Source organism: Veillonellaceae bacterium, assembly GCA_025992895.1.
Lineage (GTDB): Bacteria > Bacillota > Negativicutes > Veillonellales > Dialisteraceae > Dialister.
Map to the genome: position 1 here is coordinate 2,252,501 of DAJPGA010000001.1, position 57,102 is coordinate 2,309,602.

Annotated in this window: 55 protein-coding genes, 1 riboswitch and 1 other annotated feature (1 of these 57 running past the window's edge); of the genes, 28 read left to right on the forward strand and 27 right to left on the reverse strand. The window is 51.2% G+C overall.

The genetic code is table 11. The annotated features are described in order from the left end of the window. The first annotated feature begins 473 nt into the window (after nt 1-473). A complete protein-coding gene (locus OIM03_10210) occupies nt 474-1,172 on the forward strand; it encodes a helix-turn-helix domain-containing protein (protein HJI74618.1) in 699 nt (232 codons plus the stop codon). A 29-nt stretch (nt 1,173-1,201) separates the two neighbouring features. Continuing rightward, on the forward strand, nt 1,202-2,044 hold the full coding sequence (locus OIM03_10215; GenBank protein HJI74619.1) for an IS3 family transposase: 843 nt from the start codon (nt 1,202-1,204) through the stop codon (nt 2,042-2,044). Between the two features lie 324 nt (nt 2,045-2,368). On the opposite strand, the gene OIM03_10220 is transcribed toward OIM03_10215, so the two are convergent. The 3 genes from OIM03_10220 to OIM03_10230 are packed head-to-tail and all read right to left on the reverse strand — an operon-like array spanning nt 2,369 to nt 5,817. Further along, entirely contained in the window at nt 2,369-3,301 is a 933-nt protein-coding gene (locus tag OIM03_10220) for a DUF1848 domain-containing protein (GenBank protein HJI74620.1), read from the reverse strand. A 12-nt stretch (nt 3,302-3,313) separates the two neighbouring features. Then, nucleotides 3,314-4,600 (reverse strand): DUF445 domain-containing protein, encoded by a 1,287-nt coding sequence (locus OIM03_10225; GenBank protein HJI74621.1) that lies wholly within the window; start codon nt 4,598-4,600, stop codon nt 3,314-3,316. After that, nucleotides 4,597-5,817: a DUF445 domain-containing protein gene (locus OIM03_10230; GenBank protein ID HJI74622.1), complete on the reverse strand. Its 1,221-nt coding sequence runs from the start codon at nt 5,815-5,817 to the stop codon at nt 4,597-4,599. Before OIM03_10230 ends, OIM03_10225 begins: the two co-directional genes overlap by 4 nt. 696 nt (nt 5,818-6,513) lie before the next feature. On the opposite strand from OIM03_10230, the gene OIM03_10235 reads away from it, so the two are divergent. Both OIM03_10235 and OIM03_10240 read left to right on the forward strand, forming a co-directional pair. Further along, complete coding sequence (locus tag OIM03_10235; GenBank protein ID HJI74623.1) at nt 6,514-7,212, forward strand: helix-turn-helix domain-containing protein; 699 nt, start codon at nt 6,514-6,516, stop codon at nt 7,210-7,212. Between the two features lie 29 nt (nt 7,213-7,241). Next, a complete protein-coding gene (locus OIM03_10240; GenBank protein ID HJI74624.1) occupies nt 7,242-8,084 on the forward strand; it encodes an IS3 family transposase in 843 nt (280 codons plus the stop codon). Between the two features lie 559 nt (nt 8,085-8,643). On the opposite strand, the gene OIM03_10245 is transcribed toward OIM03_10240, so the two are convergent. Further along, the gene (locus OIM03_10245) at nt 8,644-9,687 is read right to left on the reverse strand and encodes a WYL domain-containing protein (GenBank protein ID HJI74625.1); all 1,044 of its coding nucleotides are present in this window, start codon (nt 9,685-9,687) and stop codon (nt 8,644-8,646) included. Nucleotides 9,688-9,877: 190 nt separating this feature from the next. Further along, nucleotides 9,878-11,047, reverse strand: coding sequence for an MFS transporter (locus tag OIM03_10250; protein HJI74626.1), 1,170 nt, complete (start codon nt 11,045-11,047; stop codon nt 9,878-9,880). Nucleotides 11,048-11,488: 441 nt separating this feature from the next. Here OIM03_10250 and OIM03_10255 point away from each other — a divergent pair, with 441 nt between their 5' ends. Then, nucleotides 11,489-12,121, forward strand: a complete 633-nt coding sequence (locus OIM03_10255; GenBank protein HJI74627.1) for a helix-turn-helix domain-containing protein — start codon at nt 11,489-11,491, stop codon at nt 12,119-12,121. Nucleotides 12,122-12,182: 61 nt separating this feature from the next. Then, the gene (locus OIM03_10260) at nt 12,183-13,058 is read left to right on the forward strand and encodes an IS3 family transposase (GenBank protein ID HJI74628.1); all 876 of its coding nucleotides are present in this window, start codon (nt 12,183-12,185) and stop codon (nt 13,056-13,058) included. 128 nt (nt 13,059-13,186) lie between these two features. Here the strand turns inward: OIM03_10260 and OIM03_10265 are convergent, their stop codons facing one another. The 8 genes from OIM03_10265 to OIM03_10300 all read right to left on the reverse strand — a co-directional run bounded on the left by OIM03_10265 (nt 13,187) and on the right by OIM03_10300 (nt 20,650). Next, on the reverse strand, nt 13,187-13,729 hold the full coding sequence (locus tag OIM03_10265) for a nitroreductase family protein (GenBank protein HJI74629.1): 543 nt from the start codon (nt 13,727-13,729) through the stop codon (nt 13,187-13,189). A gap of 106 nt (nt 13,730-13,835) precedes the next feature. Continuing rightward, nucleotides 13,836-14,690, reverse strand: a complete 855-nt coding sequence (locus OIM03_10270; GenBank protein ID HJI74630.1) for a C45 family peptidase — start codon at nt 14,688-14,690, stop codon at nt 13,836-13,838. A gap of 623 nt (nt 14,691-15,313) precedes the next feature. Next, nucleotides 15,314-16,387: a 3-isopropylmalate dehydrogenase gene (leuB, locus tag OIM03_10275; protein ID HJI74631.1), complete on the reverse strand. Its 1,074-nt coding sequence runs from the start codon at nt 16,385-16,387 to the stop codon at nt 15,314-15,316. Beyond that, nucleotides 16,387-16,878: a 3-isopropylmalate dehydratase small subunit gene (locus OIM03_10280; protein ID HJI74632.1), complete on the reverse strand. Its 492-nt coding sequence runs from the start codon at nt 16,876-16,878 to the stop codon at nt 16,387-16,389. The genes leuB and OIM03_10280 overlap by 1 nt, the downstream gene beginning before the upstream one ends. 1 nt (nt 16,879) lies before the next feature. Then, entirely contained in the window at nt 16,880-18,139 is a 1,260-nt protein-coding gene (gene leuC / locus OIM03_10285; protein ID HJI74633.1) for a 3-isopropylmalate dehydratase large subunit, read from the reverse strand. A 48-nt stretch (nt 18,140-18,187) separates the two neighbouring features. Next, nucleotides 18,188-18,396: a binding site (T-box leader), on the reverse strand. A gap of 58 nt (nt 18,397-18,454) precedes the next feature. Next, complete coding sequence (locus OIM03_10290; GenBank protein HJI74634.1) at nt 18,455-19,057, reverse strand: hypothetical protein; 603 nt, start codon at nt 19,055-19,057, stop codon at nt 18,455-18,457. A 103-nt stretch (nt 19,058-19,160) separates the two neighbouring features. Beyond that, on the reverse strand, nt 19,161-19,496 hold the full coding sequence (locus tag OIM03_10295) for a hypothetical protein (protein ID HJI74635.1): 336 nt from the start codon (nt 19,494-19,496) through the stop codon (nt 19,161-19,163). Nucleotides 19,497-19,573: 77 nt separating this feature from the next. Then, a complete protein-coding gene (locus OIM03_10300; GenBank protein HJI74636.1) occupies nt 19,574-20,650 on the reverse strand; it encodes a PLP-dependent aminotransferase family protein in 1,077 nt (358 codons plus the stop codon). 118 nt (nt 20,651-20,768) lie between these two features. Between OIM03_10300 and OIM03_10305 the strand changes: the two genes are divergently transcribed. The 3 genes from OIM03_10305 to pdxT all read left to right on the forward strand — a co-directional run bounded on the left by OIM03_10305 (nt 20,769) and on the right by pdxT (nt 22,897). Further along, on the forward strand, nt 20,769-21,326 hold the full coding sequence (locus OIM03_10305; protein HJI74637.1) for an ECF transporter S component: 558 nt from the start codon (nt 20,769-20,771) through the stop codon (nt 21,324-21,326). A gap of 104 nt (nt 21,327-21,430) precedes the next feature. Next, a complete protein-coding gene (gene pdxS, locus OIM03_10310) occupies nt 21,431-22,306 on the forward strand; it encodes a pyridoxal 5'-phosphate synthase lyase subunit PdxS (protein HJI74638.1) in 876 nt (291 codons plus the stop codon). Between the two features lie 9 nt (nt 22,307-22,315). Further along, nucleotides 22,316-22,897, forward strand: coding sequence for a pyridoxal 5'-phosphate synthase glutaminase subunit PdxT (gene pdxT, locus OIM03_10315; protein ID HJI74639.1), 582 nt, complete (start codon nt 22,316-22,318; stop codon nt 22,895-22,897). 326 nt (nt 22,898-23,223) lie between these two features. Here the strand turns inward: pdxT and OIM03_10320 are convergent, their stop codons facing one another. Together OIM03_10320 and OIM03_10325 are read right to left on the reverse strand one after the other, a co-directional pair. Beyond that, nucleotides 23,224-24,069, reverse strand: coding sequence for a hypothetical protein (locus OIM03_10320; GenBank protein HJI74640.1), 846 nt, complete (start codon nt 24,067-24,069; stop codon nt 23,224-23,226). Beyond that, nucleotides 24,066-24,989 (reverse strand): hypothetical protein, encoded by a 924-nt coding sequence (locus tag OIM03_10325; GenBank protein HJI74641.1) that lies wholly within the window; start codon nt 24,987-24,989, stop codon nt 24,066-24,068. Before OIM03_10325 ends, OIM03_10320 begins: the two co-directional genes overlap by 4 nt. Nucleotides 24,990-25,364: 375 nt before the next feature. Between OIM03_10325 and OIM03_10330 the strand changes: the two genes are divergently transcribed. Both OIM03_10330 and OIM03_10335 read left to right on the forward strand, forming a co-directional pair. Continuing rightward, a complete protein-coding gene (locus tag OIM03_10330; GenBank protein HJI74642.1) occupies nt 25,365-26,063 on the forward strand; it encodes a helix-turn-helix domain-containing protein in 699 nt (232 codons plus the stop codon). Nucleotides 26,064-26,092: 29 nt separating this feature from the next. After that, the gene (locus OIM03_10335) at nt 26,093-26,935 is read left to right on the forward strand and encodes an IS3 family transposase (GenBank protein HJI74643.1); all 843 of its coding nucleotides are present in this window, start codon (nt 26,093-26,095) and stop codon (nt 26,933-26,935) included. A 556-nt stretch (nt 26,936-27,491) separates the two neighbouring features. Here OIM03_10335 and OIM03_10340 read toward each other — a convergent pair. The 6 genes from OIM03_10340 to mltG all read right to left on the reverse strand — a co-directional run bounded on the left by OIM03_10340 (nt 27,492) and on the right by mltG (nt 33,363). Further along, on the reverse strand, nt 27,492-28,937 hold the full coding sequence (locus OIM03_10340; protein HJI74644.1) for a nicotinate phosphoribosyltransferase: 1,446 nt from the start codon (nt 28,935-28,937) through the stop codon (nt 27,492-27,494). A gap of 161 nt (nt 28,938-29,098) precedes the next feature. Then, complete coding sequence (locus tag OIM03_10345; protein ID HJI74645.1) at nt 29,099-29,506, reverse strand: pyridoxamine 5'-phosphate oxidase family protein; 408 nt, start codon at nt 29,504-29,506, stop codon at nt 29,099-29,101. 689 nt (nt 29,507-30,195) lie between these two features. Next, complete coding sequence (locus tag OIM03_10350; protein HJI74646.1) at nt 30,196-30,438, reverse strand: DUF4911 domain-containing protein; 243 nt, start codon at nt 30,436-30,438, stop codon at nt 30,196-30,198. Beyond that, nucleotides 30,435-31,661: a U32 family peptidase gene (locus OIM03_10355; protein ID HJI74647.1), complete on the reverse strand. Its 1,227-nt coding sequence runs from the start codon at nt 31,659-31,661 to the stop codon at nt 30,435-30,437. The genes OIM03_10350 and OIM03_10355 overlap by 4 nt, the downstream gene beginning before the upstream one ends. 3 nt (nt 31,662-31,664) lie before the next feature. Then, entirely contained in the window at nt 31,665-32,273 is a 609-nt protein-coding gene (locus tag OIM03_10360; GenBank protein ID HJI74648.1) for an O-methyltransferase, read from the reverse strand. Beyond that, nucleotides 32,257-33,363 (reverse strand): endolytic transglycosylase MltG, encoded by a 1,107-nt coding sequence (mltG, locus tag OIM03_10365; protein HJI74649.1) that lies wholly within the window; start codon nt 33,361-33,363, stop codon nt 32,257-32,259. The genes OIM03_10360 and mltG overlap by 17 nt, the downstream gene beginning before the upstream one ends. A gap of 505 nt (nt 33,364-33,868) precedes the next feature. Here mltG and OIM03_10370 point away from each other — a divergent pair. Then, a complete protein-coding gene (locus tag OIM03_10370) occupies nt 33,869-34,264 on the forward strand; it encodes a dihydrolipoamide acyltransferase (GenBank protein HJI74650.1) in 396 nt (131 codons plus the stop codon). Between the two features lie 712 nt (nt 34,265-34,976). Here the strand turns inward: OIM03_10370 and OIM03_10375 are convergent. Next, nucleotides 34,977-35,903, reverse strand: a complete 927-nt coding sequence (locus OIM03_10375; protein ID HJI74651.1) for a 4Fe-4S cluster-binding domain-containing protein — start codon at nt 35,901-35,903, stop codon at nt 34,977-34,979. A 210-nt stretch (nt 35,904-36,113) separates the two neighbouring features. Here OIM03_10375 and OIM03_10380 point away from each other — a divergent pair, with 210 nt between their 5' ends. The 3 genes from OIM03_10380 (at nt 36,114) to OIM03_10390 (ending at nt 38,791) form a co-directional block, all read left to right on the forward strand. Further along, on the forward strand, nt 36,114-37,508 hold the full coding sequence (locus OIM03_10380; GenBank protein ID HJI74652.1) for an NCS2 family permease: 1,395 nt from the start codon (nt 36,114-36,116) through the stop codon (nt 37,506-37,508). 81 nt (nt 37,509-37,589) lie between these two features. After that, nucleotides 37,590-37,913 carry a multidrug efflux SMR transporter gene (locus tag OIM03_10385; GenBank protein HJI74653.1) on the forward strand — a complete coding sequence of 108 codons (324 nt, stop codon included), beginning with the start codon at nt 37,590-37,592 and terminating at the stop codon, nt 37,911-37,913. Nucleotides 37,914-37,924: 11 nt separating this feature from the next. Then, nucleotides 37,925-38,791 (forward strand): D-alanyl-D-alanine carboxypeptidase, encoded by an 867-nt coding sequence (locus OIM03_10390; protein ID HJI74654.1) that lies wholly within the window; start codon nt 37,925-37,927, stop codon nt 38,789-38,791. A 374-nt stretch (nt 38,792-39,165) separates the two neighbouring features. Here OIM03_10390 and OIM03_10395 read toward each other — a convergent pair whose 3' ends face one another. Both OIM03_10395 and OIM03_10400 read right to left on the reverse strand, forming a co-directional pair. Further along, nucleotides 39,166-39,723: a DUF2284 domain-containing protein gene (locus OIM03_10395; protein HJI74655.1), complete on the reverse strand. Its 558-nt coding sequence runs from the start codon at nt 39,721-39,723 to the stop codon at nt 39,166-39,168. A gap of 104 nt (nt 39,724-39,827) precedes the next feature. After that, a complete protein-coding gene (locus OIM03_10400; protein ID HJI74656.1) occupies nt 39,828-41,123 on the reverse strand; it encodes a hypothetical protein in 1,296 nt (431 codons plus the stop codon). A gap of 298 nt (nt 41,124-41,421) precedes the next feature. Here OIM03_10400 and OIM03_10405 point away from each other — a divergent pair, with 298 nt between their 5' ends. The 9 genes from OIM03_10405 to OIM03_10445 all read left to right on the forward strand — a co-directional run bounded on the left by OIM03_10405 (nt 41,422) and on the right by OIM03_10445 (nt 49,341). After that, on the forward strand, nt 41,422-41,748 hold the full coding sequence (locus OIM03_10405) for a PadR family transcriptional regulator (protein HJI74657.1): 327 nt from the start codon (nt 41,422-41,424) through the stop codon (nt 41,746-41,748). After that, nucleotides 41,741-42,367, forward strand: coding sequence for a DUF1700 domain-containing protein (locus OIM03_10410; protein ID HJI74658.1), 627 nt, complete (start codon nt 41,741-41,743; stop codon nt 42,365-42,367). Before OIM03_10405 ends, OIM03_10410 begins: the two co-directional genes overlap by 8 nt. After that, entirely contained in the window at nt 42,364-42,726 is a 363-nt protein-coding gene (locus OIM03_10415; GenBank protein ID HJI74659.1) for a hypothetical protein, read from the forward strand. The genes OIM03_10410 and OIM03_10415 overlap by 4 nt, the downstream gene beginning before the upstream one ends. An 81-nt stretch (nt 42,727-42,807) precedes the next feature. Then, nucleotides 42,808-43,218, forward strand: coding sequence for a hypothetical protein (locus OIM03_10420; protein ID HJI74660.1), 411 nt, complete (start codon nt 42,808-42,810; stop codon nt 43,216-43,218). Nucleotides 43,219-43,364: 146 nt separating this feature from the next. Then, nucleotides 43,365-44,108, forward strand: coding sequence for a hypothetical protein (locus OIM03_10425; protein ID HJI74661.1), 744 nt, complete (start codon nt 43,365-43,367; stop codon nt 44,106-44,108). A gap of 721 nt (nt 44,109-44,829) precedes the next feature. Next, complete coding sequence (locus OIM03_10430) at nt 44,830-45,528, forward strand: helix-turn-helix domain-containing protein (protein ID HJI74662.1); 699 nt, start codon at nt 44,830-44,832, stop codon at nt 45,526-45,528. A 29-nt stretch (nt 45,529-45,557) separates the two neighbouring features. After that, nucleotides 45,558-46,400 (forward strand): IS3 family transposase, encoded by an 843-nt coding sequence (locus OIM03_10435; protein HJI74663.1) that lies wholly within the window; start codon nt 45,558-45,560, stop codon nt 46,398-46,400. Nucleotides 46,401-47,170: 770 nt separating this feature from the next. Then, on the forward strand, nt 47,171-48,127 hold the full coding sequence (locus OIM03_10440; GenBank protein ID HJI74664.1) for a glycosyltransferase family 2 protein: 957 nt from the start codon (nt 47,171-47,173) through the stop codon (nt 48,125-48,127). 29 nt (nt 48,128-48,156) lie between these two features. Further along, the gene (locus OIM03_10445; GenBank protein HJI74665.1) at nt 48,157-49,341 is read left to right on the forward strand and encodes a RuBisCO large subunit C-terminal-like domain-containing protein; all 1,185 of its coding nucleotides are present in this window, start codon (nt 48,157-48,159) and stop codon (nt 49,339-49,341) included. 91 nt (nt 49,342-49,432) lie between these two features. On the opposite strand, the gene OIM03_10450 is transcribed toward OIM03_10445, so the two are convergent. The 3 genes from OIM03_10450 to OIM03_10460 all read right to left on the reverse strand — a co-directional run bounded on the left by OIM03_10450 (nt 49,433) and on the right by OIM03_10460 (nt 52,436). Further along, nucleotides 49,433-50,686: an S-layer homology domain-containing protein gene (locus OIM03_10450; protein ID HJI74666.1), complete on the reverse strand. Its 1,254-nt coding sequence runs from the start codon at nt 50,684-50,686 to the stop codon at nt 49,433-49,435. Nucleotides 50,687-50,972: 286 nt separating this feature from the next. Continuing rightward, the gene (locus tag OIM03_10455) at nt 50,973-51,125 is read right to left on the reverse strand and encodes a hypothetical protein (GenBank protein ID HJI74667.1); all 153 of its coding nucleotides are present in this window, start codon (nt 51,123-51,125) and stop codon (nt 50,973-50,975) included. 18 nt (nt 51,126-51,143) lie between these two features. Further along, nucleotides 51,144-52,436 carry an OFA family MFS transporter gene (locus OIM03_10460; protein ID HJI74668.1) on the reverse strand — a complete coding sequence of 431 codons (1,293 nt, stop codon included), beginning with the start codon at nt 52,434-52,436 and terminating at the stop codon, nt 51,144-51,146. A 59-nt stretch (nt 52,437-52,495) separates the two neighbouring features. Next, nucleotides 52,496-52,581, reverse strand: a riboswitch (ZMP/ZTP riboswitch). 461 nt (nt 52,582-53,042) lie between these two features. Between OIM03_10460 and OIM03_10465 the strand changes: the two genes are divergently transcribed. The 4 genes from OIM03_10465 to OIM03_10480 all read left to right on the forward strand — a co-directional run. Then, nucleotides 53,043-53,987 carry an ABC transporter permease gene (locus OIM03_10465; protein HJI74669.1) on the forward strand — a complete coding sequence of 315 codons (945 nt, stop codon included), beginning with the start codon at nt 53,043-53,045 and terminating at the stop codon, nt 53,985-53,987. Between the two features lie 8 nt (nt 53,988-53,995). Beyond that, complete coding sequence (locus OIM03_10470; GenBank protein HJI74670.1) at nt 53,996-54,820, forward strand: ABC transporter permease; 825 nt, start codon at nt 53,996-53,998, stop codon at nt 54,818-54,820. Between the two features lie 151 nt (nt 54,821-54,971). Then, a complete protein-coding gene (locus OIM03_10475; protein HJI74671.1) occupies nt 54,972-56,546 on the forward strand; it encodes an ABC transporter substrate-binding protein in 1,575 nt (524 codons plus the stop codon). A 33-nt stretch (nt 56,547-56,579) separates the two neighbouring features. Beyond that, a protein-coding gene (locus tag OIM03_10480) for an ABC transporter ATP-binding protein (protein HJI74672.1) crosses the window boundary here: on the forward strand, nt 56,580-57,102 show its 5' portion. It continues 239 nt past the right edge of the window; only the first 523 of its 762 coding nucleotides appear in the window; its start codon is at nt 56,580-56,582; its stop codon lies beyond the right edge, outside the window.

A 57,102-nucleotide genomic window follows, 5' to 3' on the forward strand; every position in this document is an offset into this window, starting at 1 on the left:
TCTGTCAACAGGTTTTTTGATGATTTTTTACTCTTTTTTGAAGGAAATCTTTCCTACCGCAAATGAGCTGCATTGTTGACGAAATTTAGTGGCAGGGTGAGGATTTTACAACTAGATATTGTGGAGGGAGGAGCGTTTTGGAAAAGAGATAGTGCTTTTGCACTTGACCTTGCTCTGGAAGAGAAGGGGAACCGCTTTGCGGTGGATGAGTTGCATTTCGTACTGACGCAAGTCTGGTTGTAATGTTCTATTTAAAAGAGCTTATTGATATGAAAGCGTACCTTGGCTTTTTAGCGGAGATGCGGGATTGGAGTTAAAACCAAACAACCAAAGCTAACGCTTTGTAGAACTACATCTCATCCGACGCCTCCGGCGCCACCTTGGTATGATTCAACAAGAAAGACAGAATAATATCATAAATATATTAGGAGGTCATTCTTATGCCATGTAAAACCAAAGCGTCCCCGGAGGAAATGTTAGACCAGATTGCTTCATATCTCTATCAGGGTGTTACGATTACCCAGGCAGCTGAAAATCTTCATATGAGCCGCATAACATTCAGGAAATGGGTCCTCCGGTATAAAGAGGAGGGCTTTAAGGGATTGCGGCCCAGGCAGCATTTGTCTTACTACTCCAATCAGATGAAGATCCAGGCCGTAAAGGAATATCTTAAAGGCGGTGTTTCCATGCTTTCCGTCTGTGCCAAATACAGAATTTCCGGCACACTCTCCCTTAAAACATGGATTGAGGCGTATAATGAGCATAAGTTGACAGACCTCGTTTCTGAAGGAGGAGATCTTATGGGCAAACGCCAGCAATCGGTCAAGGAAGAGCGAGTCAGAATCGTTCAGGAGTGCATCGCCAGTGGATGCGATTATAACAAGATAGCCAAGAAGTACAACATGTCCTACCAAACGCTCTACACATGGGTAAAAAAGTTCAAGGAAATGGGCGAAGTTGGTCTTGAGGATTACAGAGGAAAGCCGATCAGGCTCCAAACGCCCCGGACCGAAGAAGAACAGCTGCGTCAGGAGAATGCCAGACTTCTTGAAGAACAGAAGGATCTTATAGCAGAGATTGCCCTGCTAAAAAAAAAGATGGAGATAGAGGAAAGGTTGCGTTCCTCGAAGGATTCAGCCTTACTCACCTTCTCAGAGATTTTAAAGCCATAAAAGAAGTCCATGAAGAAACCAACATCTCCATAGAAAGTCTCTGCCGACTCTCAAAGGTCTCCCGGGCAGCTTATTACGGATGGCTGAATCATATTAAGAGCGGCCGTGAACTGCTGAGAGAAAAGGTCGCACAGGAGGTCATGAAAACCCATCAGGAATATCCGGATATGGGATACCGCCGGATTAACGATTGGATCAAGAAGGATGACAACATCAATATAAATGTAAGCGACAGTCTGGTTCTTCGTATCATGCGGATACTTAATATTAAGTCCGTGATCAAGTACAAGACCGATGGTTGCACTCGTAACGCAAAGGATCCAAAGTACATTTTTGAAAACCTGCTGAACCGTGACTTTGATGCCGGCGTGTCCAATGCAAGATGGATGACGGATGTCACTGAATTCAAGTACACAACTGCTGATGGAGTTTTGCACAAGTTATATTTAAGCGCGATTATTGACGGCCATGATCGCCGGATTGTCTCTTATGTCATCGGCGACAGGAACAATACTGCACTGGCTTTTGAGACAATGGAAAAGGCACTTAAAGAGAATCCTGGAGAACATCCAATGATTCATACCGACCGCGGATTCCAGTATACAAGCAACGGATTCCATAAGATTGTTGAAAAAGCAGGACTGGTTCACAGCATGTCCCGTGTAGGCTGCTGTGCAGACAACGGTCTGATGGAAGGGTTCTGGGGAATGCTGAAGCGCGAACGTTACTACACACGTAAATTCACCAGCCGTAAAGCAGTGGTAAGCATGATCAACGGCTACATCTACTTCTACAACAACAAACGCATTCAGCGCAAATTACATCTTTTAGCTCCAATGGAAGTATTCAACGCAGCTCCAATGGCTGCATGATTAAGATTAAAGTACGATTAGATTTTTTATGATATTTATTTGTCTGTATTAACAAATCCGCACCACCTTCTCCTTCGGAGCAAGGTTAACACCCTTAAACCGAACTTCGTTCGATGGAAAACCATACTACCAGTCTTCGACTGAGGAAATGCAACTCATCCGTCAGCTCCGCTGACACCTTCCCTTCCAGGGCAAGGTCAAAGGCGTACCTTGGCACTTCTGCTGCGCTGCGAAAGCAGCAAGCAAAAAGGAGGCCTTCGATGGGTCTCCTTTTTGCATTCCTATTCTCCTTTTGTATTTCCCTTTTCTCTTTCCTGCCTGTTTTTAAAAGAGGCTAATCTCTCTATCGATCCAGGTTTCTTGTCTGGCTTCTACTACTTGGTCTTCTTTTTCTACGTGGCCTATGAGGAGCGGGGAGCTTGGGTCGTGGTGGTTTCTGTTTTCGATGACGGCTTCGGGGCTTTCGTTGGCGTAGCAGTATTTGCAGAGGTGCGGGCAGGTGGTGTAGGCGCCTATGTCGTTTCCGAGGAGGCAGGCGCAGCCTTGTCTGGCCTGGTGGGTTTTGATGTTTGGGATCTTGAGTTTGATTCCGAAGGCTTTTTCTAGTTTTTCTTTTGTCATGCAGCCGCTGGTGTCTATGCCAACTTTTGCCAGTCTCGGGTCTTCGAGGCAGGAGGAGACTTGGATGCCGTGCTGCTCTCCTATCTTTGCCATTCTTTCTGCCATGTGGTACTGGATTTCGTGGCTGACTCTTTCTGCTTCGGGGAAGTTTCGGATGGTTTTCTTGTATAGGTCGATGAAGGAAATGACGCAGTTTTCTGTGCTTCCTTCTAGTTTCTCAGCCATGTCTCTGAAGGCGCGGATGTGGCGTTCGGGTGTGAAGGTATCTGTCAGGAGTATGGGATCGTACCGCCAGACGGTTCTTTCTTTTCCTACTATCCCTGACAGTTTCCTGAAGGAGGAAATGGTTTCTTCTACGGGCGGGACGTTGGGTTCTATATCTCTGCCGTAGGGCGTGATGGTGACGTGCCAGTACTGGCGGAAGGCTGCCAGTTCCCCCAATTTCCCCAGCATGGGCGCGGGGTTCTTGGTGCAGAAGGCGATGATGTCTACGACTTCGGGGTCGATTTTGTACCTGGTGATTCTCTGGTAGTTGAAAGGGTTCCGCACCATGACGGAGCCTTCGCGGACGCGGCGAAGGAACCAGTCAGAATAGAAGGCTGGTATGTCGGTTCTCTGCCCTGTGTTTAAGATCATGGCGCTCCTTTCTTACATGAACTGGTGCATGAACGGGATATACGCGTACTCTAAAAGGAAATAGAAGAGTCCCCCGGCGGCAAGGCCTGTGATGGCGCCATTGATGCGGATGCCTTCGAGGTCGGTATGGACTTTGGATTCGATGAATTCGTTCAGTTCTTCGCTGGAGAGTGCCTGAAGGACGCTGACGGCAGCACCCGCCAGAAGTGTTCTTTCATGATCGGCGAGTTCGGAAATGAGGTCCTGTGCGCCGGTATCAATGCGCGAACGGAGGACGGGATCGGCCGCGAGGCGGTCAATGGCATGCCCCACGTAGGATTTCAGGATTTTCTCCAGTTTTGTCTTGCCGTTTTCTTCTTCGTTCCATTCGGAGAGGAGGCTCTCAATCATCGTCTTCACTTTTTCTCCGGCCGGGTATTTTTCAAAGAGACTCTTTCCGAAGTCTTCAAGGGCCTTCTTCGTTTCTTCATCATCGGCAAAGTCATGGACGGCTTTGTCCCAGCGGGTCAAAAGTGCTTGATGGAAGGGATCGGCAGGGTCTTTCCAGCGTTCGATGGCTTTGGCAAGTGCATCGGTGCCGGAGGCTGCCATTTCTTCGTAATCGACGGTGCCGGTGAATTCGGCGGCGGAGAAGAGGAGGCGTTTGAAGAAGCCGGCCTGCTCTTTCTTCTGCTCCCCTGCTTTCTTAAGCGCCTGAGCGAGGGCTTCTTTCGCTCTTTCCTGTTTGACTCCTTCTTCGGCAAAGGACAGCAATTTCTGGAGCCATTCTTCACGGCTCATTCTGGCAAGGATTTCTTCTCTTGCCTTTCCTGCGATGAGGGAAATGAGTTTTCCTGTCTCTCCATCTGCCATGGCTGCGGCCTTTTCTTTATTTTCTTCTATGAGTCCGATCAGGAAACGGACGCCTTCACGGGCAAGGAAGTTTTCTGCGCCTTCTCTTGCTTTTTCATTATGGAAGAATTCTTGGTCGGCGAGTTCCATGATGGATCCACCGGCTGCGCTTTTAAGGAGGCCGCTTTTGTCGATGAGTGTATCGCTGACGGCTCCTAATTTCCTGATGACAGCATCCCTGTTCGAAGGGATGAGCGGGCGGTACGGCAAATGGAAGCGTCTGCGGAAGAGGGCTTCGACGGCGATCCAGTCGGCGCAGCATCCGATGAGGCAGGACTGCGCGAGGAAGTAGAAAATGGAAACGGTTTCGGTCCCTGCCCAGGGGCTCCATGCCCGAAGGATGATGGCCGCGCCGAAAAGGATGGCGGAGGCAAGGAAGAGACGGTTGGCTGTCTGGTATCGTTTCATAATCCGCCTCCTATCATGGGTACAAGGAAGAAGAGAAGGCCCAGAATGGCACCGAAGAGGGATCCGTTCAAGCGGATGGCGGCTGTATCTTCGGAAACGGCGTCCTTGGCAAGGCCCGCCATGGTTCTTCCATCCATTGAGGAAAGTTTTTCCGTGACGGCGTTCCCGATCGATTCATGAATCTTTGGCAGGAGCGGCAGGAAGAGGCGGACGAGGAAGGCATCGAACGCACGGCGTTTCTTTTCGTCGGCAAATCCTGTCTTGATCATGGAAAGGACGATGGCCGAAAGGTGCTCTGCTGCGAGGGGTCTATTTTCTTCCCAGAGGCGGAAAGCTGTCTCTTTCCCCTTCCCTGCCAGAAGAACGGCGGCTTTCTCCGTCACGAAATGGTTCACTTTTTTCTTCACGTCTTTGTCGTCTTCGAGCGCACGAATGAGGCTGGCGCATTTTTCGTCGATAAAAAGGCGGGCAGGACTCCCCTTCTCGGTCAGGGAATCGGCCAGTTTCAAAAGTTCTTTCCGGATGAGCGTCGTCACTTCTTCTGTCTGATCCTGAACACTTGAGCGGAGAAGACCGCGGAGGAATCCATTCTGCTCGTAGTCTTTCCAGGCAGAGAGGTAAATCTTTCTGATTTCATCCTGCGTACATTCATCTTCGAGGAACGCTTTCGCTTCGCGGGCCAGAACGTCGATCAATGGACGGCTCTTCTCCCCCGCGCGGAATTCTTCAAGGACGAGGGCGATCTGCCCAGCCCAGTCGGTGGAGGCCGCTGACTCTGCTGCTTTCGCGGAAAGGAAACGCCAGAGCGCTTCCCTGTCGATGGAGTTCAGAGAAAGGAGCGCGGCTGCATCAAGGACATTCTTCACGCCTGCTTCATGGGACAGGATCCATTTATAGAGGACGTCGGTAGGAACGTTCTTCACGACGAGTGCCTTGATTCGCTGACGTGTCAGGAGTTCCTCGGTGATCATCTCACGGGCGAGGCGGATGATCTTGTCACGATCTTTTGCAATGATGTCCGTCCTCTTCCCGATGCCAAGCGGCTTACCAAAGAGAGATGCGACACCGAACCAGTCGGCAAATCCTCCGACGGTAGCAGCAAAGCCCAAGTGGAAAAGCCCCTCTGCCAGAAGGGAGATATCTTTATAAGGAGCGGCCGCCGCCGTCAAGACAGCGCTCGACGCCAGGACGACATTCGCCCAAGTTTTCTTCTTCATAAGAGACTCCTTTCTGGGGGGGATTAAAAACGAACTTCGTTCGAAGAAAAACAGGAAAACTCGCTGCGCTCGAGGAAATGATTAAGATCCTGAATTTCTGCGAGGGGAGTGAGGGGGGGGTCGCACTTGACCTTGCTCTGGAAGAGAAGGTGCGCGACCTCAAATTCTGATGTCGGGCGGATGAGTTGCATTTCTGCGAACGGAGTGAGGTGGGATACTTGCCTTCCCAGACGGGGAAGGTGGGCGGCCCCGTTGCTGATGCCGCTCGGATAGGGTTGATTATTCATCGGGCTTAGCTATATAAAAAGGTTCTGCGAGTGGAATGAGGTTGGCTTGTTTTCCATTTCGCACCTTGGGGCGGTTGTAAAAGTGTAGTAAAAAAGAGCTTTCTTTACTTATCTTTATTAATCTGAAGGCGTACCTTGGCTTTTTAGCGGAGCTGCGGGAGCGGTGATGAAAACCATACAACCGCAGCTCTGCTGCGTGGAAATCAACCCTATCCACCGCAAAGCGGTCCCCCTTCCCCGTCTGGGAAGGCGAGTAAAACCATACAACCGCCTTGCAGGCTGGGAACTACTGTATTCCCGATCTCCGACCGGACCTTTGGTATGATTCAACAAGAAAGACAGAATAATATCATAAATATATTAGGAGGTCATTCTTATGCCATGTAAAACCAAAGCGTCCCCGGAGGAAATGTTAGACCAGATTGCTTCATATCTCTATCAGGGTGTTACGATTACCCAGGCAGCTGAAAATCTTCATATGAGCCGCATAACATTCAGGAAATGGGTCCTCCGGTATAAAGAGGAGGGCTTTAAGGGATTGCGGCCCAGGCAGCATTTGTCTTACTACTCCAATCAGATGAAGATCCAGGCCGTAAAGGAATATCTTAAAGGCGGTGTTTCCATGCTTTCCGTCTGTGCCAAATACAGAATTTCCGGCACACTCTCCCTTAAAACATGGATTGAGGCGTATAATGAGCATAAGTTGACAGACCTCGTTTCTGAAGGAGGAGATCTTATGGGCAAACGCCAGCAATCGGTCAAGGAAGAGCGAGTCAGAATCGTTCAGGAGTGCATCGCCAGTGGATGCGATTATAACAAGATAGCCAAGAAGTACAACATGTCCTACCAAACGCTCTACACATGGGTAAAAAAGTTCAAGGAAATGGGCGAAGTTGGTCTTGAGGATTACAGAGGAAAGCCGATCAGGCTCCAAACACCCCGGACCGAAGAAGAACAGCTGCGTCAGGAGAATGCCAGACTTCTTGAAGAACAGAAGGATCTTATAGCAGAGATTGCCCTGCTAAAAAAAAAGATGGAGATAGAGGAAAGGTTGCGTTCCTCGAAGGATTCAGCCTTACTCACCTTCTCAGAGATTTTAAAGCCATAAAAGAAGTCCATGAAGAAACCAACATCTCCATAGAAAGTCTCTGCCGACTCTCAAAGGTCTCCCGGGCAGCTTATTACGGATGGCTGAATCATATTAAGAGCGGCCGTGAACTGCTGAGAGAAAAGGTCGCACAGGAGGTCATGAAAACCCATCAGGAATATCCGGATATGGGATACCGCCGGATTAACGATTGGATCAAGAAGGATGACAACATCAATATAAATGTAAGCGACAGTCTGGTTCTTCGTATCATGCGGATACTTAATATTAAGTCCGTGATCAAGTACAAGACCGATGGTTGCACTCGTAACGCAAAGGATCCAAAGTACATTTTTGAAAACCTGCTGAACCGTGACTTTGATGCCGGCGTGTCCAATGCAAGATGGATGACGGATGTCACTGAATTCAAGTACACAACTGCTGATGGAGTTTTGCACAAGTTATATTTAAGCGCGATTATTGACGGCCATGATCGCCGGATTGTCTCTTATGTCATCGGCGACAGGAACAATACTGCACTGGCTTTTGAGACAATGGAAAAGGCACTTAAAGAGAATCCTGGAGAACATCCAATGATTCATACCGACCGCGGATTCCAGTATACAAGCAACGGATTCCATAAGATTGTTGAAAAAGCAGGACTGGTTCACAGCATGTCCCGTGTAGGCTGCTGTGCAGACAACGGTCTGATGGAAGGGTTCTGGGGAATGCTGAAGCGCGAACGTTACTACACACGTAAATTCACCAGCCGTAAAGCAGTGGTAAGCATGATCAACGGCTACATCTACTTCTACAACAACAAACGCATTCAGCGCAAATTACATCTTTTAGCTCCAATGGAAGTATTCAACGCAGCTCCAATGGCTGCATGATTAAGATTAAAGTACGATTAGATTTTTTATGATATTTATTTGTCTGTATTAACAAATCCGCACCACTTCTCCTTTCGGAGCAAGGTCAACACCCTTAAACCAGCCTTCGGCTGAGGAAAAGAAGTAAAACCAGACAGCCGGACTCCGTCCGTTGGTAATCAACCCTATCCACCGCAAGCGGTTCCCCTTCCCCGTCTGGGAAGGCAAGTAAAACCATACAGCCGCCTTACAGGCTGAGAAATGCAACTCATCCGTCGGCTCCGCCGCCACCTTCTCCTCCCAGAGCAAGGTTAAAACCGGCCTACGGCCCTTCTTCCGCTAACGGGGACGCCTTTCCCGGTTGGCATGTTTTCCGAATCGCCACACTTGGCGGTTGTGAAGGTGTGATAAGAAAGAGCTTATTGATTTAGAAGCGTACCTTGGCCTTTTGTCGGCGCTGCGGGAGCAGCAAGGTTGAAGGCGTACCTTGGCACTTTGGTTTTGCTGTGCTTTCGGCCTTCCTTACTCCCCTCCACGTAAAAGGAGATGGGAATTCGGGGTTCTCCATCTCCTTTCTTTTTTAGTGTCCGCGTTTTAGTTTTTTGAGGTCTACTGCGGGTTGTTCGCAGATTTTTCTGGCTTCGGTGAGCCATCTTTCTCTAAGGGTGGCCGGGGCGAGGACGTTGACGCTGGAGCCTTGGCTCAGGAGCCACATGAGGATGCCTTCGCCTTTTAGTTCTGCGGTGATGAGCCAGCTGCCATCGTCCTGGAGGACTTTTCTGGCTGTGGGGATGCGGTCCATGACGGCTTCTATGGATCTTCCTGTGTAGAGGAAGGCTACGTGCTGGATGAGGCCGGAAAACATGTACTGGGTCTGGTTCTTGAATACGCCTTCTCTGAAGCGTTTGTTGTATGGGACGTCCCATTTGATTTTTGTTTCTTCGACGTCGGACATGCGGTCTAAGCGGTAGGTCCTGGTGTCTACGGAAGGGTCGGGTTTGTGGTCGTCGCCGAAGGGAAGGGCGATGACGTAGAAGTAGTATTCGGAGAAGACGACGCCTAAGGGCAGTGCTCTGTGGGGCGTGCCCTGGGTGCTTCCTATTTTTGTGTAGTCGAAGGTGATGACGTGGTGTTTCTTGATGGCTTGTGCGACTTCCCAGAGCTGGTCCATGTCGGGTTTGCCGTGGGATGGGTCGAGGTAGTCGAAGAGTTCCCGTTTGACGAATTCTTTGATTTCTTCCTGTTCTTCCGGAAGGACGGCGGACTGGAGGAGGCGGTTCATGAGGGACTCGAGGTCTTTTCTGCTGTATGTTCTTCCTCCTAAGAGGATTTTGCAGATGGCGAAGAGTTCGCTCTTGGAGATGAAGCGGTTCTCGACTTCGACGATGCGGTATGTCCTGTCTTCTCTGCTGTAGCGCAGTTCTCTTCTCGGGCCGTCATCTTTTTCGGCTTCTTCGAGGTATTGGCGGATGGCGGCAAGGTAACGGTTCGCGGTTCTTGCGTTCACGTCAAATCGTGTGGAAATCTGATCTTTCGTAAGGGGATGCCCATGGATCATTATGTCAAAGAGGGCCAGCATTTTCCCTGTCTTGTTGTCTTCTTTTTCATCTTTGATGGCAGCCATGTTATCACACTCCTGAAACGACTATTATTACATGGTTCAATTATACCAAACTATGCGTTTGTAGTTAAACATGATGAGTGAAAAAGATATGAGACTTGGGCAAAGGGAATGTTTGAAATTGAAAGAAGAGCTGCCTGAAATGGTCAGTCATTTCTACAGCTCTTTTTATGTGAGACTTATTATATGAATCTTATTTCACTTTTTCCATGTCCGGATTTTTCAGGGTGAATGCGGCGATGGCACCGAGGATACCGGCGATCCAGAGAATCTGGAGGGCGGTCGTGAGACCCCAAACGTCAGCGGCCCAGCCTACGACGGGAGCAAAGATACCACCTAATGTTGTGGAGAGTCCGAGTGTGACACCGGAGGCAAAGCCTGCGTTTCTTCCAAGATAGGTCTGTCCCAGGATGACCATGGGGCTGTATCCGGAGAATACGGAGATGGCGCATGGCACGAGGAGGGCTGTCGCAAGGAAGAGGTTCGTGGTGTTCGTGAGGAGGAAGTAGGCAGGAATCATGATGCAGAATGCGATGCGGATGATGGTCCTGTAGCCCAGGCGGTCAGAGAGCATTCCTCCGAAATAGGTGCAGACGGCGCCGATGCCAAAGAGGATGGAAAGGGCGGTCGTTCCCTGAGAGGCAGTAGCGCCAAGGGCTCCAATCCAGAGAAGCGGGATGAATGTGTTGCTCAGGGTGAAGCCCATGGAGCGGGCCAGGATGCATACGGAAAGTTTACCAAAGGATGGCCAGTCGTTCGTCTCCCCTGTTTCTCCAGAGGATACTTTCTTCCTGTCGGCAACGCGTGTGTCGGCGAAGACTTTTCTGGAGCGGGAATAAAGAAGAGCGGCGGCAAAGAGGTTCACGATGCCGAAGATGACGAGAGAATGAATGCCGAGGTGGTAAGCGCAGATGCCAGCCAGGATCGGTCCGATGGCAAATCCCCCATTTCCTCCGACGGAGAATGTGCCCATGGCTTTCCCCTTCTTTTCACCGCTGATACGGTTCACCATGAGGGCAGCTTCTGGATGGAAGAGCGCGCTTCCCACTCCGCAGAGGATGGCAGCAGCAAAGATGGCGTAGTAGTTCGTGAGAGATCCCATCGATGTGACGGCAAGTCCGCAGAGGACGGGCCCTAAGGGAACGAACCAGGGACGGGAAATCTTGTCTGAATAGTAGCCGAAGAGCGGCTGAAGAATCGATGCCAGAAGAACATTGGCAAAGATAAGCGCACCGGCTGACTGGTAATTGAGGCCGTAGTGCGCGATGAAATATGGCAGCAGCGCAGGAATCGCGCCCTGCGCCCAGTCCACGGACAGGTGCCCGAGTGCAAAGAGATAGATTGCAGAACTTTGTTGTTTCAAGATGGCGCCTCCTTGGACGATGCAATGGGAAATCCATTTCCCCTTGCGAGATTTTTAGATATGCCAAAATTATAGAGGATTTGGGATAGAGTGGCAAGAGGGAGATGGGTGGGTGGAGAATATTAGAAAAACGGATGGTGAGGAAAAACCATACAACCGCAGCGTTGCTGCGTGGTAATCAACCCTATCCGCCGGCATCAGAATCTGAGGCCGGCACCTTCCCCGTCTGGGAAGGCGAGTAAAACCACACAGCCGCCTTGCAGGCTGGGAAATGAACCTCCTCTAAAAACCACAAAACCAGCCTTCGGCTGAGGAACTACATCTCATCCGTCGCCTCCGGCGCCACCTTTGGTATGATTCAACAAGAAAGACAGAATAATATCATAAATATATTAGGAGGTCATTCTTATGCCATGTAAAACCAAAGCGTCCCCGGAGGAAATGTTAGACCAGATTGCTTCATATCTCTATCAGGGTGTTACGATTACCCAGGCAGCTGAAAATCTTCATATGAGCCGCATAACATTCAGGAAATGGGTCCTCCGGTATAAAGAGGAGGGCTTTAAGGGATTGCGGCCCAGGCAGCATTTGTCTTACTACTCCAATCAGATGAAGATCCAGGCCGTAAAGGAATATCTTAAAGGCGGTGTTTCCATGCTTTCCGTCTGTGCCAAATACAGAATTTCCGGCACACTCTCCCTTAAAACATGGATTGAGGCGTATAATGAGCATAAGTTGACAGACCTCGTTTCTGAAGGAGGAGATCTTATGGGCAAACGCCAGCAATCGGTCAAGGAAGAGCGAGTCAGAATCGTTCAGGAGTGCATCGCCAGTGGATGCGATTATAACAAGATAGCCAAGAAGTACAACATGTCCTACCAAACGCTCTACACATGGGTAAAAAAGTTCAAGGAAATGGGCGAAGTTGGTCTTGAGGATTACAGAGGAAAGCCGATCAGGCTCCAAACGCCCCGGACCGAAGAAGAACAGCTGCGTCAGGAGAATGCCAGACTTCTTGAAGAACAGAAGGATCTTATAGCAGAGATTGCCCTGCTAAAAAAAAGATGGAGATAGAGGAAAGGTTGCGTTCCTCGAAGGATTCAGCCTTACTCACCTTCTCAGAGATTTTAAAGCCATAAAAGAAGTCCATGAAGAAACCAACATCTCCATAGAAAGTCTCTGCCGACTCTCAAAGGTCTCCCGGGCAGCTTATTACGGATGGCTGAATCATATTAAGAGCGGCCGTGAACTGCTGAGAGAAAAGGTCGCACAGGAGGTCATGAAAACCCATCAGGAATATCCGGATATGGGATACCGCCGGATTAACGATTGGATCAAGAAGGATGACAACATCAATATAAATGTAAGCGACAGTCTGGTTCTTCGTATCATGCGGATACTTAATATTAAGTCCGTGATCAAGTACAAGACCGATGGTTGCACTCGTAACGCAAAGGATCCAAAGTACATTTTTGAAAACCTGCTGAACCGTGACTTTGATGCCGGCGTGTCCAATGCAAGATGGATGACGGATGTCACTGAATTCAAGTACACAACTGCTGATGGAGTTTTGCACAAGTTATATTTAAGCGCGATTATTGACGGCCATGATCGCCGGATTGTCTCTTATGTCATCGGCGACAGGAACAATACTGCACTGGCTTTTGAGACAATGGAAAAGGCACTTAAAGAGAATCCTGGAGAACATCCAATGATTCATACCGACCGCGGATTCCAGTATACAAGCAACGGATTCCATAAGATTGTTGAAAAAGCAGGACTGGTTCACAGCATGTCCCGTGTAGGCTGCTGTGCAGACAACGGTCTGATGGAAGGGTTCTGGGGAATGCTGAAGCGCGAACGTTACTACACACGTAAATTCACCAGCCGTAAAGCAGTGGTAAGCATGATCAACGGCTACATCTACTTCTACAACAACAAACGCATTCAGCGCAAATTACATCTTTTAGCTCCAATGGAAGTATTCAACGCAGCTCCAATGGCTGCATGATTAAGATTAAAGTACGATTAGATTTTTTATGATATTTATTTGTCTGTATTAACAAATCCGCACCACTTCTCCTGCCGGAGCAAGGTCAAGGGCATCCCCTATTCTCTTCTGCTTCACTTTCACTCGGATTATCTGAAGGTCAGTACTTCTTTAAGCGGTTTTCTTTCGTTGGCTGCCGGAATGACTGCCGGGTGTCCGATGGCAATGATGGCGGATACGTCGTAGTTTTCCGGAAGGTCGAGTATTTCCTTGATTTTGGCTTCATCGTAGCGTCCCATGATGAGGGTGCCGAGTTCGAGGGCATTGGCTGCTGCGCAGAGGTAGGCTGCTGCCATGCCTGCGTCGAAGGACTGCCAGTGGGTGCCTTTCGTGGTGGACGGTGTGCCGTCCGGTTCGTAGCCGGAGAGGCCTTTGATGGCGCAGAGGATGATGAGTGCCGGTGCTTCGTGGATGTTTTCGGTGTTCCACGGGAATTTCTTGGTGCATTCGTCGGCGATGCGGTTCTTCAGGTCTTCGTCAAGAACAGCGATGTAGCGGATGGGCTGGGTATTTTCCCAGCAGGATGCCATCTGCGAAGTTTCCACGACATTTTCGATTTCCTGCTGAGAGAGCGGTTCTCTTGTGTATTCGCGGATACTTCTTCTGGAAATCAAACAACTAATAGCTTCCATCTTTTCCTCCTTATTTCGGAAAAAATCTGACCGGGATCATGGATCCCTCTGTTTGGTTCCCTCTATTTTAGCATACTTTTCTGTCTTTCCAAATGGTCTTGCTGCACTATTTCGATGGGAATAAATGCGCGCCGTCGAGCTGGTAAATGTCCTCTTTTCCCTGGTCGTCCGGGGAGTAACGGATCTTGACGTAAATGTCCGGTTTGGCATCGTCATGGAGCCATACTCCGATGGTAGCGAGGGTCTGGACGCCGTCTTTTTTGCTGCCGGTTCTCCAGATGCTGTCGTTCGGCCCGTCATGTTCGTCTTCGGAGAAGGCGATCATATCATCCAGTGTATAGGGCTCATGGGGCTCTGCCAGGAGTTCGTCGATGCGGTGAAGTCTGGTACTGCTCGATCTTCCTATTTTGTGATTGAATTGTGTCAAATCCGGCAGGAGGAAATGGTTCGTGTGTGCCAGTGTCCCGTTCTCTTCCGTTTTCACGTCCCAGATGCCGTCTTCGCCGATTTCAACGTACGCAATCTCATGGGCGTCAGCCATGAGAAAGAAGCCCGGGCTCTTGAAGTAATCTTTCATTTCGAGTGCTTCCTTGACCGAGGAGCAATTGCCAAGGAGCGCCGCGAGAGTGCCGCGCTTGCCGTAGGCGAGCCGTACGTCTTTGGGAATCGGTTCAGCGACGGCAGAGAAAACGGCAAATCCTTCTTCGTTCACTCCGCCTGTCAGCGACATATGATCTTCGTTGCCGCCGTAAATGCCGTAGTAACGGTATACGGGGCCCTGATGGTACCGCATTTCCTGGTACATAGGATGCTCATCGCGGTTCTTCACGATGATGGCGCCTCCGCCTTCAACGGCGGTGCCCTGCGCAGCAAAAAGCGTGCATGCCTTCGCCTGCCATGGGAGTAAGATCAGGCTGGCAGCCGCCAGCGCCCATGCGGTCTTTTTCAGTGAGAATTTCATAGGACATCCTTCTTTCGGGAGCTTTGCAGCCATCCCCTTCCGGATTCGTGCTTATCATACGCCTGTATAGCCGTCATACAGCAAGCATCCGGGATATATTAATTGTGATTTGTTGATGGAAATAAAACTTTGAATCGAGTGAAAAAAACCTTATGTTAAATAAGATAAAACCTTCACGACTTAGATAAACCTTTACAACCAGCCTTGCGGCTGATGGAAATTCCTCGATTTCCTTAATTATACGCTTAGAGTGCAAGGGGTGTGTAAAACAAGCAAATCGGGAAAAGAGGAAAACCATAAAACCTCGCTTCGCGAGTGAACTGCACTCCTTCCCGCCGCATACGCGGCACCCTTCCTCTCCGAGGCAGGTTTTTGCGATTCTGATGGATAATATCGATTGAGATTTAGCACGGTTTTCATTTACGGTGAACGTATTTAAATCACTATTGATAATATCGGTATTGAATGATTACGGAAGGTTTTGACCTGCCCCAGCGGGGAAGGCGAGTATTAGCGACTTTTCCGCCTTCTCTACCGCTCTCCTCCCCACGCAAAAGCCCGGTCATGGATGTGGATTCATGATCGGGCTTTTCTTTAATACTATATATCCTTAATATTTTCTTTTATTTAATGTGTGCGAGGATGGCTTCGGTCATGCCTATGCCGCTGACTTTTTTCATGCCTTCTTTGTAAATGTCTCCTGTTCTGTAGCCTTCATCCAGGGTGTCGGAGATGGCTTTTTCTATGGCGTCGGCTGCTTTGTCTTCGTTTAGTGAGTAGCGGAGGAGCATGGCGGCGGAGAGGATGGTGGCTATCGGGTTGGCGATGCCTTTTCCTGCGATGTCGGGGGCGGAGCCGTGGATGGGTTCGTAGAGGCTGGTTTCTTTGCCTATGCTGGCAGAGGGAAGCATGCCTACGGAGCCGGAGAGGACAGCGGCTTCGTCGGAGAGGATGTCTCCGAACATGTTGCCTGTGACGACGACGTCGAAGAAGGATGGGTGGATGGCGAATTGCTGGGCGCAGTTGTCGACGTACATGTGGTCGAGTTTGACATCCGGGTATTCTTCGTCATGGACGCGGATGACGGTGCGGCGCCAGAGGCGGGATGTGGCGAGGACGTTGGATTTGTCTACGCTGGTGACGTGGTTCTTTCTTTTTCTGGCTGCTTCGAAGGCAAATCTTGCGATGCGTTCGACTTCGGGAACGGAGTAGTTTTCAAGGTCCCATGCTCTTTCGGATCCGTTATGGATTTCGGATTCGCAGCGGTCGCCGAAGTAGATGCCGCCGACGAGTTCTCTGACGATCATGATGTCGGTGCCTTTGGCGATTTCTGGTTTCAATGGCGAGTAGTCGATCATGGAGTCGGAGATGCGGACGGGGCGGAGGTTGACGTAGAGGCCGAGCTGTTTTCTAAGGCCCAGGATGGCTTTTTCCGGGCGGAGATCGGGTGTGAGGTGGTCCCACTGGTCTCCTCCTACGGCGCCGAAGAGGACGGCGTCGGCATTCCTGCAGGATTCGATGGTTTCTTCGGGAAGCGGGGATCCTGTGTGGTCGTAGGCGGTGCCGCCTGCTTCTTTCCATTCGAAGGCAAAGCCTATTTTATAGATGTCGTCGATTTTTTCGAGGACGCGGACGGTTTCTTCTGTGATTTCCTGCCCTATTCCATCGCCCGGAATGACTGTGATTTTCTTTACCATTATTTTTTCTCCTTTACGTAATTGATGAGTCCGCCTGCTTGGGCGATTTCTTCAATGAATCCGGGAAGCGGAGGGGCCTGGAAGATATCGCCGGTGGTGACGTCTTCGATGGTGCCTTTGGAGAGGTCGACTTTCAGGATGTCGCCTGCGTGGATTTTTTCTACGTCTTTCCCGATTTCAAGGAGCGGAAGACCTACGTTGATGCCGTTTCTATAGAAGATGCGGGCAAAGGATTCTGCAATGATGACGGGGATGCCGGATGCTTTGATGGCAACGGGGGCGTGTTCTCTGGAGGAGCCGCAGCCGAAGTTTCTGCCGCCGACCATGATGTCGCCTGCTTTGACTTCTTTGGCGAATGTGGGGTCGATGTCGACCATGCAGTGGGATGCGAGTTCTTTGGGATCGAATGTATTCAAGTATCTTGCGGGGATGATGACATCGGTATCGATGTTGTCGCCGTAGCGCCAGACTTTTCCTTCTAAGACTGCCATATTACTTGACCTCCTTCGGCGCCGCGATGCGGCCCATGACTGCGCTGGCTGCCGCTGTCTGCGGTCCTGCCAAGTAAATTTCGGAATCGGTCGGACCCATGCGTCCGATGAAGTTTCTGTTCGTTGTGGAGACGCATTTTTCTCCGGATGCGAGGATGCCCATGTATCCGCCAAGGCACGGCCCGCAGGTCGGTGTGGATACGGCGCAGCCTGCGTCGATGAATGTATCGATGTATCCAGCATGCATGGCGTCTTTGTAAATCTGCGGGGTGGCCGGGATGACGATGCAGCGGACGTCCGGGTGGATCTTGTGGCCTTTGATGATGGATGCGGCGATGGCGAGGTCTTCGAGGCGGCCGTTGGTGCAGGAGCCGATGACGACCTGGTCGATCTTGATTTCTCCGAATGTCCCTACTTCTTTCGCATTCTCAGGGAGGTGCGGGAAGGAAACGACGGGTTTCATGGAGGAGAGGTCGATGGTGACTTCTCTTGCATAGTGGGCATCGGGGTCCGGAGTGACGACGACTTTCGGTCCGTGGTAGCGGCCTTCGATGTAGGCTTCGGTTCTTTCGTCGACGGGGAAAATGCCGTTCTTCGCGCCGGCTTCGATGGCCATGTTCGCAATGGTGAAGCGGTCGGTCATGGAGAGTGTCTTGACGCCCGGGCCTTCGAATTCAAGGGACTGGTAGAGGGCGCCGTCGACGCCGATCATGCCGATGAGTTTCAGTATGACGTCCTTGCCTGTGATGTCGGAGGGCTTTGTGCCAGTCAGTGTCACTTTGATACCATCTGGGACTTTGAACCATGCGCGGCCTGTCGCCATAGCGACGCCAAGGTCGGTGGAGCCGACGCCTGTAGAGAATCCGCCCAGTGCGCCGTAGGTGCAGGTGTGGGAGTCAGCGCCGATGGTGACCATGCCCGGGCCTACGAGGCCTTTTTCAGGAAGGAGGGCATGCTCGATACCGACCCGGCCCTGTTCGAAGTAGTGCGTGATGTGGTGCTCGCGGGCGAAGTCTCTGACGATCTTCGCGAGGCCTGCTGACTTGATGTCTTTGGCCGGCTGGAAATGGTCGGGGACAAGGACGATCTTGTTCTTATCAAAAACGGGGCGTCCGATGCGCTTGAATTCAGCGATCGATGGCGGAGCGGTGATGTCATTGGCCATGACGAGGTCGAGCGAGCAGGTGATCAGATCTCCTGCTTTCACGGAATCCACGCCGGCGTGCGCCGCCAGAATTTTTTGTGTCATTGTCATTCCCATAAGCTTACCTCCTGCAATTCTTTTCCCAATAAAAAAATCCTCCATCTCCAAAGAGACGAAGGATTCGCGGTACCACTCTCATTCATGACCCAAGGGTCATGCACTCAAAACCTGTAACGGCGGATGTCCGGCATAGCCTACTATTTTCAGCCTGCGACTCGGGGACGAGTTCAACGATCGGCCGCTGCCGTTTTCCACTATACAACGGCTCCCTGTGAGCGGCGGGGATGTTTACTATTTCCCGTCAATGTCTTTATCTTATGCCTTGTACTTTAGCACAAGATGAGGAGCGTTGCAAATATTATTTTCAGAAATTTATTCTTCCCTGGTTTCCATGAAATCTTTCAGGTTGTGCTTGTAGAGATGCAGGATGCCATAGAAGTACTGCTGCTTTTTGACGTAGCCTGTATTTTCGAACCAGTCCTTCACGAGCTTTCCTCCGACGAGGACGCTCCCGAAGGGAACGATCAGGGCGACGCAGAGCATGATGATGAACTGGAGGATGTCCATGCGCTTCGGGCTCTTGACGATTTCCGCCAGACGGCATTCGTGCCGGAGGTCTTCCAGGAATTTCTCGTAGTTCTCACGCTCGGAGAGTGCCTTTTCGTTTGCGATAAGGCAGGCATTATGACCGCACCAGCCGTAGCGGATGCCGTATTTCTCGAATTTTGTTTCAATTTTCCCGGGAAGGGCGCGCATCAGGGCTACATTTCCCACGAAAAGGAAATGGGCGTCCTTCGGGAAGAGCCAGTTCTGGATGATCCACTGATCTTCGCTCAATATGATGAGGCGGATGCCGCCGGGCAGCGTTTCTTCCGGGTGCTCCTCCTCTTCATTTCGAATCATCCGCAGCATGCGGTTGGAAAAGGAAGAGTCCGTCCCGGCTGTTACCACGTAGAGTATTTTCTGATTGTCCACGTTTCCTCCACAGTCTTTCAATTCCGGATGGATTTCTTTGCCCCTATCATACCACTAACTACGAATTTTTTCGATGACAAAGATTCACATTAATCGTGCGGGCTTATTCGACGCCGGGGAAGCTGTCGACGAATTCGACTCTGACATCCGGGAAGGAATTGACGATTTCGACGGTGAAATCTTCGCCATAGTCGACGATCTCCCACTCGCCTATGTCGCGCGGGAAGGCATCGACGAGCTTGACGCGGATGTCGGGGAATGAATTGACAACCTTGATCTTGATGTCTCCGAAGTTCCTGACGATTTTCACTTTGCCGGCCAGCTTGATGCCTTTGTAGTACCCGTCCTGGCTGACGGGATTCGAGGCGGATGCTGCCATCGGAAATGCGGCAAGAATCAGGAAAAGTGCGGCAGCGATGATGGCTAAGATTTTTTTCATGATGTCCTCCTTCCGGGAATGTCCCTTTCCTTTATTATACTCTTGGATGGGACAGAATCCGTCATATTTCAAGGGACTTAGAAATAATTTCCGGATTTCTTTCTTCTTCTCCTCCTGACGCGGTTGATATGGCGCTCGAAGTCGCCATTGTCGATGAATTCCGCCAGAACGAGCTGGTCATAGACAGGAACTGTGCAGGAGTAGAAGCCTGCCTTCTTTTCGTAAAGGGCCGTGCAGGACCTGGGAAGGACGAGGTAGCCGGCGCGGATGGAGGGCGCGATCGTCTTGGAGAATGTGTTCATGTAAATGACAAGGCCGTCGGGCGCGAGGGAAAAGAGCGTGTCTTCCGGCTTGGAGAGGAGCGTGAATTCGGAGTCGAAGTCGTCTTCGATAATGTATCCTCCCCTTGCTTTGGCCCAGCGGATGTACTCGGCGCGCTTGGAGGCAGAGACGGTGATGCCGGAAGGAAAGGAATTGAAGGGCGTCACATGAAGGACGGAAGCTTTCGTGCGGGAGAGCTCTCCGGACTCGATGCCGTCTTCTCCCATGGTGAGAAGGTCTGTCCTTGCGCCATTCGCTTCGTAGACTTTGCGGATCTTGTCGTAGGAAGGATTTTCCAGGGCATAGAGGCGGTCTCTTCCAAGGACCTGCACGTTGAGACCGTAAATGTACTCGGCGCCGGAACCGATCAGGATCTGCTCGGGGGAGACGTCCATCCCGCGGCTTCTCGCCAGGTATCTGGAAAGTGCGCCGCGCAGTTCTTCGCAACCGCGGCTTGGCGACGGGTCGAGGATTTTTCTGCCGTAATCGGAAAGGACGGAGCGCATCGTCCTCGCAAAGGCGGAGAAGGGAAAGAGATCCCGTTCCCCTTCGTCCCGGAGCTCTGCCTTGACGGGCGGCGCCGCTTTCCTTTCATGCGGACGGGGCGCGGCATAGGAGGAGTCCTCGCGGTACGTCACGTAGCAGCCGCTTCTTTCCCTTGGCTCGATGTAGCCTTCCTCAGTCAGGAGCGAGAGCGCATGCTCGACGGTGATGATGCTCGTCCCTGTCTGGTCTGCAATGCGCCTCTTGGAGGGAATTTTCGTCCCGTAAGCGTAGACGCCCCTTGTGATCGCATCGCGCAGGTTCACATACAGCTTCATGTAAGCGTTCATTTTCCTTCTTTTTATCCTCTATCTGGTCTTATTTTTAAAATCATTTCTGGTGATTTTCATATACTCAGATTTTTATTATAATCCAAAGCATAAAGAAGTGCAAAAAGGAGTGATTCTCATGAATAACGGACTGACAGCAGCAAAAAGGGCGCCGCGCATCGAATCGAAGCATAATACGCGCTGGCTCACCCTCTGCGGCTTATTCATGGCTATAAACATAGGGCTGTCCTCGTTCGGGCTTCCCGTACCGGGCGGTCATCTCTACCTCAATGATATCGTCATCGTGGCAGCGGCATTGATCTTAGATCCCCTCGGTGCTTTCCTCGTCGGAGGCGTCGGCGCGTTCCTGGGAGATTTCTTCTTCTACCCTCTCCCGATGTTCGTATCGCTTGCGACGCACGGCATCCAGGCCATGGCGATTTCCTACCTCGTCCATAACTACCACGGCGAACATAAAATGCGCCGGGTAATTTTCGCGGTGCTCGTCGGCGCCGTGATCATGGTCGTGGGCTACTCGCTTGGCCGCGCGTATGTCTACAGCACGCCTGCCTATGCATGGATCAAGCTCCCTTATGAAATCCTGCAGGCTCTCTTCGGCGTCATCTGCGGTCCCTTCCTCGTCTGGAAATGGAAACTGGACGACCTCGCCCGCCGTATGATCGACGGAGATTATTAAGTTCACAAAGAAGGCATCACTTTTCCTGCCTTCTTTTAAATTACCCTTTTTTCAGGAAATTTCCCATTTCCTGTACCATTTCCCATTTCGAAAGGAGCATTCTTATGGCAAACGAAAGATATGAACTGAACAAGGAACTCGCGCAGATGCTGAAGGGCGGCGTCATCATGGACGTCACGACCCCTGAGCAGGCAAAGATTGCAGAGGAGGCAGGCGCGGCTGCCGTCATGGCACTCGAACGCATCCCGGCAGATATCCGTGCGGCCGGCGGGGTCTCGCGCATGAGCGACCCGAAGATGATCCGCGGCATTCAGGAGGCCGTCTCCATCCCTGTCATGGCCAAGTGCCGCATCGGCCACTTCGTCGAGGCGCAGATTCTGGAAGCGATTGAAATCGACTACATCGACGAAAGCGAAGTCCTCTCCCCGACAGATGATGTGTACCATATCGACAAGACGAAGTTCAAGGTGCCCTTCGTCTGCGGCGCGAAGGATCTGGGCGAAGCGCTCCGGAGAATCAGCGAAGGCGCTTCCATGATCCGCACCAAGGGCGAACCGGGCACGGGTGACATCATCCAGGCCGTCCGCCACATGAGAAAAATCCAGAAGCAGATCGCTGACACGGCGGCCAGAAGACCGGATGAGCTGTATGAAACAGCGAAGGAACTCCAGGTCCCCTATGATCTTGTCCTCTATGTCCATGACCATAAGAAACTCCCCGTCGTCAACTTTGCTGCCGGCGGCGTGGCCACTCCGGCCGATGCGGCTCTCATGATGCAGCTCGGTGCAGAAGGCGTCTTCGTAGGCTCCGGCATTTTCAAATCCGGCAATCCTGCCAAGAGAGCCGCTGCCATCGTCAAGGCTGTCACGAATTACAATGATCCTGAAATCCTCGCCAAGCTCTCCGAAGACCTGGGCGAAGCCATGGTTGGCATCAATGAAAATGAAATCAAACTCATCATGGCTGAACGCGGCCAGTAAGGAGGAGATATGGCAAGAATAGGAATCCTCGCTCTGCAGGGCGCCTTCATCGAGCATGAAAGAATGCTCCGCGAAATGGGCGCTGACTGCATCGAGATCAGAAATATGAAACAGCTCGCAGAGCCCCTCTCCGGGCTCGTCCTCCCCGGCGGCGAAAGCACCGTCCAGAGAAAACTCCTCATCGAAGAAGGACTTCTTCAGCCGCTGAAGGAAAAAATCCAAAAGGGCATGCCGGTCCTCGCCACCTGCGCCGGCCTCATCCTCCTCGCCAAAGAGATCGAAGGAGGAGACCCCGTCTGCTTCGGCACCCTTCCCGTGACGGTGAGAAGAAACGCCTACGGCAGGCAGCTCGGAAGCTTCATTACGGAAGAAGAATTCAAAGGACTTGGAAAAATAAAGATGAACTTCATCCGCGCCCCCTACGTCGTCTCTGCCTCTCCGGAAACAGAGATTCTGGCAAGAGCGGATGGGAATATCGTGGCCGTCCGCTACAAACACCAGACCGCCCTCGCCTTCCATCCGGAAGTAGGAACGGATGAAAGGATCCATGAGATGTTCTATGAAGAAGTGAAGAGGAGCGGGGAGTTTTAAGAGAGGGATTAAAAGAAGGGATTAAAACCTTAAGAGCAGGATAAAACCGGACAACCTCGCTTCGCTCGTGGTAATCAACCCTATCCTTTTACTTATTAACTTCACCCCTTTCGTCGCCTAACGGCGCCACTTCCCTCCGTCGGAGGCAGCTTCACAAGGAATAAAAAAAAGATTTCAAATTTGATTTGTTTTAGACCTTTTGTACCCCATCCCATACCATACGCCCTTCCCCGTCTGGGAAGGCGAGTATTGGGGCCTGCTCCGGCACCGCCGCCCTTCCCACTAAAAAAGCAGTCCTTTTCGGGCTGCTTTTTTTAGTGCTTTCTTTATTTCTTTTCCTGTTTTGGTTTTGACAGGATGATGTCTAGGCCGGCCTGGTCGAAGATGTCGGTTTCGCTGGCGGGGCCTATGATGAGGAGGTTTCTGTATTTGCCGTCTACGTGGGCAGCGAAGGCTCTGATGTGGAGCGGGATGAGGTAGTTGTCTGCTACGAAGACGGGGTTGATGGATGCGGTGTAGACGTTTTCGTATCCTTTGAGTTTGTGGATCTGTTCTACTTTCGGGATGCGGACGGAGAGGATGCCGTAGGGGATTTCTTCTCCTTCCAGTTTGACGGCGGATGCTGTCTTGAGGAAGACGTCGTTTAAGCCGTACTCGAGGCGCAGGAGGGCTACGTTGTAGGTGTAGAGCTGGCGGATGGCGTCCTGGGAGAGGCTTCCTTTGGCGAAGAATTTGCTGTATTGTTCGTCGGCAAGGTCTCCTTCGTACTGGGCGCCGGTGACGAATGCGGCTGCTGTGATGTCTTTCTTTTTGACGTTGACGACGCCGCTGTAGATGATGTCTTCTTTGGTGAGGTTCGGGAGCGGCGCGTAGGTGATGTTGTTTTTGAGTTTTGCGTCTTTGAAGTAATCGTCGCCTTTGGTTCTCGGGTAGAGTGTGTCGGGAAGGGCAACCTGCGGCTGTGTCTCTTTAACGGCAAGTCTGGCTTCGGCGGCTTTCTTGGCTTCGATGACTGTGTTATCGTCCTTGGGTTTGACGGCGCTGGTATCTGTCTTTTCTTTGATGGTAACGACAGGTTTTGGGGCCGGGGCTGGTGCTGCTTCTGCGGCGCCTCCTCCTATGCCGGTCAGTGCCATGGCGCTAAGGACGATGGCTGTTAAAAGCTTTTTCATTTGCCTGCTTCCTCAAGGGCTTTGTCGAAGAAGGTGTCGAGGTATTTTCCGGATGCCTGGTCGGCTACGAAGACTGTGTAAATGGTGCTTGTGCCGCTTCTTGTGATAATGCCCTTTGCGAATACGGGGATGACGAATCCATCTTTATGGACGAGGGCTTTAACGGAGCCGGTGCGGTAGGAAAGCCCGTTCTTGGAAACTTTGTCTTCCCAGTGGGAGTTTTCAGTGATTTCTACTTTCTTGCCCCATGCGGTCTGCATGCCGTCCAGGACATCGCCGCTGTTTTTGATTTCGTTCTTTTCTTCTTTGGCTTCTTTTTTAGCTTCTTTCTTTGCTTCTGCCTTTACAGCTTTTTCTGTTGCTGCTTTGGTAGCTGCTTCCTTGACGGTTTCACCTTCAGCAGCTGTTTCTTCGGCAGCAGGAGCAGCGTTGTCCACGGTGACTTTATTGTCAGCGGCAGCGGCTGCTGCGGTTTCGGGTTCAAGGACCGGGGATGCTTCTGCCTGGGCAGCGTTCAGTGCGAGGAGAAGTTTGGTCATGTCGTTATCGGAAACGGCGATGGAAAGGACCATGCCCTGATAGTAAGTGTCGTTGGCAGAGGCGCGGACCTGGTATACTTTGGCAGATTTCAGGATGCTGGCAGCAACGGAGGCAAACTGTTTATTGCTGACGGAGTTTTCAGGAAATACATTGCCCTGTGCGAGGATTTCCTGGATGGTGCCTTCGACGTTGCCGGTCAGAAGCCAGTCATGGAACTGTCCGCCGAAGAAGGTTCTTTCTCCGGGAAGGACGCTGATGGAGCTTCCAAGGTCGAGTTTCTGGTCTCCTGCTGTTGTGATGGAGGCAGCGGAAACTGCGGATGCGCCGGATACGAGAATCATTGCCGCAGCGGAAGCGGCGAGCCATTTTTTCAATTTCATGTGATCACCTTTTATAGATAAATGAGTTTCTTCGAATTTCGAGGTATATAGTTTATTATATCATTTTCTAAGGCAGGTGCAAAAAAAGAGAGGCATCAGCAAAATGTGTGATCATTTTGCTGATGCCTCTTTGGGGGGTGGGAGTATTTTTGGAAAAACTTGCGAGCAATTGTAGAGAAGATTAAAACCATACAACCGAGCTGCGCTCGAAGGAAGAAGAAAACCAAACAACCAGCCTACGGCTGAGGAACTACATCTCATCCCCGGTCTCCAACCGGACCTTTGGTATGATTCAACAAGAAAGACAGAATAATATCATAAATATATTAGGAGGTCATTCTTATGCCATGTAAAACCAAAGCGTCCCCGGAGGAAATGTTAGACCAGATTGCTTCATATCTCTATCAGGGTGTTACGATTACCCAGGCAGCTGAAAATCTTCATATGAGCCGCATAACATTCAGGAAATGGGTCCTCCGGTATAAAGAGGAGGGCTTTAAGGGATTGCGGCCCAGGCAGCATTTGTCTTACTACTCCAATCAGATGAAGATCCAGGCCGTAAAGGAATATCTTAAAGGCGGTGTTTCCATGCTTTCCGTCTGTGCCAAATACAGAATTTCCGGCACACTCTCCCTTAAAACATGGATTGAGGCGTATAATGAGCATAAGTTGACAGACCTCGTTTCTGAAGGAGGAGATCTTATGGGCAAACGCCAGCAATCGGTCAAGGAAGAGCGAGTCAGAATCGTTCAGGAGTGCATCGCCAGTGGATGCGATTATAACAAGATAGCCAAGAAGTACAACATGTCCTACCAAACGCTCTACACATGGGTAAAAAAGTTCAAGGAAATGGGCGAAGTTGGTCTTGAGGATTACAGAGGAAAGCCGATCAGGCTCCAAACGCCCCGGACCGAAGAAGAACAGCTGCGTCAGGAGAATGCCAGACTTCTTGAAGAACAGAAGGATCTTATAGCAGAGATTGCCCTGCTAAAAAAAAAGATGGAGATAGAGGAAAGGTTGCGTTCCTCGAAGGATTCAGCCTTACTCACCTTCTCAGAGATTTTAAAGCCATAAAAGAAGTCCATGAAGAAACCAACATCTCCATAGAAAGTCTCTGCCGACTCTCAAAGGTCTCCCGGGCAGCTTATTACGGATGGCTGAATCATATTAAGAGCGGCCGTGAACTGCTGAGAGAAAAGGTCGCACAGGAGGTCATGAAAACCCATCAGGAATATCCGGATATGGGATACCGCCGGATTAACGATTGGATCAAGAAGGATGACAACATCAATATAAATGTAAGCGACAGTCTGGTTCTTCGTATCATGCGGATACTTAATATTAAGTCCGTGATCAAGTACAAGACCGATGGTTGCACTCGTAACGCAAAGGATCCAAAGTACATTTTTGAAAACCTGCTGAACCGTGACTTTGATGCCGGCGTGTCCAATGCAAGATGGATGACGGATGTCACTGAATTCAAGTACACAACTGCTGATGGAGTTTTGCACAAGTTATATTTAAGCGCGATTATTGACGGCCATGATCGCCGGATTGTCTCTTATGTCATCGGCGACAGGAACAATACTGCACTGGCTTTTGAGACAATGGAAAAGGCACTTAAAGAGAATCCTGGAGAACATCCAATGATTCATACCGACCGCGGATTCCAGTATACAAGCAACGGATTCCATAAGATTGTTGAAAAAGCAGGACTGGTTCACAGCATGTCCCGTGTAGGCTGCTGTGCAGACAACGGTCTGATGGAAGGGTTCTGGGGAATGCTGAAGCGCGAACGTTACTACACACGTAAATTCACCAGCCGTAAAGCAGTGGTAAGCATGATCAACGGCTACATCTACTTCTACAACAACAAACGCATTCAGCGCAAATTACATCTTTTAGCTCCAATGGAAGTATTCAACGCAGCTCCAATGGCTGCATGATTAAGATTAAAGTACGATTAGATTTTTTATGATATTTATTTGTCTGTATTAACAAATCCGCACCACCTTCTCCTTTCGGAGCAAGGTTAACACCCTTAAACCAAGGCTTCGCCTTGAGGAACACCATACAACCGCAGCAAGCTGCGTGGTAATCAACCCTATCCACCGCAAAGCGGTCCCCCTTCCCCGTCTGGGAAGGTCAACACCCTGAGCGATGATGCTTCGCCTTCTTAGAAACTGCACCCCTTTCGCCCTTCGGGCACTTCCCTCCGTTGGGGGCAGCTTGCGATGTGAAAAGAAAGAGCTCAAATCAAATTTGTCTTGAACTTATATAGGTCCCCCTTCCCCGTCTGGGAAGGTCAACACCCTTAAACCGAACTTCGTTCGATGAAAAACCATACAACCTCGCTGCGCTCGTGGTAATAAACCCCTTTCGGCGCGTGCGCGCCACTTTCCCCTAACGGGGACAGCTAAACCTCGCTTCGCTCGAGGAAATGCTGTATCCGTTTACACCTTCCCTTCCAGGGCAAGGTCAAGACCGGCCTTCGGCCCTCTTTTATCTGTTTTTGAGGTCGTCTTCGATGATCTGGGTTTTTAGGGCCTGGAGTTTGTCGGAGAGGTTGACTTCCATGATGTTCGGGTTCATGAGGCGTTTGTATTCCGGCCAGAGGGTTTCCGTTTGTTCGTTGGCATAGGCGATGGTTTCTTTGAGGGTCGGGAGTGTTTCGGCTTCTCCGTTTCTCATGACTGGCTTGAGCATTTCTTCGCAGGTGTACTTGCCTGCTTTGAGGTATTTCTTTCTCCATTTAGCAGATTCGGTAACGAGGGTGAAGTCTCCGCCGTCCGGTTTTGCTTCGTTTTCGAGGCAGATGAGGTCGGTGATCATTTTGCCGTTGTCTTTTCTGTAGAAGCGGCGGACTGTCTTGATGCCCGGGTTTGTCATCTTGGAGACGTCGTTGGAGATTTTCATGACGGGTTCGAAGGTGTCGCCCTGTTCCCTGGCGCTCATCTTGAAGACGCCGCCGAGGGCGGATGTGCCGTCGGCTGTGATGATCTTGGTGCCTACGCCCCAGCTGGTGACGGTGCAGCCCTGTTCTTTGAGGGACTGAATGAGGTATTCGTCAAGGTCGTTGGAGCCGGAGATGATGGCGTCGGGGAAGCCGGCTTCTGTGAACATGCGGGTGGCTTCGCGGGAGAGGTAGCCGAGGTCGCCGCTGTCGATGCGGATGCCGTATTTCTTCGGGAGCTGGCCTTTGGCTTTGAGTTCTTTGAAGACCTGGATAGCATGCGGCACGCCCAGTTCGAGGACGTTGTAGGTGTCGGCGAGAAGAATGAGGTTGTCATGGTACTGACGGACGTATTCTTCGAAGGCTTCGAGTTCGGTGTCGAAGCTCATGATCCAGCTGTGCGCCATGGTGCCGAGTACGGGGATGCCGAAGAGGCGGCCGGCTTCTACGTTGGATGTGCCGTTGAAGCCGCCGATCATGGCAGCGCGTGCGCCCCAGAGTCCTGCGGAATGGCCCTGTGCGCGGCGGAGACCGAATTCCATGAGTGCGTCTTTCGGTGCAACGGTGCGGACGCGGCGTGCTTTGGTGGCGATGAGGCTTTCATGGTTCATGATCATGGAAAGTCCTGTTTCTATCAGCATGGCTTCGGTGGTCGTGCCATGGAAGCGGAGAAGGATTTCTCCCGGGAATGCGACGGTGCCTTCCGGCATGGCATAGATGTCGCCCTGGAAGCGGAAGTCTTTCAGATAGTCGAGGAATTCCGGATAGAAGATGCCAAGGCTTCTCAAGTACTCGATGTCTTCCGCATCGTAACGGAAGTTCTTCACGAAGTCGACAAGGTGCTGAATGCCGGCCACGACTGTGTATCCGCCGTCGAATGGGTTCTTTCTGTAAAAGCGGTCAAAGACGACTTTTCTTTCGTGCATGCCTTTCTTGAAAAGCGCATTTGCCATTGTCAACTGATAAAGGTCCGTAATAAGCCCGTTTGAAGCCATTTTATCCTCCTCCGAAATTAATTACAGGTAAATATTGATTGTATCTTTAGTTGAAGATTATACCACTTTCAGCATGAATCGTATACAAAAAAGGAGAAAGTGCATAAATTGCAAACTTTTCTCCTTCTTCTTTTCATTTAGGCAATACTTTTATTGTTTACTTATAGTACGCATTCTTTGACGTTCCCGTCGACGGATGTCACTTTCACGCGGGCGCTGTCGAGGCGGAACACGGTCATCTGGCACTGCAGGAGCGCTTCGGGATCCTGTATGCTGTCACGATAGGATTTCACGACGGCCTGGTGCACGCACTCGCGCTGGTCTTCATTGAACCTGCCGATGACGGAAATCCAGGATTTGTCCGGGTGCGTCGCGCAGATTTCCATCTGCGGATCGGCTTTCAGGCGTTTGTATAGTGGTGAATCCTTCGCTGTGAAGATGCAGAGTTTCCCTTCGTAAAGGTAAATGCCATTCAAGGGGCGCACGCGCGGCTGCCGTGCGTCTTCCGTGGCGATGTAAAAGACGCCGCATTCACGCAGGTATTCGCGTACTTTTGCGCTGTTTTCCATATTCATTCCCCCATTCGCGGATAAGCATCCGCTTTTCTGTCCGCAGCCTCTTTCCGCGGACCTTATTTCGATTTGTTCTGGTTATATTGTACTCCCTTTCATGGAAATTGTCTGTATGGCGGAGCGGATTGGGGTTATTGAAAACATTTTGAGGAATAGTAAGGGGATTTGGGGAGGGGTAGGATGATAAAACCGTAAAGCTGGGGAAAACCATACAACAAGAGGAAACAATACAACCAGCCTGCGGCTGAGGAAAAGCAATGAACCCCTTTCGTCGCCTAACGGCGCCACTTTCCCCTAACGGGGACAGCTTTTACCGGTTGGCTTGTTTTCCGTTTGCGAAGCAAGGAAATGGTGTTGACCTTCCCAGACGGGGAAGGTGGCCGGCCCAATTTCTGATGCCGGACGGATAGGGTTGATTATTCATTGGGCTTTAACATATGAAAAGGTTCCAACGAGCAGAGCGAGGTTGGCTTGTTTTCCGATTCGCCATACTTGGCGGTTGTAAAGGTGTGATAAGAAAGCGCCTTAAACCAGTCTCCGATTGAGGAAATGCAACTCATCCACCGCAAGTGGTCCCCCTTCCCTTCCAGGGCAAGGTCAAAGGCGTACCTTGGCCTTTTTACGGCGCGCCTCTCCATTCAAAAAGCCAGGTTCCGTTTGGGGAATCTGGCTTTTTGCTATCTTTTTTATTCTTTTGGCAGTGCGCTTTGTCTGTCCGGGAGGATGGTGACTTTGGCATCTAGGTGGGTCAGGATGTCTATGACCATGTCTCTGGTGTCGGCTGTGGAGTTGATGCGGCAGGTGGCTCTCTTGGGATCGAGTGTGGTGAGGATGCCGAGGTACTCGTAGCCTTCTATGATGCGGTTGATGTAGTTGACGTCGCTTGGGTCTATTTCTATGTAGACGGCTGTGTCTTCGAGGTCTTTCATTTTGCGCGCCTCCTGAGGATGGTGTATGGCAGGAGCGGGGCATCGGTTGTCAGGGTGAGTTCTTCGAGCGGATGCGGGGCTTTGTCTACGGTTTCGCCTTCGCCGTTGACGAGGGATCCTACGGTCATCTGGCCTACGTCGCCTTTCGGTGTGAGGTATTCGAGGACTTCGCCGACTTTGAAGTGGTTTCTCTGCTGTACTTTGAAGGTTTTTCCTTCTTCTTTTGTTTCAAGAATGAGTCCTACGAAGTCATAGGGCTGTTCGGGCTGGGAGTGGTCGTATTCCTGGGCGGTGTTGTCCGGGTTCTGGAATGCGAAGGCAGTGGTGTACGGGCGGTGGGAGACTTTTTCGAGTTCTTCTCTCCATTCGGGGCGTACTTTGTAGTTTTCACGTTCTTCGTAGTAGGCGTCGATGGCTTTTCTGTAAGCGGCTACGACGGCTGCTACGTAGTAGACGGATTTCATGCGGCCTTCGATTTTAAGGGAGGAGGCGCCGCCTTCGATGAGGTCTTTGATGTTGTCGACCATGCAGAGGTCTTTGCTGTTGAATACGTAGGTGCCGTGTTCGTCTTCTTCGACGGGCCAGTACTGTCCCGGTCTGGATTCTTCGACGACGCTGTATTTGAAGCGGCATGCCTGGATGCATTCGCCTTTGTTGGACTGGCGGCGTCCGTTGGTGAAGAAGTTGGAGAGGAGGCAGCGGCCGGACCAGGAGATGCAGAGGGCACCGTGCCCGAAGACTTCGAGCTCAATGTCGACGCGGCGGCGGATTTCTGCCATTTCTTTCAGGGATACTTCGCGGGCAAGGACGACGCGGGATGCGCCCATGTCTTTCCATGCTTTGACGGTGCGCCAGTTGGCGGAGCTTGCCTGTGTGGAAACGTGGATGGGCAGGTTCGGTGCGACTTCGCGGCAGAGCTGGAATACGCCGAGGTCGGAGATGAGGGCTGCGTCTACGTGGATTTCCTCCAGGTACTTCAGGTAGCTGTCAAGGCCGACGAGGTCTTCGTTTCTCGGGATGATATTCACGGTGACGTAGACTTTGCGTCCCATGGAGTGTGCGTATTCGACGGCTTCTTTCATTTCTTCAGGGGAGAAGTTGCCGCCGTAAGCGCGCAGTCCGAAGACTTTGCCCGCCAGATAGACGGCATCGGCTCCGTAAAGAAGGGCCATTTTCATTTTTTCCATTGTTCCCGCCGGTGCGAGAAGTTCCATTTTTTTCATCGTTTACCTCTTTATATCTTTCGGTGAGGAAACGGCCAGGCCGTCTCCCTCTTCATAAATGACTGTATTGTATTTTTCCTCTACATAGGAAATGTATTCCCTAAGGCGCATGACGAGTGTCCTGTAGCGGTGCGCTACTGGCTCGCTGCTTCTGACGAGGCCCCGGAAGAGGACGTTGTCGGCGCAGATCACGGCGCGCGGGGAAAGTTTCGGCTCGATTTCCAGAAGTTCCCTCAGGTACTGGCCTTTGGGGCCGTCGAGGTAGAGGAAATCGTAAGTGCCGGATAATGTTTTCAGGATGTCCGCGGCATCGCCCAGGTGGCAGTGGACGCGGTCTTCCATACCCGCTTCTTGCATGGCGGAAACGGCAATTTTATGTCTTTCGGGATCGACTTCGATGGTGTCGATTTCGGACGAAGGAAACCGCTCTGCCAGAAGGAGCGCAGAGTATCCGATCGCTGTTCCTATTTCCAGGATGCGCCCGGGCATGACGGGACGGGCGGCCTCAAGAAGAAGGTCTCTTTCCGCAGCGCGTATGATGGGCACATTGTCTCTTTCAGCGATGGTCTCCAGTTTCTTTTTGATGGATGCGGTATCAGGAGCTTGATCCATAGATGGTCTCCGTTTCTGCCCGGTGCTCGTCGTATGTCTTGGTGAAGACGTGGTGTCCGTCTTCTTTGGCGACGTAGTACAGGTACTCGCCCGGCTGGGCTTTCAGTACGGCACGGATGGCTTCCATGCCCGGGCTTCCGATCGGTCCGGGCGGCAGGCCCGGATGGATGTAGGTATTGTATGGGGAGTCGATCTTCGTATCGGCGACGGTGAGTTCTTCTTTCTGCGCACCAAGGGCGTACTGGACGGTCGCGTCGATCTGGAGCGGCATGCCGACTTCCAGGCGTTTCAGGATGACGGATGCGATCGGCACCTGGTCTTCCTTGAACTTCGCTTCGCGTTCGACCATGGATGCGATGGTGATGAGGTCATGGAGCGTCATGTGCTTTGCTTCGGCTTCCCTGCGGATTTCCGGCGTTAGCATTTCATTGGTTCTCTTGTACATGACGTCACAGATCTGCCGAGCAGTATAGTCGAGCGGGAAGCTGTATGTATCCGCGAAAAGGAAACCTTCGCCTTTGACAGGCGCGGCGACCGGGCCGTACATGTACGGAAGCGGGCCGTAGGTCGATGCTTCCTTCACGAAATCCGGAGCGCCGGCGATGCCAGACTTGGCAAAGATCTCGCCCATCTGACGGACGGTGCTGCCTTCCGGAATCGTGACGGTCACGGTATCTGCCTTGCCGCTCTTGAGTTCCTGGGCAGCCTCACGGATGGAGAGGCCCTGATGCATCGAGTAGACGCCGCTCTGAAGCTTCGTTCCGTCGCCGAAAATGCGCATGTAGAAGCGGAACATCTCACTGCTCTTGATGACGCCCTTCTTCTCGAGCATGTCCGCAATGTATGTCCCTGTCGCTTCTTTTGGCACGCTGATGGTGACCTTGCCGGAAAGCGAAGGCCTGTCGACAGCATAGAAATAGAACCCGCCCGCGAGAATCAGGAGCGCGAAGAGTCCGCAGCCAAGAGCTGCCATCTGCTTCTGCGTGAGATGCCTGATCCGGTCAACGGGACTTTCCTTTTCCGGTGAAGAAATTTCGGGAGCTTTTACTTCCGGCTTGTTCTCTCCGGCATTTGTCTTTTTATCGTCCAAATTGCACCTCAAAAGAGTACACTCACTTCCGCCGAGATCCCCCGACTCTCCGAAAGTAAAATTCAAAAATGAGACGCTTATATTATATCATATGAATGAAAATTCCCTGTTTTTCTTCGCAAAGCCCCTGTTTTCCGCCTATTTCCCTACCGAGCAAAGCCTGAAGAATCGCGAAAGATAGAAGGAAATCCTCTGCTCTCCCCTCGCTGGATTTCCTTTCCTTTTATTACTACGCCGCCGTGCGTGTCATGTTTTCTTTATATGTATATTAATATATTCTATTATATATACTGGTTGACATTCAGCCTTTAGGAAATATAATAGGAGTACATGAAGGACGAACTTCAGGATTTCCCAGAGGGGAATTAGCCTCCTCGTGGCCTGCGGTTGGTCCAATGGGACAGTGATGGGATGAGCAATCATTCTGTCACTGTTTTTATTTTCCCCATATAGCCTTCAGGCATTACCAATGGTACAATGGCTTTGACTGAAAAAGGAGGAAATCATGGAAATCAAAGAAGGAATGACAGGGAAAGCGGTCCTCACGGTGGATACGCCTCATACAGCGCGCGTGATGAAGAGCGGCTCGCTCGATGTCCTCGCTACGCCGATTCTCTCGGCGCTTATGGAAGAAGCTGCCTGCGCCGCCATCGCAGAAGCTCTGGATGAAGGGATGACGACGGTCGGAGGTTCCATCTCCCTCGTCCACAAAGCCCCCACCCTTCCTGGCGATACCGTCACGGCAACGGCTGTGGTGACTGGCGTGAAGGGAAAGAAGATCACATTCACCATCCGGGCAGAAGACTCTGCCGGTGAAGTGGGCACGGCAGACCACACACGATTCATGGTCGAAGCCGATCCTTTCATGGACAATGCAGGGAAGAGAAAGAATAAGGAATAAGGAATAAGGAAAAAAAGCCAGCTGGAATGTGGAAGCATTCGGGCTGGCTCTTTTTGTGGGGGATTAAAACCGAAAGGATGCTTCACCTTTTTAGAAAATGAACCCCTTTCGGCGCAAAAGGAAATGCTTTACTTAAAATTCACCTCTTTCGGCCCGTACAAAACGATTGAGCCAGTATCGATATTAATATAGAGTCAATTGGTATACGGTCCACTTTCCCCTGACGGGGACAGTCTCGCAAGGAATAAAAGAAAGAGCTCAACTCTTATTTGTTTGAAACCTTATGTAACCCCATCCCTACCATACTCCTTCCCCTTACGGGGACAGCTTTTACCGCTGGTGCTGGCGGGTTTTCTCCGTCACTTTCGATGGCTAATGATATGAGAGGATACGGTTTCGGCGCTTTTGGGCGTCCCCGTTAGGGGAAGCTGTCAGGCCTCAATACTGATGCCTGACTGAAGGGGTGCATTATTCATTGGTTTTTATAAAAAGGTTCCACGAGCGAAGCGAGGTTGTATGGTTTCCCTCTTCGCGTTCGTCGAGGTTGTAAGGTTTCTACAAAACAGCTTTCTTTTTCATATTTTCTAAACAGAAAGCGTACCTTGGCATTTCGCTTTGCCGGCTTCCAATCAAAAAAAGGAATGTGTCCTCGCTCATGAGAGTTCACATTCCTTTTTCCCTTTTATACTTTTATATATTTTTCTTCCTTATATTATTTCGGGTCGAGGCCTTCGTGGGCGCTTTCCAGGACTCCTGTTCCGTCGAAGATGGGGATGAAGGCTTTATCGGAGCTTTCTTTGGCCTGGACGTAGCCGTCGGTGATGCCGAGGTCTTCCATGTAGCTTTCGCATTCTTCATATTCTTCGTCTGTGATTCTCCGGTTGATTTCGGGGAATTCGCTGGCTCTTCCGTATGGCATGTACTGGCGCATGAGGCTGAAGAGGACGTCGCCGGGGGCGAAGGTCTCTGCTATGTATTCCATGATGCGCTTGGTGTCTTCTACCTGGCCGGGGAGGATGAGGTGGCGGATGAGGACGCCTTTTTTGAGGATGCCGTCGGGGCCTATTTCGTAGGGGCCGGTCTGACGGAACATCTGCTCAATGGCAGCAGAGGCTTTTTCGAAGTAGTCCGGGGCATCGCTGTAGCGTTTGGAGGCTTTGCTGTCCATGTACTTGAGGTCAGGGAGCCAGCACTGGACTTTATTTCTTAGGAAAGCGACTGTGTGGACGCTTTCATAGCCGCCGCAGTTGTAGACGACGGGGACGGGCAGCGGGTCTCTCAGGCTCTGGAATATGGCGTGTGTGTAATGGGTGGGCGTGACGAGGTCGATGTTGTGGGCGCCCTGGCGGATGAGTTCCTGATAGATTTCTTTCAGGCGATCGACGGAGACTTCGATGCCTTTTCTCATTTCGCTGATTTCATAGTTCTGGCAGTAGACGCAGGAGAGGTTGCATCCTGCGAAGAAGACGGTGCCGGCGCCTCTGGTTCCTGCGATGCAGGGTTCTTCCCAGTGATGGAGCGCGGCTCTGGAAATGACGGGAAGCATGCCGCTGGCGCAGTAGCCGACGGTGCCGCGGTCACTGGCCGAGCGCTTCCTTTCTATTTTGCATGCCCTTGGGCAGATGTTGCAGATACTCATTGGATTCCTTTCCGGGTTTCCCCTCTTGAAAATCTCTTTTATTGTACCACAGCTGGAAAGTGGGAATTTTATCCATTTCCCGCATGATTTTCCGATTCTGTCATAGAAATTTTATATTTCTATCGTTGCCCGCGATATAAAAAAATCATATAATATAGGGTATTCAAACGTAGTCGTTTTCCCTTATTGTGTTTTGAAAGGAGTTCATTCATGGAAAACAACGCAGGTCTCCTCGAGAGGATCTTCCATCTCAAAGACAGCGGGACCACGGCCAGAACGGAAATCATGGCCGGTATCACCACTTTTATGACGATGGCATATATTCTCGCCGTCAACCCGAGTATCATGAGCACGACGGGCATGGACAAGGCTGCTGTTTTGACGGCAACTGCTATTGCCGGCTTCATGGGTACCATGCTGATGGCAATATTTGCCAATTATCCATTCGCGCTTGCGCCCGGCATGGGGCTGAACGCATTCTTCGCCTATACGGTCATCGGCCAGATGGGCTATTCCTGGCAGATGGCTCTGGCTGCTGTCTTCGTTGAAGGTATCATCTTCATCATTCTTTCATTGACGAGTGTCCGCGAGGCGATCTTCAATGCGATTCCGATGAACCTGAAGAGGGCCGTTTCCGCCGGTATCGGCGTCTATATCTGCTTCATCGGCCTGTCTTCGGCTCATGTCATCGTAGCCAATCCGGCGACGAAGGTTTCTCTCTTCTCGTTCAAGGGCGCTATGGCAGCCGGTACGTTCCATACGGTTGGCGTTCCGGTCGTTCTTGCAATCATCGGCGTTCTTTTCACCGCTATCCTGATTGCCAAGAAGGTCAGAGGCAATATCCTCTGGGGCATCGTCTTCACATGGATTCTCGGCATCATCTGCGAACTGACCGGCGTTTATGTCCCGGATCCTTCCGTCGGCGCTTTCAGTACGCTGCCGGATCTGTCCAACGGCATCGCCTCTTTCATGCCGGCAAGCATGGATCCGATTCTTTTCCAGCTTGACTTCTCCCAGCTGGCGACCTTCAATTTCGTCGTCGTCCTCCTGGCATTCCTCTTTGTCGACCTCTTTGATACGATCGGCACGCTGATCGGCGTTTCCGCCAAAGCAAACATGCTCGACAAGAACGGCAAGCTCCCGCACATTAAGGGCGCCCTGATGGCTGACGCTGTCGCTACGGCAGGCGGCGCACTGCTGGGTGTTTCCACAACAACGACTTACGTAGAATCTGCAGCAGGCGTTTCTGAAGGCGGCAGAACGGGTCTGACGGCTGTCACCGTTTCCATCCTGTTCCTGCTTTCTCTCTTCTTCTCGCCTTTCTTCATGGCTATTCCGGCATTCGCTACAGCTCCGGCTCTGGTATCTGTCGGCTTCCTGATGTTCACGACTGTCACCGGCATCGATTTCGCTGACCCGACGGAAGCATTCCCATGCTACCTGACTGTCATCGCGATGCCTTTCACCTACAGCATCGCAGAAGGCATCGCTTTCGGCATCATTTCCTACACGCTGATCAATCTGCTTGCAGGAAACCGCGCGAAGGTCAGCCTGCTGATGATGATCCTGACAGTACTCTTTGTCATGAAGTATATTTTCATCTGATTAGGCACTTTCGCCATTCAAGAAGGGGCTGTGACGAAATGACTGCTCATTTTGTCACAGCCCCTTTTTCAGGAGGTTATTTTGGCTTATGCTTTGATGTTCTTTGCCATCGGCATGGAACTGACAGGAACGACGCTTCTCAAGTATTCGCAGGGGTTCACGAAGCTTCTGCCGACGATCGGCTGCCTCGTTTCCTACTTCATCTGTTTCTTCTCATTTTCACGCGCGCTGAATGATCTGAATCTGGGCCTGGCGTATGCGACCTGGAGCGGCGTCGGCATTGTGGCCTCTGTCCTCATTTCCTGGTTCCTCTTCGGCGAAAAGCTGAACGGCTGGGGCATTTTCGCTGTCGCCATGATAATTATCGGGTGCATTATCCTGAACGTGTTCGGCACCGATCACTAGAAAGGAGTCTTATGAAATCTTCTTCGAAAGTTCTCTTTTCATTTCTTGCTTTCCTTCTTCTCTCCATCGAGGGCGCTTTTGCGGCCGCTCCGGAAATCACGGCGGATGCCGCCGTCATTTACGATCCTGCTGCCAAAGTATTCCTGTACGAAAAGAATGGGACGAAGAAGGAATATCCGGCCAGCATGACAAAGATCATGACGGCGATTCTCTCTTTTGAAAAGGCGACGCCCTACGATACGGTGAAGGTCAGCAGGAATGCCGCTGACATCGAATCAACGGCGCTGAACGGCGGCGAATGGATCGCGCTTGGCCAGCTCCGGAATCAGATGATGCTGATCTCGGATAACGGCGCGGCAACGGCAATCGGCGAGACGATTGCCGGCAACCTCCCCCGCTTCACGGACCTGATGAATGCGAAGGCGAAAGAAATCGGCGCAACGCATACCCATTTCGTCAATGCAAATGGCATGCCTGACCCGGATCATTACTCCACGGCTGAAGACATGGCAAAGATCGCGGCGTATGCGATGAAGAACCCGAAATTCCGCCAGCTGGTTGGAACCCGTGAAAAGCAGGTCCACTATATGCGCCCGAATGAAACGGTCACCTTCGGCAATACGAATGAGCTCCTCTACTCCTATCCGGGAGCGACGGGCATCAAGACGGGATACACCAGAGCGGCTGGCGGCTGCCTTGCAGCATCTGCTATCCGTGACGGCAAGGAACTCATCGTCATCGTCATGCATTCTCAGGATACGGACACGCGCTTCACGGAAGCTGCCAAGCTTCTCGACTACGGATTTGCTCTTGAAAAAGAGGGCGCTGTGAAGACGCCGGTGAAAGCACCTGGCAGGAAAGCAAAGAAAGCGGCGTAATAATACAAAAAGGACTGAGACAAAATGTGAAACCATTTCGTCTCAGTCTTTTTTTGCTGATATATTCGATTAGATGATTCTCCAACACATTTATATATTTGTATTATCTGAAAACCTCGCTGCGCTCGTGGTAATCAACCCTATCCACCGCAATTTTATATAACTACACCTCATCCGCGCAGCCACAGATAAAAGATAAGCTGCGCACCTTCCCCAGAAGGGAAGGCTTCACAAGGAATAAAGAAAAGATTACATGTCTTATTTGTTTTGGACCTTTTGAACCCCATCCCATACGCCCTTCCCCGTCTGGGAAGGCGAGTCGTTAATTCCCCGGATTTCTCCAGTCATTTCCTTTTTTATATATTCAGCTTTTCTCAGTCTATGAGTACCATGCCGTAGACGGGGAGTTTCTTGACGGGGCCGGTGAGCATTTCAGAGCGGTAGCCATTGTCTTTGATGAGGGCGAAGACGTCGATTCCGCAGGCTTCGAGCGACGGTCTTGCTTCCAGCGGATGGACGCAGTGCTTGAGGTTGCAGGTCTCGCAGAGGCGGCAGCGGCCGGCTTTCAGTGCGAAGGCTTTGTAGTAGTTCTTGAGCATGGCGCTTCTTTCTACCTTCAGCAGTACTTCGAGAAGGCCGTTTGTGACGCCTGTGTCGACTTTGGTCCAGTCTTTGCAGTCTTCTTCGGTGAGTGTGACGGTGTACTGGATGATGATGCCATTCTTGTATTCACTGATGAACTGTTTCATGAAAGGAAGCTCTGGCGTGTACGGCGGGCAGCAGAGCGTTTTCCCATAGTTCGGGCAGCCGAACTGGCACTTCATTCTTGGCCATGCAGCGAGTTTGACGCTGGCGATGTCGACTTTTTTCGCATCGGATGCACCTGCTTCTTTGGCCTCTTTGATCAGGTCCTGTAAATCTTGTTCAGTCATTATATCCTCCTTGGGTTTCCCAAATCCCATGCCGGTATTATTATTGTTATCCGGCTTTTCCTCTATTGTAGCACCGGAAGAGACCGTCTTACAGGGGAAACCGCTCAGGATTTCTTTTTCCAAAGCATCGAGAGAAGCTTCCAGAGCGGCAGCAGGTACAAGTAGAAGGCATAGGGAATGGATGCGAGGGGCGCGCTGGTCGCGGCGAGGACAATGGCGCAGGCAATGGACCATGGAATGACGGCAGGGATGACTATGGCCGTGTCTTCCAGGTCTTCGGCGAACTGTTCCTTATCCTTATTGAGCGTCCCGCAGAGCTGGGATGTAAGGATGACGGCGAGCGTCTGGCTGCAGGAAATGAGGCTTGTGATGATGGCGGAGAGGAGCGTTGCCGGATAATTACCGAAGCGGCGCGCAAAGGTTTCAAGTTTCCCATGGATGCCGTCCAGAAGTCCCGTTCCCTGGAAAATGCCGGAGAAGGAAGCGGAGAGGCAGACGATGGCGGCGACATGGAGCATGGAAACGATACCTCCCCCATTGACCATGGGCGAGAGTTCCGGGACAGGAGAAACGTAGCCGAAAATCATGATAAAAAGGATATTCCATGGATCCTGCGCCTGCTCAGTGTAGGAAAGAAGCGCCGCCAGAGCGATGCTGACGGCCATATTCGTCTTGACGGGTACGCGGAAGAAGCTCAGAAGGAGAATGGAAACGGCGGGCAGTGCAAGGATGGGAGAAAAGATATAGAGCTCTTCAAAGTCTGCCGAAGCTGCGGCTGACGCGGCGGCATCCGGAAGCATTTCTCCAAGGGCGAAGTAAATCACGCAGGAAATGAGGAATGGCAGGGCTGCGGACTTTGCCATATTTCTTATATTCGTATAAAGGTCGACTTCCGTTAAGACGCTGACGAGGAGCGCAGAGGTCGAGACGGGCGACATGCGGTCGCCAAAGTAGACGCCGGCAAGGATCGCGCCTCCCACCATGGCCGGCGGCATGCCGATGGTCATCCCGATCGACATGGTGATGACCCCCATCGTGGCCGACGTGCCGAAGGATGTTCCGAGGAGAAAGGAAACCGCGCAGTTCAGAAGGAAGGCAAGCAGGATGAAGATGGACGGCTCTATGAAATCGGAAGCGAGCGTAATGATGTAGGCGATCGTTCCCGAAGCGCGCCACACGCCTGTCAGCATACCGATCAGCATGAAGACGATGAAGATGGTGCGGACGGACATGACCCCCTTCCATGCCATGGAGAGGACATCGGACAAGCTGTACTTCTTATAGAGCCCGTACCCGACGAAAAGAAAGAAGCCTGCACCAAGTGCATAGAGGAGCTCGGATCCTGTCAGGATGCAGATGAAAAGGATGGCTGCGAAAATTCCTAAAACGATATTTGCCATATAGATCACTTCCCCCGGCCGGGTTTTCCCGGTCCTTTTTATTGTCTATTTATACTGTCATTGTATCACGCTATTTTCCTATCGTCAGCCGGAAGGCCGATGAAATGCGGAAATTTCCTCTTCCAGTATCAATGAAATTTATGGTATATAAAAATGTAAAGAATTATTTAATATTTAGTACCTTGCATTACAAAGTACTTTGTGATAAAGTATGTTCAACGAAGAAAACAGACCGCCAGTCAATATCCAGGGAGGCGCTTTCTTCGGAAGATCTTAGTCCCCCAAGAAAGGAGCGACTATGAATGTACAATTGAAGAAAGGTGTCATGGAGATTGTGGTTCTCTCCATGCTCCAGCGGAAAGATTTCTATGGCTACGAACTGGTCACGGAAATCTCCAAGTACATCGAAATGTCCGAAGGTACTATTTATCCGCTGCTGAACCGTTTCAAGAAAGATGGCCTGGTTGATACGTACCTGGCTGAATCACATAATGGCCCCCCGCGGAAATATTACCGCATCACAGACGCAGGCCGGGCTGAATTCCAGGAGTCCGTGAAGGAATGGACGGAATTCAACAAAGCTGTGCGACGACTACTTGCCGAAGGAGGCGAATCTTATGCGTGAAAGTGAATTTTTAGACCTTCTAAGGTATTATTTCCGCAACGCGAAGCCGAGCGAAGTGAAGGAAATCCTCGCTGACTACGAGGCCCATTTCGAAGAAGGCAAAAAGGAAGGACTTACTGAGGAGGAAATCTCCAAGGAGCTCGGCAGTCCGAAAGATATATATGATTCCTACCAGTCCGAAGGCGTCGTCGATGAAAAGACGAAGACTTCCACGCTGATGGATGGCGCTGAAAAGGCAGCCAATGCCGCTGGCAAGGCAGCCGACGCAGCGCAGAAGAAACTGGGCGAAACCTGGGATGAGGTCAGCCCGAAGCTTCCGCAGGCTGTGGAAAGCACGGCTCTCCTGACAGCACGTCTCCTCTACGGCGCAGGCATCGTTCTTGCCGTATTCATCGCAGCCGCAACGATCCTGATTCTGGGTCTCCTGCAGGTACGGTTCGCACCGTTCCAGGGTATTCCCCCGCTTCCGGGTCTCCACCCGCTGACGCTCTTCTCGATCGGCGGCGCTGGCATCTTCTCAGCCCTCGCTGTTCTCTTCACGGGAATCGAAGGCAGCAAAGCTCTCAAGAGCACCGTCAAGAAGGATGATCATAAAGAGGAAGGCGGTGAAGGAAAATGAAAAAAATCATCGTTTTCATCGTACTCGCTATCCTCTCCATGGTGACAGCCGCCGTTTCCTTCGTGGCAAACGACATCGGCTCCTACCGTCACTGGATCGCTGAAAACAAACCGGCGATCATGGAAAACTTTGACCACAAGGACAGGCACATCCGTCCTGATGAAGACCGCAGGATGATGGATGAGCACAGAGACAAGGATTTCAAGGGTCCGCCTCCGGATCTCCGCGGCCGTGACGACCGCAGGGATGTGAAGGATGCTGACAAGGCAGCCAAGGATGCACCGGCGCAGGATCAGAAACCTGCACAGGATCAGAAGCCGGCCACAGAAAATACTCCTGAAGCAGCACCGCAGAACTAATCGTGATTTCCCCGGCAGGATTTCCTGACCGGTACATATTTGGAAGGACAGGCAACACCTGTTTTGGAAAAGAGGTACATTATGAATAAGAAAATTATCGCAGCAGTTATTGCAGGACTCGCGCTGACAGGCGCTGTCGCATTTAGCACAACGGTTTCCGCCGCTGACGAACGTCCGATGGTTCCTTCGGAATATTCACAGAAGGATGATGCCTGGACAAAGAACAATGACCAGTACTCCAATCAGCAGATTCAGAAGATGAAGAAAGCTGAGCAGAAGGATCAGAAAGAACATGCCAAGAAAGTGAAGAAGCATGTAAAGAAAGACCAGAAGCAGGACAATTTCGAACAGGACAGAAACAAGAAGTACGAAGACCAGGGCATCCACTACGGCCAAAAGCACGAAAAGAAAGCCCCGAAGGTCAATAAGGAAGAAAAACAGGACTCCCAGAAAGCTATGGGGCCTGACGATGAAGAATGGCACCGCATCTGATCCTGGTTACCCAAAAGTAACCGCTTGCCATTATTTGATTTAGTGGATACAATAATCCCTATGTCATGGAAGCCCTTCCGCTCCGCACCTCCCAAAACGCGAACGGAATGCATATACAAATTTGCTTCAGAAAGGATGGATTCATTATGAGAAACCTGAAGAAACACATCATCATGGTATCTGCCGCAGCTATGTTTGCCGCAGCCGGATTTGCAGGAAATTCCGTTTTCGCCGCTGAACCGACGACTGACAATTTCGTGCTCCCTCCGCAGATGACCGAGCAGCAGAAGGCTGATTGGGCCAAGGACAATCCGCAGTACCGCGAAAAGGAAACCCAGCAGGCAGAAAGAACTGCCAGAATGGCTCCAAGATCCGTCACTCCGGATGAAATCACCAACAATGGCCGCGATTACCGTATCGCTCTCCTCAATGCAGAAGAAGGCCGCGCTCCAGGAAGCGACGAGAATGCCATGATGCAGAAAGACGGTCAGCCTGCACCTTCCGACAAGGCCAATGGCCCGAGAGTCAGAAGAGAAGGCAGCCGCATGCCTGAAGGCCAGCAGCAGCCACAGCGCCGCTTCCACCGCAAGGATGGACAGAAGGGCGAATGGAAAGCTGACGGCCAGAAGGGCGAACACCATTTCAAAGGCGAAAAACGTGATGGAGAGCACCGCTTTGACAGACAGGACCGTGACGGCGATCACCGTTATGGCCCGGAAGACAAACGGTTCAAGCATCACAAGAACCCGCGCTTTGATCAGCAAAAGGGTGATGAGCAGGGCCAGCATAAGAAGGACCACAGATTTGGTCCGAGAGATGGCCGGCCCACCCCTCCTCCGGACGCAGGTTTCCAGCCGCGTCCGGACGGACAGCCGCAGGATGAAGAATAACCTGGAGGCTTAACGTGAATCATGACCAGGCGGACTTCCCAAATAAACCTGGCCTTCACAACTCATCTCTCCACCTTCCCGATTTCGGAGAGCGAGTATAAAAAATCCACAAATTCCGGACGCCAACCTTCCCAAAACCGGCGTCCGGCTGCCAGAGCAATCCCATGCTTTGGTTCACTCCAAGGGGCCGGACAAGGAAAGTTATCTTCCTTCCCTATAAAAAGAACCTTTCCCCCGGCCTCCGGCAGGATCACTCCTTCCCAAAAAAGAATCCTGCCAAGCCTTAATTCTTCCGTTCCGGTTTCTTCCTCCCTGTTGAGCCGGAATCCCCCGAAGAATGAGGTACTCCCTTACAAATTAATACCTTCCCTGAAGGATACGAAGTCCTTCACCAGAAAGCCGCTCTTCCCCGAGCGGCTTTTTGGGTGGGATGAAGGGATGGGGAGAGGCTATGGAGATAATGACAAGGTATAAAACCATACAACCAGCCTTCGGCTGTTGGTAATCAATCCTTTTGAAAACCATAAAACCAGCCTACGGCTGAGGAACTACATCTCATCCGTCTCGTACACTAACTTATTAGGCATTTGTACAATTACCATTATTGTCAACTGGTATACGAGCCACCTTGGTATGATTCAACAAGAAAGACAGAATAATATCATAAATATATTAGGAGGTCATTCTTATGCCATGTAAAACCAAAGCGTCCCCGGAGGAAATGTTAGACCAGATTGCTTCATATCTCTATCAGGGTGTTACGATTACCCAGGCAGCTGAAAATCTTCATATGAGCCGCATAACATTCAGGAAATGGGTCCTCCGGTATAAAGAGGAGGGCTTTAAGGGATTGCGGCCCAGGCAACATTTGTCTTACTACTCCAATCAGATGAAGATCCAGGCCGTAAAGGAATATCTTAAAGGCGGTGTTTCCATGCTTTCCGTCTGTGCCAAATACAGAATTTCCGGCACACTCTCCCTTAAAACATGGATTGAGGCGTATAATGAGCATAAGTTGACAGACCTCGTTTCTGAAGGAGGAGATCTTATGGGCAAACGCCAGCAATCGGTCAAGGAAGAGCGAGTCAGAATCGTTCAGGAGTGCATCGCCAGTGGATGCGATTATAACAAGATAGCCAAGAAGTACAACATGTCCTACCAAACGCTCTACACATGGGTAAAAAAGTTCAAGGAAATGGGCGAAGTTGGTCTTGAGGATTACAGAGGAAAGCCGATCAGGCTCCAAACGCCCCGGACCGAAGAAGAACAGCTGCGTCAGGAGAATGCCAGACTTCTTGAAGAACAGAAGGATCTTATAGCAGAGATTGCCCTGCTAAAAAAAAAGATGGAGATAGAGGAAAGGTTGCGTTCCTCGAAGGATTCAGCCTTACTCACCTTCTCAGAGATTTTAAAGCCATAAAAGAAGTCCATGAAGAAACCAACATCTCCATAGAAAGTCTCTGCCGACTCTCAAAGGTCTCCCGGGCAGCTTATTACGGATGGCTGAATCATATTAAGAGCGGCCGTGAACTGCTGAGAGAAAAGGTCGCACAGGAGGTCATGAAAACCCATCAGGAATATCCGGATATGGGATACCGCCGGATTAACGATTGGATCAAGAAGGATGACAACATCAATATAAATGTAAGCGACAGTCTGGTTCTTCGTATCATGCGGATACTTAATATTAAGTCCGTGATCAAGTACAAGACCGATGGTTGCACTCGTAACGCAAAGGATCCAAAGTACATTTTTGAAAACCTGCTGAACCGTGACTTTGATGCCGGCGTGTCCAATGCAAGATGGATGACGGATGTCACTGAATTCAAGTACACAACTGCTGATGGAGTTTTGCACAAGTTATATTTAAGCGCGATTATTGACGGCCATGATCGCCGGATTGTCTCTTATGTCATCGGCGACAGGAACAATACTGCACTGGCTTTTGAGACAATGGAAAAGGCACTTAAAGAGAATCCTGGAGAACATCCAATGATTCATACCGACCGCGGATTCCAGTATACAAGCAACGGATTCCATAAGATTGTTGAAAAAGCAGGACTGGTTCACAGCATGTCCCGTGTAGGCTGCTGTGCAGACAACGGTCTGATGGAAGGGTTCTGGGGAATGCTGAAGCGCGAACGTTACTACACACGTAAATTCACCAGCCGTAAAGCAGTGGTAAGCATGATCAACGGCTACATCTACTTCTACAACAACAAACGCATTCAGCGCAAATTACATCTTTTAGCTCCAATGGAAGTATTCAACGCAGCTCCAATGGCTGCATGATTAAGATTAAAGTACGATTAGATTTTTTATGATATTTATTTGTCTGTATTAACAAATCCGCACCACCTTCTCCTGCCGGAGCAAGGTAAAAGGCAATTCTTCCCCGTCTGGGAAGGCGAGTGTTCGCTTCGCTCGGGGGAATCAACCCTATCCGCCGGCCTTTTTAGAAACTGCACCTTTGAAAACCACAAAACCAGCCTAACGGCTGAGGAAATGCAACTCATCCGTCGGCTCCGCCGCCACCTTCCCTTCCAGGGCAAGGTCAAAGGCAATTCTTCCTTCCGTAGGGGGCAGCTTGCGATGTGAAATGAAAAAATTCAAGGCAAATTTGTTTTGAACTTTTATAGGCACCTTCCCCGTCTGGGAAGGCGAGTGAAACCGGAAAACCAAGGCTGGCGCCTTGAGGAAATGAACCCCCTCAGGCGCCTCCGCGCCAGCTCCCCCTCCGGGGCGAGCTCAAACACCCTTAAACCAAGCTCCGCTTGTTGGAAATCCTTACAACCTCGCTTCGCTCGATGAAATGCAACTCATCCGTCGGCTCCGCCGACACCTTCCCTTCCAGGGCAAGGTCAAGACCGGCCTACGGACCTGAAAATGGCATTTCCTCTTTAGCTCTCCCTCTATATTTATATTTTATTTATCATTATTTAAAGGCAGAGGAAGTTTTATCGTGTAGTATCGGAAATGAAAATAGGGGCGGATGCCCCGGCTCGTTATCACTGTGCTATAATATAGGATAGCGCTTAAGCTCATATTTTGGAGGATTTATTATGATATCAATCGTGACACCCGTTTATAACGAAGAAGGAAACGTCGTTTACTTTCATGACGCAGTGACTAAGGTCATGAAGGACGTTGACATGGATTATGAGATCATCTATGTCAATGATGGCTCTAAGGATCGGACGGATGCGCTGATCCATCAGCTGGCTGACAGTGACCCTCATGTGCGGGCGCTCACGTTTGCCAGGAATTTCGGGCATCAGATCGCGATTACCTGTGGTATGGATTTTGCCATCGGGGATGCGGTGATTACGATGGATGGGGATATGCAGCATCCGCCGGAACTGATTCCGAAGCTGATCGAGAAGTGGCAGGAGGGGTATGATATCGTCCAGACGATCCGCACGACGACGGAGGATGCAGGGCCGGTGAAGAAGATGACTTCAGCCGGGTACTATGCTTTCATCAATGCGATTTCGACGACGCGTGTCACTCCCGGCGGCTCGGATTTCCGTCTGATGGACAGGAAGGCGCTGGAAACTTTCAAGAGATTCCGTGAACACAGCCGTTTTATCCGCGGCATTGTCGGCGGTCTTGGTTTCAAGCAGACTTCGATCGAGTTTGAGGCACCGGCCCGTCACTCTGGTGTTTCGAAGTTCTCCATGCGCAAGATGCTTCATTTCGCTATGGACGGCATCATCACGAATTCGACGCTGCCGCTCCGCATGGCTTTCTACATCGGTGTCCTTGCCGCTGTGGCCGGTGTGCTGGTGATTCTGCACGTGCTGTACTGTGTCATTGCTGGACAGGCTGTACCGGGCTGGGCGACGATGACGATCCTGATTTCCATTTTCGGCAGCCTGAATCTGATGGGTCTTGGTATTGTGGGAGAATACCTGGGCCGCATTTTCGAGGAGGCGAAGAATCGTCCTCTGTACTGGCTGCAGGATGATACGGCTTCCCATGCCGATAATCCTTATTGTGAAACGCACGATCATTTATAATTTCTACGCACAATTGAAAGGAGATTTTCATGGGTGATACACCTTTTTTCGAAAGTGAATTATTTGCTGAACTGAGTGAAGATCTGAAGGCTTCTTCCCGCTTTACAGCAACCTACCGCATCAAGGCGTCTGATTATGAGGAAGCAAAGAAGCTGGCTTTCGGCATCTGCGTGGAGCAGACGGTCGAATGTCCGTATGAGCTGGTCGAGGATACTCCGATCGGAGATACGATTGTCGGCCAGATCGAATCGATCAATAAGGCTGATCCGGGCGCTTACTACGCTGTCATTTCGTATGATCCGGATGCTGTAGGCCATGAAATGTCTGAACTGGTCAACATGTTCTTCGGAAATACGAGTCTGCAGCCTGGCATCCGCCTGATGTCGTTCGAGCTTCCGGATTTCATGTACAATGATTATCCGGGTCCGCGTTTCGGCCGCGAAGGCATCCGCGAATTGTGCGGTGTGGAACATGGCCCGATCCTCATGAGTGCGATCAAGCCGCTCGGCAAGAGTCCGAAGGAACTGGCTGAAATGGTTTACAAGCTCGCTCTCGGCGGCTGCCCGATCATCAAGGACGACCATTCTCTCATGAATCAGGATTATGCTCCTTTCGAAGAAAGAGTGCTCCAGTGCGTCATGGCGCTGGCTGATGCGAAGGAAAAGACTGGCAAGAAGAGCATGTACATCGCAAACTGCACGGCTGACGGCCTGCAGATGCTCGACCGTGCTTACAAGGCACAGGAAATCGGAGCAGACGGCATCATGCTCGCTCCGGCTCTCACCGGCTTCACGCTGATCCGCGATCTGGCAAGAGATCCGGAATTCCACCTTCCGATTTTCCTCCATCCATGCTTCTCCGGCTCTCTCGTCCTTTCTGAAGATTCCGGCATGTCCCCCTTCTGCTATTACGGACAGCTCTCCCGCCTGATCGGCGCTGACGCTGCCATCTTCACCAGCTTCGGAGGAAGGTTCTCCTTCTCCGTCGATACCTGCCAGAAAATCTGCGAAGGCACATCGGAATTGATGGGCGGACTCCGCCCCATATTCCCCGTTCCTTCGGGCGGCATGCGCTGGCAGCTTTTCAAGAATATGTACCAGACTTATGGTCCGGATACGATTTTCCTCGTGGGCGGTGCTCTTCAGACAGAAGGCCCGGATCTGACGGATAATGTGAAGTTCTTCCTGGAAAAACTGGAAGAAGCACAGAGATAAATCTATAAAGACAATAAAAAAGCAGTGAGACAACTTTCGTTTCACTGCTTTTTTGTTGCTTTGTACTTAATTATCTATTCCATCCGCCTTCTTAGAATACGTAGTTCAGGGAGACGGTGGCAAGATCGTCGTAATCGTACTTGTCTTTGCTTGTTGCATCGGCGCCGTACTTTGTCTTGACGTCGAATGCGTATTCACCATGGAGACGAACGTTCTTCATGAGAACGAGGTCGGCAGATGCGAGCCAGTAGCGGGAACGGTTGATGTTAGCGTTGTCTTCGACAAGGCCTGCTGCGGATACGGTGTAGGTGGTATCGTTCAGGAAGGAGCCCTTTTCAGCACTGATGTACTGGCCGGCAATGCGGAAGGTGCCCGGTTTCTTCATGTTGTAGTGGCCGAATGCGAGGCCTGCTGTCCAGGTCTGCGGATCGCCCTTGTAATCGGTGTTCTGGTAGTAGTCGCCGAAGATGTCGATATCTTCAGTAACGCCGGCGGTAAGGCCTGCGCCCCAGATGCGTGCATCATACTTGTCTTCGCCCTGAATGTATTCAGCATCGTAAGCCAGACGTCCGCTCTTGCCGTATACGCGGGCGATAGCTGCGGCTCTTTCTTCTTTTGTATCTGCTTTGCCAAGGTTTCCGCCAATGAAACGGCCATAGCCGATATCAGCAGCAAGTTTCTTGGATCCGATGGTTGCCATTGCACCATCGAAGGTATCATCGTACTGGAGTCCTGTCTGGCCAAGGAAAAGATCCATACGGCCGAGTGTCAGTCCTGCTTTGCCATTGAAATCATGATGAACGTACAGTGCCTTCATATAAGCATCTTTTTCGCTGCCTTTGAAGTTCATGTCGTAGCGGAGACGGCCATAAACATAGGTGCTGTCATTGACCTGGCCCTTGATGGAGACCTGCATACGACCATCCCATTTATCTACGGCATTGCCCTTATCTCCATAGTACTGGAGGAAACGGACACGGCTGTTGCCGGAGAAGGAAAGGTTTCCGACTTTCTTTTCAAGGTTCGACACGCGTACGCCGAGGTTGCTGAGTTCATCAGCATATTCGCCAGCGAGTTTGTCCAGCATGGCTCTCTGCTCAGCATTCATCTGATCTTCGTTAGCCAGCATGCGTGCAATGATCCGTGCCATTTCGAAGCGGGTGATGTTTCTTTCGCCGCGGAAGGTGCCGTCCGGATAGCCGACAACGACGCCCTGTTCGGACAGATCGACGACTGCCTGATACGCCCAGTCATCCGGGGTCACATCAGAGAACGGGTTGGCTGCGTATGCGGATACGCCAGCGGTGAGTGCTGCGACAGCAGCGATTGCAAGAATCTTTTTCATTCTTCTCTCCTCTTAGAGCAGAATCGTCCCAAATATGTTCCGAAGGAAGTTTTGCTCGAGTGACCGTGTTTCCTCTGCAATTTCCCTGGTTCCCTAGACAGCCTTGTGGGACATTCTCGACTGTGTGTATCATATTACCATCATCATTAGAATATAGCAACAAAATTATTTGTGATATCTTATTTTTGCATAGTCTTAGATTATGAAATAATTCATTTTGCATTAATTCAACTTAAATTAATTATAAACTGTGAGATGCTTTTGCAAAATCTTCAATCAAGCTGCATCAGATGGGATAAAGAATCAATTCAAGGCGGATTTGTTCTTTAAAGGCTGCTCTTCCTTCACAGGCAGCTGTCCCGGCGAGTCCTCCCTCTCCATTTGACTCTGCCTCCCGCTGCATATAAAAAGCCGCGAAACTGAATTTCTTCAATTTCACGGCTTTTCGTATATTCATTTAGTGTGCTTCTGCCATGTTGGAGATGGATCCTTTGGATGCTTCTTCCATGACATAGCGTTTCTTGTCCACTTCGTTTCTCCAGTGGAGGACGGCGCTGATGACGAAGGCAACAGCAAGCATTCCAGCAAAGAGCTGGAGGGTAGCGCTGTAGCTGCCGGTGGTTTCTTTCATGAATGCCAGGATGAGCGGGCCTGCCACGCCTGCGATGCCCCATGCGGTCAGGATGGATCCGTGGATGGAAGCGAGCTGGCGGACGCCGAAGATGTCGGAAAGGAATGCCGGCATGCAGGAGAAGCCGCCGCCGTAGCAGGAGATGATGGCAAGGACGAGTGCCTGGAAGATGAAGCCTTCTCTGGTAATGGAGAGCTGATGGAAAGCAAAGACTTCAAAGAGGAAGAATACCATGTAGGTGACGCCGCGGCCGATCCAGTCGGAAATGCTGGACCATACGATACGGCCGCCGCCATTGACGATGCCGATGATGCCGACGAGGGATGCTGCCTGCGCCGGGGTCATGCCGATGACTTCCTGTGCCATCGGGGATGCAACGGCAAGAAGGCCGATACCGCAGGTAATGTTGGTGAAGAATACCCACCAGAGCGCATACCATTTCCATGTATGCATGGCTTCTTTTCTGGTCATCTGCGGGCCAAGGACGGTTCTCTTCTTGCCAAGGGCTGCTTCCTGCGCGAGGACTTCATCGATCAGGGCAGGAATTTCGCCTTTTTTCGGCGGACGCAGGTAGGAAGCCGAAGCAATCATGACGACGGCGTAAACGCAGCCAAGGATGACGAAGTTTTCTACCAGTCCGTATGTATCAACGAGCCAGCGCATGACAGGGCCGGCGATCAGTGCGGCAAATCCGAATCCCATGATTGCCAGGCCTGTCGCAAAGCCTCTGTGGCGCGGGAACCATTTGACGAGTGTGGAAACCGGTGTGATGTATCCGGTACCAAGGCCGATGCCTCCGATACATCCGTAGAAAAGGTAAAGGAGCGCCGATGAGTGCATGTGCACGGCAAGCGCTGTCCCCAAAAGTCCTGTGCTGAAGAAAAGAGCGGAAACGAGACCGCTGCGGGATGGTCCGATCCTTTCCACGAAGCCGCCCAGGAAGCCTGCGGACATGCCAAGGAATAAAATAGCGAGCGAGAATGCCCATGTCGTTTCGCTAAGAGTCAGTCCCATAGCTGCCATGACCGGCTTTGTAAGGACGCTCCATGCATAGACGCTGCCCATGCAGATGTGAATTCCGACCGCAGCGAGTGCGATCAACCAACGATTTCTTCTCATATAATCCCTCCACTTTAACAATGAAGGGAAACCAAAGACGCAAAAACCGCCTGTTCAGGTTTCCCTGCCCAGACGGTCGGCCAATCAGATCATCCGCGGTTCACGTGGTCGATTCCACATCATTCCGTCAGTTCCGCGGTGTCTTTCGTTTGTGGCTTTAGATTACCATCCTTTTCCATATGTGTCAAGGAAAGAATTTTTTCTATGTTTAAGTGTACACTTATTCGCGGAGCACCTGGAATACCCGATGAACCCGAACTTTTTCTATACTGCACTATAAAAATACCTTATATATGCAAAACGGGCCATCCTGAATCATATGTTTCTTAATCTCGGTTATTCTCATGATTTCCTCATATTTTCTTATAATTTCACTCATTTACGCTGTATTGACAAACATTATCATTGATTTCCGCGGAAACCATGTTATAATTAGTTTAACAAATTCTAATCTTATAACGAAACAAGCATGGCACTGCCGGTAGTCTGGGGTTTGCCATTTTAAAGAACAAGGTCCTGCATGCAGGCCTTGTTCTTTGGCGTTATGGGGTTCTCGAACTAAATGTTCATTTACGTATGTTTGTCTATTATCTCAGGAGGAAGACTTTGAAACTGAAACAACTGGCCCTGCGCCTTGTGGAGATGGCAATCGTTCTTCTGGGCATTAGCTTCATCACATTCTGTCTGGTGATGCTGTCCCCGGGAGATCCAGTCCGTCAGATGATTGCCGGCAATGAAGACATCGTCGTCAGCCAATTGGAAATCGATGCGCTGCGTCATGAGCTGGGACTCGACCAGCCTTTCATTTACCAGTACCTGGACTGGCTGGGACGCGTACTGCATGGCAACTTCGGCTTTTCTTACCTGATGAAGAAACCGGTCCTGGATGCCATCCTGGAAGCGCTTCCTGCGACTCTTCTTCTCGCCTGCTCCTCCTCGATTTTCATGCTCGTCTTCTCTGTGCCGCTTGGCATTTACACTGCCGTCCGCCAGAACAGCCGCTTCGACTATATCGTGAGGCTCTTCTCGTTTGCCGGCGTATCGATCCCGAATTTTTGGATGGGCCTCATGCTCCTCTGGCTTTTCGGGCTGAAACTGAATCTTTTCTCCATCATAGGCGGTACGATTTCCCTGGAAAATCTTGTCCTTCCGACAGTCACTCTTGGCATCGTCATGACATCCAAGTTCACAAGGCAGGTCCGCGCTGCTGTTCTTGAAGAGCTCCAGCAGGACTATGTCATGGGCGCACGCGCCAGGGGCATTTCCGAGAGCCAGATTCTCTGGAAGGAAGTCCTTCCTAATGCATTCCTGCCTCTGATCACGCTCTTCGGCCTTGCTTTCGGCTCGCTTCTTGGAGGCGCGGCTGTCGTGGAAATCATTTTCTCCTGGCCGGGTCTTGGCTACATGATCGTGCAGGCCATCACCTACCGTGACTTCCTGACGGTGCAGGCGGTCGTTCTCTGGATTGCTTTCATGTACATGGTGATCAATATCATCATCGACTTCTCCTATCAGCACCTGGATCCCAGGCTGAGGAAAGGAGTCCGCTGATGCACATGATCGTCCGCGGACTCCGGGAAAACAGGGTTTTCCTCGTGACGTCGATCCTGATTCTTTTCATACTTCTCATTGCATTCCTTGCGCCGCATATTTCGCCTTATGATCCGCTTTCCGCTTCCATAAAGGATGCGAATCTGGCGCCGTCTTCGTCGCATATTTTCGGCACGGACAAGCTGGGCCGCGACGTTTTCTCCCGCATCCTCTGCGGAGCTGAGCGTTCGCTCTCCAGTGTCCTCTTCCTTGTCGCTCTCATTTTCGTCGTCGGCACGACGGCCGGTGTCATTTCCGGTTATGCAGGCGGCATCGTCGATATCGTCATCATGCGTATCGCTGATATGATGATTTCCTTCCCGGGGATCATCCTTGCGATTGCGATTTCCGGCATCATGGGGCCGTCCCTGATCAATGCGATGCTGGCCCTGACGGTCGTCACATGGACGAAGTATGCGAGGCTTTCCCGCTCGCTCGTCCTGAAATTAAAGGAAAGTGAATTCGTAGAGGCTGCCATTGTCAGCGGCGGTACTCATACTCATATCCTTTTGCATCATATTCTGCCAAACGTCCTTCCTCTTCTTGTCATTACGGCTGCTGCAGATATCGGCGCCATGATGATGGAACTGGCAGGGCTTTCCTTCCTCGGATTCGGGAGCCAGCCGCCGCAGCCGGAATGGGGCCTCATGCTGAATGAAGGCCGCCTGCAGCTGCAGACCGCGCCATGGCTCATGTTCTTCCCGGGTTTTGCGATTTTCCTTTCTGTCGTCGTCTTCAATCTCTGGGGCGATGCACTCCGGGATGTCCTTGACCCGCATCAGGATCAGCAGTAAAAGGCGCAGGAAACGAATGGCAAGGTCTCCTCACTTGCATCCCGCCATCCCGTTTCCTCCGGATCACCCGGTTTCTTCTTAAAAGCCGCATGATTCTTTCCCATTGCCTTTTCTATAGATTTATTCACTATATTTTCAAAAAGGAGACATCATGAATTCATTTGCAAAGAAAGGGGCTGCCCTTGCAGCCTGCGCCCTTCTCGTTTTCGGTCTTTCCGGATGCGGCGGAAGTTCTTCCTCCGCGAGTAAAGACACACTCCGTGTCGGCGTAACGAACTTCGCCGACAGCCTTGAACCGACGGCCAACTATTTCGGCTGGCAGGTCATGCGTTACGGTGTCGGCGAAGCACTCGTCCACTTTGATGATAAAATGCGCCCGGAACCCTGGATCGCTGAAAGCTGGCAGGTCGCTCCGGACCAGATGTCCTGGACCTTCAAGATCAAGAACATCAAATTCTCCAACGGCAATCCTGTCACCGGTGAAGCTGTCAAGAAATCCATCGAGAGAACGTTTGCCAAAGCACCGCGTGCTCAGGCTATGTTCCCGCTCGACCACATCACAGCTGACGGACAGACTGTCACGATTTACACCAAGAAGCCGATTGCAACACTTCCAGGCATGCTGGGCGACCCGCTTTTCATCATCGTCGACACGTCTGCTGAAGGAAAGCAGGACTTCGGCAAGCAGGGCCCGATTTCCACTGGTCCTTATGTCGTAAAGAGCTTCTCCAAAGCCAAGACTGAGCTTGATGCGAACCCGAATTACTATGCATCTGTTCCTTACAAGCATGCTGTCGTCAATACGATCGATGACCCGTCCACCCGTGCTATGGCTCTCCAGAAGGGCGAAGTCGACGTTGCCGTCAACATTGCGCCTGGTGATCTTGCGCTCTTCAAGGATAAGAGCAAGTTCACCACCTCTAAAATCGATTCCATCCGCGACGTTCTTGCCCGTCTTTCCGTGAAGGAAGGAAAACCGCTGGCAGATCCGCGCGTACGTGCTGCCCTGATCGAATCCCTCGACCGCGATACATACTGCAAGGTCCTTCTGAAGGATACATTCACCCCTGGCGGCCCGGCTCTCCCGCCGTCCCTCGATTATGACTTCGATGGACTTTCCAAGACCTATCCGAACAAGTACAATCCTGAACATGCCAAACAGCTTCTTGCTGAAGCAGGCTGGAAGGATACGGATGGCGACGGCATCGTCGATAAAGACGGCAAGCCGCTCTCCCTTGATTTCGTTTACTACTCCGGCCGTGCTGAACTGCCGCTCTTTGCTGAAGCTACACAGGCTGATGCCAAGAAGGTCGGCATCCAGATCAACCTGAAGAACGTCGACTACAACGTCCTTGACGGCATCGGCACCAGAGGCGAGTACGACCTCCTCATTTCCAACATCCTGACCGAACAGGCAGGCGATCCGGAAACGTTCCTCAACATGTACTGGAAGACGAACGTCAACGGTTCCAACCCGCAGAACGGTTCCGGCTACAGCAACCCGGCTTATGATGCTCTCTCCGATCAGCTCGCCAGCGAATTCGATCCGGCCAAACGCAGAGACATCATCATCCAGATGGAAAAGATCCTGCAGGATACCTCCGCTACCGTCGTCTTCGGTTATCCGCAGACTAATATGATTTCCACCTCTGCTGTCGCTCATGCAGATATCAAGCCGTGTGACTACTACTGGATCACCGACAAGATCACACCGGCTTCCAAGTAATCACTTCATTCTTTCATTCATAAAGGAGCTGCCATGCTTTTAGAAGTCAATGACCTGTCCATTTCATACGGCAAAGGAAATCCCGTCGTGCATGGGGTATCCTTTTCCGTAGACAAAGGGAAAATTCTTGCCATCATCGGGGAATCCGGCTCAGGGAAGACGACCGTCCTCCGCGCTGTCGGCCATATCCTGCCAAGGCAGGGACAAGTGACGGGCGGACACATCCTTTTTGAAGGGAAGGAATCAGAGACGAAGACGATCCGCGAGAAGACGTCCTTCATCTTTCAGGACAGCGGCGCCATGCTGAATCCGATCCGCACCATCGGGACGGAATTTTCCGAATACCTCGCTGCCCACGGCATCACGGGAGGCGAAGCGGAAGACCGCATGACGAATCTCCTTTCGCAAGTGCGCCTTCCTGATCCGGCCGGCATCCTCAAGAGCTACCCCTTCGAACTGTCAGGCGGCATGCGCCAGAGGGTCGGGATTGCTATGGCTATGGCGATTCATCCCGAGCTGATCCTTGCCGATGAACCGACGTCTGCCCTGGATGTCA

What these genes read in the sequence shown, in the direction of transcription:
- OIM03_10210 (HJI74618.1), top strand. Translation starts at nt 474, where the DNA reads ATGTTAGACCAGATTGCTTCATATCTCTATCAGGGTGTTACGATTACC.
- OIM03_10220 (HJI74620.1), bottom strand. Translation starts at nt 3,301, where the DNA reads ATGATCTTAAACACAGGGCAGAGAACCGACATACCAGCCTTCTATTCT.
- OIM03_10225 (HJI74621.1), bottom strand. Translation starts at nt 4,600, where the DNA reads ATGAAACGATACCAGACAGCCAACCGTCTCTTCCTTGCCTCCGCCATC.
- OIM03_10230 (HJI74622.1), bottom strand. Translation starts at nt 5,817, where the DNA reads ATGAAGAAGAAAACTTGGGCGAATGTCGTCCTGGCGTCGAGCGCTGTC.
- OIM03_10235 (HJI74623.1), top strand. Translation starts at nt 6,514, where the DNA reads ATGTTAGACCAGATTGCTTCATATCTCTATCAGGGTGTTACGATTACC.
- OIM03_10245 (HJI74625.1), bottom strand. Translation starts at nt 9,687, where the DNA reads ATGGCTGCCATCAAAGATGAAAAAGAAGACAACAAGACAGGGAAAATG.
- OIM03_10255 (HJI74627.1), top strand. Translation starts at nt 11,489, where the DNA reads ATGTTAGACCAGATTGCTTCATATCTCTATCAGGGTGTTACGATTACC.
- OIM03_10265 (HJI74629.1), bottom strand. Translation starts at nt 13,729, where the DNA reads ATGGAAGCTATTAGTTGTTTGATTTCCAGAAGAAGTATCCGCGAATAC.
- OIM03_10270 (HJI74630.1), bottom strand. Translation starts at nt 14,690, where the DNA reads ATGAAATTCTCACTGAAAAAGACCGCATGGGCGCTGGCGGCTGCCAGC.
- leuB (HJI74631.1), bottom strand. Translation starts at nt 16,387, where the DNA reads ATGGTAAAGAAAATCACAGTCATTCCGGGCGATGGAATAGGGCAGGAA.
- OIM03_10280 (HJI74632.1), bottom strand. Translation starts at nt 16,878, where the DNA reads ATGGCAGTCTTAGAAGGAAAAGTCTGGCGCTACGGCGACAACATCGAT.
- leuC (HJI74633.1), bottom strand. Translation starts at nt 18,139, where the DNA reads ATGGGAATGACAATGACACAAAAAATTCTGGCGGCGCACGCCGGCGTG.
- OIM03_10295 (HJI74635.1), bottom strand. Translation starts at nt 19,496, where the DNA reads ATGAAAAAAATCTTAGCCATCATCGCTGCCGCACTTTTCCTGATTCTT.
- OIM03_10300 (HJI74636.1), bottom strand. Translation starts at nt 20,650, where the DNA reads ATGAACGCTTACATGAAGCTGTATGTGAACCTGCGCGATGCGATCACA.
- OIM03_10305 (HJI74637.1), top strand. Translation starts at nt 20,769, where the DNA reads ATGAATAACGGACTGACAGCAGCAAAAAGGGCGCCGCGCATCGAATCG.
- pdxS (HJI74638.1), top strand. Translation starts at nt 21,431, where the DNA reads ATGGCAAACGAAAGATATGAACTGAACAAGGAACTCGCGCAGATGCTG.
- pdxT (HJI74639.1), top strand. Translation starts at nt 22,316, where the DNA reads ATGGCAAGAATAGGAATCCTCGCTCTGCAGGGCGCCTTCATCGAGCAT.
- OIM03_10320 (HJI74640.1), bottom strand. Translation starts at nt 24,069, where the DNA reads ATGAAAAAGCTTTTAACAGCCATCGTCCTTAGCGCCATGGCACTGACC.
- OIM03_10325 (HJI74641.1), bottom strand. Translation starts at nt 24,989, where the DNA reads ATGAAATTGAAAAAATGGCTCGCCGCTTCCGCTGCGGCAATGATTCTC.
- OIM03_10330 (HJI74642.1), top strand. Translation starts at nt 25,365, where the DNA reads ATGTTAGACCAGATTGCTTCATATCTCTATCAGGGTGTTACGATTACC.
- OIM03_10340 (HJI74644.1), bottom strand. Translation starts at nt 28,937, where the DNA reads ATGGCTTCAAACGGGCTTATTACGGACCTTTATCAGTTGACAATGGCA.
- OIM03_10345 (HJI74645.1), bottom strand. Translation starts at nt 29,506, where the DNA reads ATGGAAAACAGCGCAAAAGTACGCGAATACCTGCGTGAATGCGGCGTC.
- OIM03_10350 (HJI74646.1), bottom strand. Translation starts at nt 30,438, where the DNA reads ATGAAAGACCTCGAAGACACAGCCGTCTACATAGAAATAGACCCAAGC.
- OIM03_10355 (HJI74647.1), bottom strand. Translation starts at nt 31,661, where the DNA reads ATGAAAAAAATGGAACTTCTCGCACCGGCGGGAACAATGGAAAAAATG.
- OIM03_10360 (HJI74648.1), bottom strand. Translation starts at nt 32,273, where the DNA reads ATGGATCAAGCTCCTGATACCGCATCCATCAAAAAGAAACTGGAGACC.
- OIM03_10370 (HJI74650.1), top strand. Translation starts at nt 33,869, where the DNA reads ATGGAAATCAAAGAAGGAATGACAGGGAAAGCGGTCCTCACGGTGGAT.
- OIM03_10375 (HJI74651.1), bottom strand. Translation starts at nt 35,903, where the DNA reads ATGAGTATCTGCAACATCTGCCCAAGGGCATGCAAAATAGAAAGGAAG.
- OIM03_10380 (HJI74652.1), top strand. Translation starts at nt 36,114, where the DNA reads ATGGAAAACAACGCAGGTCTCCTCGAGAGGATCTTCCATCTCAAAGAC.
- OIM03_10390 (HJI74654.1), top strand. Translation starts at nt 37,925, where the DNA reads ATGAAATCTTCTTCGAAAGTTCTCTTTTCATTTCTTGCTTTCCTTCTT.
- OIM03_10395 (HJI74655.1), bottom strand. Translation starts at nt 39,723, where the DNA reads ATGACTGAACAAGATTTACAGGACCTGATCAAAGAGGCCAAAGAAGCA.
- OIM03_10400 (HJI74656.1), bottom strand. Translation starts at nt 41,123, where the DNA reads ATGGCAAATATCGTTTTAGGAATTTTCGCAGCCATCCTTTTCATCTGC.
- OIM03_10405 (HJI74657.1), top strand. Translation starts at nt 41,422, where the DNA reads ATGAATGTACAATTGAAGAAAGGTGTCATGGAGATTGTGGTTCTCTCC.
- OIM03_10410 (HJI74658.1), top strand. Translation starts at nt 41,741, where the DNA reads ATGCGTGAAAGTGAATTTTTAGACCTTCTAAGGTATTATTTCCGCAAC.
- OIM03_10415 (HJI74659.1), top strand. Translation starts at nt 42,364, where the DNA reads ATGAAAAAAATCATCGTTTTCATCGTACTCGCTATCCTCTCCATGGTG.
- OIM03_10420 (HJI74660.1), top strand. Translation starts at nt 42,808, where the DNA reads ATGAATAAGAAAATTATCGCAGCAGTTATTGCAGGACTCGCGCTGACA.
- OIM03_10425 (HJI74661.1), top strand. Translation starts at nt 43,365, where the DNA reads ATGAGAAACCTGAAGAAACACATCATCATGGTATCTGCCGCAGCTATG.
- OIM03_10430 (HJI74662.1), top strand. Translation starts at nt 44,830, where the DNA reads ATGTTAGACCAGATTGCTTCATATCTCTATCAGGGTGTTACGATTACC.
- OIM03_10440 (HJI74664.1), top strand. Translation starts at nt 47,171, where the DNA reads ATGATATCAATCGTGACACCCGTTTATAACGAAGAAGGAAACGTCGTT.
- OIM03_10445 (HJI74665.1), top strand. Translation starts at nt 48,157, where the DNA reads ATGGGTGATACACCTTTTTTCGAAAGTGAATTATTTGCTGAACTGAGT.
- OIM03_10450 (HJI74666.1), bottom strand. Translation starts at nt 50,686, where the DNA reads ATGAAAAAGATTCTTGCAATCGCTGCTGTCGCAGCACTCACCGCTGGC.
- OIM03_10460 (HJI74668.1), bottom strand. Translation starts at nt 52,436, where the DNA reads ATGAGAAGAAATCGTTGGTTGATCGCACTCGCTGCGGTCGGAATTCAC.
- OIM03_10475 (HJI74671.1), top strand. Translation starts at nt 54,972, where the DNA reads ATGAATTCATTTGCAAAGAAAGGGGCTGCCCTTGCAGCCTGCGCCCTT.